Genomic DNA, 57,671 nt, shown 5'->3' with positions numbered 1-57,671 from the left:
TAAAGTGAGGATGATACCAAAGTGTTGCAGCTTGCTGATTAATAACAAAACTAGGATTCCAAGTTGCTCCTGCCTGTATAGCCTGATCTGGACCACCATCATTTTCTCCATTTAGCTCTAACCCATGCCAATGTACAGTTGTTGGCTCGCTTAGTTTATTGTTTACATGAATATTTACTTCATCTCCCTTGTTCACCCTTATAACCGGTCCTAAAAAGTTTCCATTATACCCTGTAGTTTTGGTTTCAGTACCCTTTATAAACGATACTTCACCTTGCTGTGGTTCAAGGGTGAAATCATCTACTTTCGGATCAGGATTCTTATCTTCTAAAAGAGCAGGTATAGGAAGACTACTATTTATTATGGCATCTTTACTTATATTATTAGTGTTACTCATATTCATTCCAGTACCCTTATTTATTGGATTTATAAATAAAATAATCCCTACAGCAGCTATTCCAGCAACTACGGCACAAATTGTTGATATATTTTTTGACTTACTCATATTAACCCCCTCAATAATTATAACTTTTACTTAATAATTATTATAATTTGATTTTATGAAGGAATTATGAAGATATGAAAATTAATATTATAATTTATTTATATAAAAAGAATAATCAATTGAAAAACATTCTTCATATAATCTTCATAGCAATTAATTATAATAAATTGTTATTACTGTTAAAAGGAGTTGAAGTACTTGAACGATATACCGTTATTCTTAGCTTTTTCTGCAGGATTACTATCCTTTCTTTCTCCATGCGTCTTGCCATTAGTACCAGCTTATATGAGCTATATGACAGGTGCAACAATAAATGATGTTGGTAAAAATACTAACAATTATAAAAAAACAAGATTTTATAAAATCTTTGGCTTTGTATTCGGCTTTTCAATAATCTTTGTTATCATGGGAGCATCAGCAACAACTTTAGGAAACTTATTAATACGAAATCAAGCTTTATTTAGAAAAGTAGGCGGTTTATTAATGATAATATTTGGTCTACACACAATGGGAATAATAAAGATTAGATTTTTCTATTATGAAAAAAGGCTTCTGTCACTTTTTTCATTTAGCAAAAATTTTAGTTCTATACTAATGGGAATGGCTTTTGCTACTGGATGGACCCCTTGCGTAGGACCAATATTATCATCAATATTGATTTATTCAAGTAATCTTCATACTGTTTATCAAGGAATAATTCTACTAAGCGTATATTCTTTAGGACTATCAATCCCCTTTATATTAACTGCTATTGCTATTGATAAGTTTATGAAACTAAAAAATAAGATTTTAAAGTTTACTCCAACTATATCAATACTAAGTGGTCTATTACTTATAGCTATGGGGATTTTAGTATATACAAATAACTTAAGCACACTTAGCAAATATCTAAACTTTATTAATTTTTATTAATCTTTATTAAAGGAGTGTAAAAAATGAAAAAATTACTTTTCCCTCTATCTATAATTATACTTTTTAGTCTAAGTCTATATACAGTAATTAATTATAATAAGACTAAATCTAATTCTTATAATGCTGTTGATAATAAAAAAGCTTCTGATAATAACAATATATCTAAAACTCCTACCACAAACTCTACTAATGGAATCTTTAAAGATCCAAATGGTGATAAAGCAATTGATTTTAAATTGAAGACTCTTGATGGAAAAGAGGTTTCTTTGAGTGAGCTCAAGGGTAAAAATGTTTTTATTAATTTTTGGGCTACATGGTGTCCTTACTGTGTACAAGAGATGCCTGAAATAGAAAAGCTCTATCAAGAGACAAAGAATTCTGATTTAATTATCTTAGGAATTGACATTGGTGAAGATAATGATACTGTCAGAGATTTTCTAAACAAAAACAAATTAAATTTTAATATATTGTTTGACTATGACGAATCTGTTGCTACAAATTATAATATTACAGCTTTACCAACTTCTCTCTTTATAGATAAAAATGGCACCATAATAAAAAAGAAAATTGGTCCTATGACTCTTGAAGAAATGAAGTCCTATGTTAATTTATTAAAATAATAATTAATATTTTTAATAATTAGTGTTTATTGTTTAGTACTCAACAAGCAGTCATGTTACTTAAGTTTGCTCTTTACGTAAAGTATTATTATTTTTATCTTCATATTATCTTTATATTATCTTCATACTCTCTTTATATGAATAGAGTATTATTGGATTAAGGTCATTACAGTTAAGAGGAGGAGAGAGAGATGGATTTTTTAAAATTTCTATTTAGCAAAAAATATAGAAATGATTATTCTATAAAGTTAGTTGAAAGATTTAACTTTGAAGAACAATCCATAATGAATACTTATAATAACCTTTATATAGAATCTAATAATAAAAATGTAGAAACCAAAGCTTCATAATTATTGCTATATTCTAATATAGATAAAGTTAGACACCACTTACCATAAATTTATCTATATTATTATATTATAGTCTTATAGGGACATCCCCGTGTCTCCTATAAGACATTTTACTTTTAATCATGTTATAAAATCTTCCATTTAACAACACACTTCAAATTCTAACAATTCGTTTGAGACTTAAAATTATTCATTACATATCTACCACATCCATATTAACTTTTTTATCAAAAAATTTATAAATGCGTAATCATTCGTAACCAAAATACTTTTCATATCATATCCCCTCTTACTATTACTATTTAAAATAATGTTCATAAGGTGTCACCTCCCAATCATATTCTATTAATTAACTACCTTATCATAGCTTTTTATTGTTAAATTTCAAATCGCAGTTAACAATTTATTTACAATTAAGTAATTATGTAGATTTCATCTTCATAAAAAACACATATTAATTTTGTATACTTGAATTATATTTTTTAATAACTACTTATACATTAATTAAATTTATCAAGTGGTTAAATTTAATTAATGTAATAAGTAAGTTAGTTTAATCTCTAATAAACCAATTAGGAGGATTTTAATGAGTACTAGGCGTGAGAAAATTAAAGTTTATGAAATGACTTGTACATCTTGTGAGCATAGGGTTGAAAAGGCCATCAAAAAATTAGACGGTATTATAAGTGTAAAAGCTAATTATAGCGGAGAATTTGCAGTTGTAGAATACGAAGAAGATCTTTGCACCCTATCGCAAATTAAAGCTTCAATAAAAAAAGCTGGCTATGGAACGGAAAAATCAAATGATTATAAGTTTATAGGAACACTGATAATAGTGGCTGCAATAGCTTTCCTTGGTGTAAGGACTAGCGGCTTTGATATGGATTCTAAACTTGCTAATGCTTCTTATACTGTTTTATTTCTAGTTGGTATTCTTACCTCTATACATTGCGTTGGAATGTGCGGAGGAATTATGCTTTCTCAGAGTATAAAAAATGATAGTGAAAGCAAGTTTGATGCTATAAAACCAGCTCTACTATATAACATGGGAAGAGTTGCTTCTTATACTATATTAGGTGGAATAATTGGTGCTTTAGGTTCAATATTCTCACTTTCTATTACGGCTAAAGCTACGATGCAAATAATTGCCGGAGCATTTATGATAATGATGGGCTTTAACATGGCTGGTTTTAAATTTTTTAGATCCTTCCAGATAAAATTGCCTCATACAGCGTGCAAAATAAAAAATAAGTCTGGTTCACCTTTTATAGTGGGATTATTAAATGGCCTTATGCCTTGTGGTCCACTTCAAACAATGCAGCTTTTTGCACTAGGTACAGGAAGCGCCTTTAAAGGTGCTCTATCTATGTTAATTTTTTCATTAGGTACAGTACCTTTGATGCTTACTTTTGGTGCTTTATCTGGATTATTAAGTAAAGGTTATACAAAGAAAATTCTTAAACTTAGCGGTGTATTGATTATAGTACTTGGCTTAATTATGGGAAATAGAGGATTTATCTTAGCTGGTATAAACGTTAATCCTTTGACAGCACTATCTGGAGGTACTACCACTTTATTAGGAGGAACCTCTAAAGATTCATCTAATTCAAATGTAGCGAAAGCAACTATAAAAGATGGGGTTCAAACTATAAATATGACTGCAAATACTAATGGTTACACTCCTAATTCATTTTATGTACAAAAAGGAATTCCAGTTAAGTGGATAATAGACGGAAAAGAACTTAACTCTTGTAATAATTCAGTTGTTGCACAATCATTAAATGTTGAAAAGAAATTAAAAAGCGGAGAAAATGTTATTGAGTTTACCCCTGGTGATAAAGATATAAACTTTAGCTGCTGGATGGGTATGATAAGAGGTGTCATTAAGGTTGTAGATAAACTAGATACTGTTGATACATCCAAATCAGATCCTTCACTACCACCTCCAAGCACAGGTCCTAGTTGCTGTGCGGGTCCAGTAACTGATGGCTCAGCCGCTCAAAGCAGTAGTATATACGGTAATGATTTAACTAAAGTACCTACAGAAACATTAATTAATAAAGCGTCCGGTACTGGCAAGAACCTAAGTGCTAAATTTAATGGAATTGGATATGAATTAAAGCCTGCAATAGTAGTGACTAGCAGTAATTCAACAACTAAGCTTACCTTTGATATGACTAAGTTCGATAATCCAGAAGGAACATATCAGATCTTAGATACTGTAACAGGAAAAAAACTAAGTGAATTTACATTTAAGAAGGGAATAAATGTAGTTGAATTTGTTCCTACCTCAACTACTAGCTACGCTATTCTTAAAGATAACCAGTTCATAGGAATAATAGAAGTAGTTGATGATCTTAAGAATAAAAATTTAGAAGAAATAAGAAGTAAGTATTTTAATTAGTTCATGATTTAAACTAGTTTTGTAAAAAGAATGCTGTAACAAGGCATTCTTTTTTCTTTAATAACAAGATATTAAAGAAATTAGTTTTTGTTCAAATATAAACAACACTGCTATTTTTAATATTTATTTTCTTAACTCTTTCCGATTAACTCTCTGGATATAAATTAACTACCACTATATATTAAACATAAATAATTATTTTGTAAAATCTGTAATGTATTCCATAATAAACTACATACTATCCGTTTTCTTCATAACTTCTTCATAACTTTATGTTAACATTTTCACATAAAATATTTAGGAGGTACAAATTATGAATATGACTCATTATATGTCCTTATTAGCTGACAATCAGCCTTGGAATCTATTAATTTTTATGGCTGTACCTGTTATATGTGCTGAAACTCTTACAATAACAGAGTTTTTCATCATATTTAATAGGATACAAAGTGGTGGTATAAGAACTTTAAACAAAGTTGTTTCTATCTTCGATGGATTTTATTTTACCGGAATCTTCATTTATCTTTTTATAAACGCAGTAATTCCATTAACCCAAACAGGTGGATGGCATACATGGGTAGACGTAGTTGCTGTTGGTTTCTACTTAAGCGGTGTTGTCTTCCTATTACCTCTAGCTCTCTTAGAACTAGGATTAATATTCAAAAATAAATCGGATAACGAAAAGATGAAAATACATTTCATACTAGTAGGTGGATTCCTAGTAGTTGCACATATAGCAATGATATTTGGTATGGTTAATCCAGAGATTGTTGGTAAAATGGGCCAAATGAAAATGTAATTTAATATAAACTAATCCCCTATTATGTAAAAACCGGTTTAATACCGGTTTTTTGATTTTAGTATTTTTTATAACCTTAAACTTAAATTATAGTTGTAATCACGGAAGACAATTCTCTGAATATTTTCCAATACTCTTTTAAAATAATTAATTTTATTTCCATTATTTATTACATTAAAAAAGGGATTATTAGTTATATATAGAACTTATATTCTATATTTACACATAAATTTATAATAAGAAGGTGCTATAATATTGATAACTTCAAACTTCATTGATTTAATACAAGTATACAAGCAAGATTGTGAGTCAGTTTATAATAGTTGGTTTATTGATAACAACACTCGTTTAAAAGCTTTTAGAACAATTCGACGCGGTGTAATCAATACTATTAATTCAATAAAGAATAATACCTTCGGAACAGATTTTAAAGGCTCACCACTAGAATTTGTTCTAAATTGTATTACCGAACAAAAGCAAGTCTTTATGGGAGCTGCCCATCCTTTTTATTGGAAACCAAAGTTAAGAATACCAGACATTTATGAAAATGAAAATAACAAAATGGCTTTCGGAGAATTTCTTGAAAATTGTTTGTTAGCAAATAATGAAGATAAGATTATAAGAGAAATTATAAAATTGGATAATTGCAATATAAAAGGACTTGGACCAGCTGTTGCTAATATTTTATATTTTCTTCATCCTACAGTTATTCCACCTTTTAACACTGCTATTGTAAGTGGATTCAATGCACTTTTCAATGAAAAAAAGAAACTTGGTTCTTGGCCTGATTACCTATCCATGAGAGAAACTATATTGAAGGTTAACGAAGATTTTATTTCGTACCTTTCGAAAGATTTAGGTGCCTTCTGTGGTCTTCTATTTGATATTGGCATAGGCAAAATCGCAATCTCCGAAAATTGGGAAACTGCATTAACCTTTGAAAAAAAGAAACTTGAAGCTGTTGTTAAAAAACGACATGAAGAAATAGAAAAAGACCTCAAACAGGAAAATGAGCATCTGAAGATGCAGTTTTTGCTAACTGAGATTGGTAATAGTTTAGGATATGATGTCTTTGTAGCAAACAACGATAGAAATAAAACCATGGATGGTAAAAGCCTAAGCTTTCTAACTATATCTAATCTACCAGAGTTGAATCTTAATTCAGATGTTAATAAAACAGTTTCCTTGATAGATGTTATTTGGTTGAAAAAGAATACCAATCAAATTGAATGTGCTTTTGAAATTGAAAAAAGCACTTCCATCTATTCTGGTATACTTCGACTTAGCGATTTAGCTGCATCTCTTGGGGATAGACGATATAACTTTTTTCTGGTGGCTCCAGATTCTAGAGAAAAAGAAATAATTGCACAACTTACACGCCCTTCGCTAAGAGATAAGGATTATGTTTCTTTTAAATACTTACTTTTTTCTGACTTATATAAGCACTGTGATAGTATTTGTAAGTTTGGTTGTGACTATAATATATTATTTAAGATTTGTAAGTAAATTAACTCAACAATTTCAAACAACAAAAAGGTCATCGAGTAATAATTATTACCTAATGACCTTTTATTTGACTGTTAAACTAATTCACTATTTAACTATAGATTTTCTATTCCAACAACATCATATCCTGCTTCGTCAATAGCTGATTTTATTTCCTGATCATTTATATCCTCTATTGCTTCAAGTATTGCTGTCTTAGCAGTTAAATTAATATCAACACCGGTTACTCCATTAAGTCCGCTTAAGGCCTCCTTAACATGGCTAACGCAGTGACCACAACTCATTCCCTCAACTAATATTTTCTTTTTCATTTTTATTCCTCCTTGTTTTGAAAAAATTATATGACTGTTTAAATATTTATCATGTAGTATAACTATTTTGCTGGTTTAAACCCTTTTAATCTTAATGCATTTAATAAAACAGATACTGAACTAAAACTCATGGCTGCAGCTGCTATAATAGGATTTAAGAGAGGTCCTCCAAAAATATATAAGATTCCCATAGCAACAGGTATTCCTAGAGTATTGTACCCAAAAGCCCAAAATAAATTTTCTTTAATATTTGTTATGGTCTTTTTACTCAATTGAATTGCAGTTGGTACATCCATTAGGTCACTTCTCATAAGAACTATGTCTGCCGATTCCATTGCAACGTCTGTACCAGAACCTATAGCAATACCTATATCTGCTTGAGCTAGAGCTGGAGCATCATTTATACCATCTCCAACCATTGCAACCTTCTTTCCTTCTGATTGAAGTTTCTTAACCTCATTGGCCTTATCCTGCGGAAGAACTTCAGCTAATATCCTATCTATTCCAACTTGTTTAGCTATAGCTTCAGCAGTTCTTTTGTTATCCCCTGTAATCATCGCTACTTCTATCCCCATTTTGTGAAGCTCTTCAATTGCCTTTTTGCTGTTTTCTTTCACAGTATCAGCAACAGCAATGATTCCAGCTATATTTTTCTCAATTGCTATATACATTGGTGTCTTGCCTTCGTTTGCAAGGGTATGCGAAGTTTCCTCCAAGTTTTCTAATGAGATATTTCTTTCTACCATAAGCTTTCTATTACCTAGTAGTATATCTTTATCATCAATCTTCACTTCAATTCCATATCCAGGTATTGCTTTGAAAAAGTCTAAATTCTTAAGTTCTAAATTCTTCTCCTCCGCACCTTTTACTATAGCTTCTCCAAGTGGATGCTCGGAACCTTTTTCTGCAGATGCTGCTAGTTGGAGTAAATCATCTTCTGATATGTTTCCTGTAACAACTACATTTGTAACCTTTGGTTTTCCTTCTGTTATAGTACCTGTTTTATCAAATACGATAGTCTTCACCTTATGAGCAGTTTCTAACGCTACTCCACTCTTTATTAAGACTCCATATTCCGCCCCTTTACCAGTCCCAACCATTATTGCAGTTGGAGTTGCAAGTCCTAAAGCACATGGGCATGCTATCACAAGAACCGATATAAATATAGTAAGTGCAAATACTGAAGTTTGACCACCAATAAAGTACCATGCTAATGCTGAAAGAATAGCAATTGACATAACTACAGGAACAAAATAACCTGAAATTACATCTGCTAATTTTGCAATTGGGGCTTTGGATCCTTGTGCATCTTCAACAAGCTTTATAATTTGAGCTAATGCAGTGTCTTTACCAACTCTAGTAGCCCTGTATTTTATAGAACCATTTTTATTGATGCTTGCACCAATTATCTTGTCACCAATATTCTTTTCTACAGGTATACTTTCTCCTGTAAGCATAGATTCATCTACAGAAGTCATTCCTTCAACTACTTCTCCGTCTACAGGCATTTTTTCACCAGGCTTAACAAGTATGAGGTCTCCTACTTCAACTTCGTCTATTGAGATTTCTATCTCTTTTCCATCTTTTATTATTATTGCTGTTTTAGGTACAAGCCCCATAAGCTTTTTAATAGCTTCAGAAGTCTTTCCTTTTGTTACTGCTTCTAAATATTTACCTAAGGTTATTAGGGTTATAATTACTCCCGCAGATTCAAAGTATAAATCTTTTGTATATTCAGTATTACCTCTATAAATCTGTGCTACTGCAAAGATTCCGTATAAAAATGCTGCTGAAGTGCCCATTGCTATTAAGGAGTCCATATTAGGACTTTTTCTTACTAGAGATTTAAAACCAACTCTAAAAAATCTATTTCCTGCAATTATGACTGGTATTACTAAAGCCAACTGAACTATTCCAAAGTTTTTAGGATTCATCATAGGATCAATCATTTCTGGAAGACTATACCCAAACTTGTCGCCTAACATATGCCCCATGGCAATGGCAAGAAGTGGCACTGTAAAGATGGCGGAAATAATAAACTTTTTCCATAATAGCTTTATTTCTTTCTCTTTCTTTTCCTTATCTTCATCAACTGAAACTTCCTTGTCAAGAGCTTTATATCCAGCCTTTTCTACAGCCTTTTTTATATCAGAGACTCTAAGCTTTGATGGTTCATAGTTTATGCTTAAATTTTCTGTTGCAAAATTCACATTAGATTCAATTACACCATCAAGTTTTCTAGTTACTCTTTCAATGTTTTTTGCACATGCAGCACAAGTCATTCCTTCTATCTTAAAAGTTTTACTGGTAGCCTCGATTACAGCCTTATACCCTGCTTTTTCAACAGCAGCTTGAATATCTGTTATAGACACTTTTGATTCATCAAACCTTACACTCAGCTTTTCAGTAGCAAAATTTACGTTTGCTTCAACAACACCTTGTAACTTTTTAGAAGCTCTTTCTACAGCTTTGGCACAAGATGCACAAGTCATTCCTTCTATTTTTAAACTTTTTTCCAAAGTGCACACCTCTTTTTTATTATTTAGAATTATTGTTTTAATATGCTTTATTTAATAAATCATAATATTTGGACATATTTATGCTTGTTATTTTTAAGCTTTTTGCATTTTAATTTCTTATAAGTCTAATAACTTCTTTTTACAAATCACTTTTCAATAAATTTCTCTAAAATATCCATTATTTCATCTAATTTCTTTTCAACTCTATCATTTAAAACAACATCTTTAACACAATGCTGTATGTTCTGCCTTAAAACAAGTAAATTAGCTTTCTTAAGAAGATCTTGTACATCAATAGTCTGATTAGAAACACTTACACAGTATTTTTCCTCTTCTATTATTTTAATAAGCCCATCAATTTGCCCTTTGGCAACTTCTAATAATTCCAATACTTTTTTTGTTCTTCATTCATGATTCCCCCTCCCCCCCATTTAAAGGGAGTTATAATTATTAAAAATATTACTTTCTTACTTAAATTCTTTATTTAACTTTGCTTTCGAATAAATTCTCTTCTACATCCCTCGCTACAGAAGTAATAGGTTTGACCATCAATTATTTGCTTTATTGCAGTTTCTGGATTCACCATCATTCCACATATCGGATCTTTAACTAGGTTTGATTGATCAATCTGTTTATTACTTCCATCACTGTGATTATGATTTGAACTACCTCCACAACATCCTCCTCCATGAGAATCACCGTTTTCAGATTCATTTTCATGAGAATGACCACCGCAACATCCGCCTCTTTTAACCATCACAAAAACCATTATTACTGTAACCAACATATATATCCAATTATTAGCTAAAAACTCCATATTAAGTTCTCCTTCATTTTAAATTTGTAGCTTATCTTTCTTTGAATATACTATAACTAATTTTTATAAAGTTGTTATGAAGGTATTATGAAGTTGTTATGAAGATTCGCTTAAATTTATAATAAGCCTATTGCAGTATTGATGAAAAAAACACGTTGCTAAAAAGCAAATTCATTTTAAGTTCTTTTGATTGTTTTCTTTAATTTACCTATAGTCTACTATAATAGGTCTTTTATTTTATTAATTAAATCTTCTGCATCACTATACTTAACTACTTCATTATTTATTAAAACAAAAGAACTATCTGCACATGCTCCACATTGACCTAAGCAAGATTCCCTTACTATACTAACATCACTAAAATTCCCCTTAAGCTTATTTATAATTTCATCTGTAGTAGAACTATTATGTTCACATAATTTTATTTGTATCACTTTTATACCTCCATCAACAATTATATTTATATCATTAAATAAGTATGTTTATCTTTTTCTAGCACATATGTACATTAACTTTATTCTTTAAACAATAACTTTATCAAAATAAATAGTAAATTTAGTTCCTTCATTTTCTTTACTATCAACTTCTATGGTTGCTAAATGTAGATCTAATATGTTTTTAACAATAGTCAATCCTAAACCACTACCCTCAATTTCATTTCTACTTTTATCACCTCTATATAATCTTTCAAATATAAAGGGTAAATCTTCTTCTTTTATTCCAATTCCATTATCCGTAATCTCTACAACAGCTTTTTTATCTCTAGTATACATATTTACATCTATGTTCCCACTATCTTTAGAAAATTTAATGGCATTTGAAATTATGTTTATAAATACCTGTCTTAACTTATCTTTATCCCCAGTTATATAATATTCTTGATTTTTCTGAATAGTATATTGGAGGTCAATTCCTTGATTTTTTGCTTTCATATAAAAGTCTTCACATACACTTTTTAACAATTTATGCAAATCTACAATTTCAAAATTAATTTTTGTACTTTCAGCCTCAAAATTTTTAAGCAAATCTAGATTATTTAAGAGTTTACCAAATCTAATAACTTCATCATTTAAATATCTAAGTCTATCATCTGTAACTTCAAAAACTCCATCAATCATGGCTTCTAAATTGTTTTGCAGTACATTTAGCGGGGTTCTTATTTCATGAGATATATCAGATACCAAACGCTTCCTAAGCATATCTTGTTGCTTCAACTTTTCCGCTAATATATTTACACTACTCCTTAAGTTCTCTAATTCCTTTATATTACTCTTTGTGACAGACTTGGTATCAAAATTTCCCTTAGATAAACTCACAGACATATTTGCAACCTCCTTAATAGGTTTTGAAAACTGCTTTGAAAAATAGAGACTTATAACAATTATAATTATCATGGTTATTAAACCACTAGCAATAATACTTTGATTTATTGATAGCTTAAAATTAACATCTTCTTCTGATAAGAGCACTGATGAATACTGACCTATGTCTACATATCCTACTACTTTACTATTTACCTTTATTGGAAATCTCTTGGATGTATAAACACCAGAATCCTTTACAAGCATTGTATTTAAATGTATATTGTTTTTAATATCATTAGCATTCATTCCCCATACAGTTTTTTCGCTGCTATCAAGAAGGGTTAAGCAATAATTGCCCATATAGGCCTCATGCATCATTTCAACGCCAGAGTCTTCATCCCACTTTCCTTCTCTCTTATATACTTCTTGGAAGTATGCTACAATTCTTTCATATCTTTTATTTTGGGTATCTACCATGTAGTCATCAAATTTTTTTGTTATAGTTAAATTCACAAACATTGTTATTAGTAATATTGCTGCAAGTGAACAAATAAAAAACATAATACTAAGTTTTCTTCTTATACTTTTCACTAATTATCACCACCAAACTTGTAACCAACCTTAACTACAGTTATGATATATTTAGGTTTTCTTGTATCTTCCTCAATTTTTTTACGTATATTTTTTATATGAACATCTATTGTTCTGTCATATCCTTCAAAGTCTATACCACCAATTTTCTGAATTAGTTGCTCTCTTGATAATACCTTTCCTTGATTAATAATTAATGCATACAGTATATCAAATTCATTTGATGTCAAAGGAACTTCTTCACCTTTTAACTTAACAGATCTTTTTTCGTAATCAACAACTAAATTTCCATCACTAAAGCACAAACTTGAGTTATTATTTTCATAAGAAATTCTTCTAAAAAGAGCATTTACTCTCGCAGTTAGCTCTCTTGGACTAAAAGGTTTTACTAGATATTCATCTGCTCCTATCTCTAAGCCATCAATTTTATTATCTAAGCTACCTTTAGCAGTAAGCATAAATATATGCACGTTCGAAGTTTCTCTTATTATTCTACAGACCTCCTCTCCACTTATATCAGGTAGCATTAAATCAAGAATTATCAATTTAAAATCATTTGATTTAAACAATTCAATCCCTTTTAAGCCTCTTGTGGTTCCATAAACATTATATCCTGCCTTTTCTATATAGGCTTTTAAAACATTCAATACATTTTCCTCATCTTCAATAATTAAAATATTATTATTCATGGCTTAACCTCGCTTAACTTGTTATTATTTATATATTCATAATTTAACATAAAGTTATGAATTTCATGTGAAACCACTTAATTTTTTTTAATATTAAAGCCCTCCAAAACTGGAGAGCTCTAATAATATATATGAATATCATGATAAAAAGTTTTTTGAAATCTCCATCACTAAATTAATCAATTGAGTTGGATAGATTCCAAATATCACGAGTAGTATCATAGATAACGTCAATACTAATTTTGTACTTACAGATATCTTAATTGATTGAATGTTTTTAGATTCATCTCCAAAGTACATTACTTTCACAATTTTAAGATAATAATATACAGATACTACACTCATACCAATACTTAAAAATGCCAACCACAATTGACCTTTTTGTATTATTGATAAGAACAAATAGAATTTGCCTACAAATCCAGCTAATGGTGGAATTCCTGCTAGGGAAAGTAATGAAATAAGCATTACTGCAGCTAGGAATGGAGACTTTCTAGCCAAGTGTGCATAATCTTTTATTTCAGTACTCTGTGTTGCCTTTGAAACAGCAATTACAACTCCAAAAGCTCCTATATTGGCAAATAGATAAACTACACTATAAAGCAAAATAGCTGCCACCCCGATATCCGAATTGGCTATAATTCCTAATAAAAAGTATCCTGCTTGAGCAATACTTGAGTATGCTAGCAATCTTTTTATATTGGTCTGAGGAATTGCAACTAGATTTCCTAATATTAAAGTTAATATACTCAACACTATAACAAGTTCTATCCAATAACCTGAAACAGATGACATCCCATTCATAAATATTCTTAGAAAAACAGCCAAACCAGCTGCTTTTGATGCAACTGCTAAAAATGCAGTGATTGAAGTAGGCGCTCCTTCGTAAATATCTGGAGCCCACATATGAAAAGGAACTATAGCAATTTTGAACGCAAATCCTGCAATCAAAAATATCATTCCTAGTATTTCTAATGGTGTAAACTGACCCTTTGATAACACTTCTCCGATTTCTTTGATAATTGTAGTCTGTGTTACTCCATAAATTAAACTTAACCCATACAAAAAAACTGCTGAAGAAACTGCTCCTAAAATAATATATTTTAAGCTTGCCTCTTTTGATCTTTCATTATCATCAAAAGCAATTAGAATACAAAAAGAAATTGTCATTAGTTCTAGCCCTATATAAATAGTAATTAACTCTCCAGAGGATACCATAATCATCATTCCCAAAAGTGCAGAAACAATTAAAGCATAAAACTCGCCCTTTCTGGAAATTAGTTGATCTTTAGATAGTACTATAGTTAAAATCGCAGCAATCAAAAACAACTGTTTAAAAAAAACGCTAAAAGAATCAAAAATATAAGCTCCTCCAAAAGAAATCTGTCCATTACTTCCAATGAACAATGATATCATTAAAATTATAAAAAGACTTATTGCAGTAAAAAATACTAGTTTTTCTTTTAATTTTGGAAGCAATAAATTTGTTACTAAAAGAGCAAGGGATAAGGCTGCAGTCAATATTTCTACTATATACTTATCCATTAAAATCCCCCCTTCATTAGTACTGTCTCTGATACCCTATTAATCAGTGGAATTACTCCACTATGAATAATATTGATAAGCGGCGATGGAAATATTCCAAAGAATATTAGCACAGAAGACAACATTATAATAGGAATCATTTCTATGCCTTTTGCATCTTCTAAGTGATCCCATTCTTTCTTTCTTGGACCAAAGAAAGTTTCTTGAACAACTTTCAAAACATAAATAGCTGTGATAACAATCCCCAAAATAGCTAAAATAGAAATTACCTTAAAAGGTATCATTGAAAATAGTTTTGTTGTTTTACTAAAGGAACCTAAAAATATAAGAAATTCTGCTACAAAATTATTTAGTCCTGGCAAACCTAAAGATGCAAAGCCAGCAATTATAAACCCAATTGCTACTCTTGGCATTTGGTGTATCAAGCCACCAAACTTAGCAATTTCTCTAGTGTGTGCTTTATTATAGATATTCCCTATTAAAGTAAAGAATAATGCTGTCATTATACCATGAGCAAACATTTGTGCTACTGCCCCGTCAATTCCTTGTGAGTTTAATGTAGCAATTCCTAAAAGCACGTACCCCATATGACTTACACTAGAATATCCTATTACAAACTTTAGATCTTTTTGAACCATTGCTACCATAGCACCATAAACCACGTTGGCAATAGAAAGTACTGCAATTAAAGGGACCCAATATTTTGCTCCTTCAGGAAAAAGAAATACTCCTACACGTATGATACCATAACCGCCCAATTTCATTAAAACCCCTGCATGCAGCATGCTTACAGCAGTTGGAGCAGCTACGTGTCCATCAGGCGACCAGGTATGAAAAGGCCACATAGGTACTAAAATACCAAAACCTATTAACATTAGAAAAAATGCAAATCTCTGAAAATCATAACTATACTTAATCTCACTCAGTGACTGTATATCAAATGTTCTTATCCCTAATTTATTCCCATAAATAAATGTAGCAATCATTCCAATTAATACAATGGAGCTCCCTATCAATAAATATAAAGTTAGCTTCATAGCTGCATAATCTTTTCGTGTACTTCCCCACACTCCAATCAAAATATACATAGGAATAACTGCTATTTCAAAGAATATGAAGAAGAAAAATAAATCCCTTGAGATAAATACGCCTAAAACACCAGTAACCAATAAGAGTAAAAATATGAAAAACTCTTTAATTCTATTTTCCATCTTCCAAGATGCAAAAACTCCTGCAAAGATTACTATTGATGTAAGAAGTATCATAGGTAAGCTTAACCCATCTACTCCCACAGAATAATTTATTCCTAAAGCAGGAATCCAATTATAAGTCTCATTGAATTGAAGCCCACCTGCACTCTTATCATAAGTTACAAAAGTTATAATTGATAAGAGCAATGAAATAAAAGTGGTAACTGCCGAAATCATCTTTATTTCCTTATGCTTTGTATCGTTTAAAAAAAGTATTAAAATTATCCCAACAATTGGAGCTAATAAAATTGATGTTAATATCGGAAATTGCATCTACATTCCTCCTAAAATCGGCACTGCTAACCAAAGAATTATGAAAGTAATTGCTATGAAAAAGATAAAGGCATAGCTTTGTAAACTTCCTGACTGAATAATTCTAAGCTTAGATCCCATTCCCTTTATTGAAGCCGTAGTTTTATCAAAAATCCCATCCACTATATTTCTATCCCACCAATTGAAGAAACGAGAGATAGATAGAATTATAGTATTGTACACCCAACTATAAATTTCATTTAAATAATATTGGTTAAAAAGTAACTTATAGATAAATTTAAATTTCACACTAAGAGCTTCACTTGACACCACTTTTTTCCCATAAATAAGCCACCCTAAAAAGATCCCTAGTAAAGCCACCGCTACAGATTCTGCCATAACTATAATGTTTGGCTCTATGGTATGACTAGTTCCGTAATATATGAATGTTGCAAAGACCTTATTCATAAATCCATAAAGCACTGCAAACACAGATAAAATTACTAAAGGTAATGTCATAGTCCAAGGATTTTTGTGTACAGAATATTTTTGTTTTTCCTTTCCAAAGAAAACTATAAAAACTAAACGAGCCATATAAAAAGCTGTTAAGAACGCAGTGATTAAACCTAAATAATATAAAAACTTATAACCGTTCTCATATGTTATAGCCAAAATTTCATCTTTGCTAAAAAAACCTGATAAAGGCGGAACTCCAGCCAAAGATATAGAAGCTATAATAAATGTAATGCTGGTGACTTTCATTCTTTTAAATAATCCACCCATTTTAAAAATATCTTGTACCCCTATGGCATGTATAATACTACCAGCTCCTAAGAATAGTAACGCTTTAAAAAATGCATGACTTGTAAGATGGAATACACCTGCAGTAAATCCTCCTACTCCCATTGCCATTACCATATATCCTAACTGACTCATAGTTGAAAAAGCTAATATTCTTTTTAAATCTCTTTGAACTAAAGCAATAGTGCCTGCCATAAATGCAGTTATTCCTCCAATGTAGGCAATTACTACGCTTACTTGATTTAATGAAGAAAATAATATATAACCACGTGCTAAAAGATATACTCCAGCTGCAACCATAGTAGCTGCATGAATTAAGGCACTTACTGGTGTCGGCCCTTCCATAGCATCAGGAAGCCACACATGCAAAGGAAATTGAGCAGATTTTGCCACTGGGCCTGCAAAAATTAATAAAGCCGCAATAGTTAAAAATATAGTATTTTGGTAAGTCGGAATACTAACTGCAAGTTGTCTAAAATTGAAAGTTCCAAAAGCTACGAAAAGACAAAGCATTCCTATTAAAAATCCAAAATCTCCTACCCTATTAGCTATAAATGCTTTCTTATTCGCTTTTACAGCTGAATGTTTTTCATAGTAAAACCCAATTAGTAGATAAGAACATAGCCCAACTAATTCCCAAAAAAAGAACATTTGAAAATAATTATTTGAAATTACTAGGCCTAACATTGAACTAGTAAACAAAGATAAATTAGCGAAGAATCTTGAAAAGCCTGGGTCCTTTGCCATATATCCTAACGAGTACACTTCAACTAATAATCCTATAAATGTTACGATTAACAGCATAACTGATGTTAGAGGATCAATAAGTACTCCAGCTTCAATTTTTATTGGAACTGAAAGCCAAGATACAGCGTATTCAATAGGTTCATTAATACTAACTTTAGAAGCAATGACATCATAGAAAACACCTAAGGAAAATATAAAGGAAAGGGCCATTCCTCCCATAGCAATTAGTGAATTAATTTTTTTAAAACCTTTTGTAATAAAAGCTATAAGCAGAAATCCTACCACTGGAAATATGGGAATTAACCAAGCTAAATATATAAATTTCATCATACCACCTACCATTTTAAAATATTAAAATCTTCAACATTAGTTGTAGTTCGGCTTCGATAAATGTTCAGAATGATAGCTAGCCCAACAGCAATTTCAGCAGCAGCTACTACAATAACAAAAATAGCAAAAATATGTCCTGTAACCTTTACTGGTGACAAAAATCTGTTGAAAGCAACCAGATTTATATTTACAGCATTCATCATAAGTTCCACTGACATTAATACGCTTATCACATTTCTTTTTGTAAAAACACCATATAAACCAATACAAAATAACCCTGCAGCTAATAGTAAATATCCTTCTAATCCAATCATTAATTTTTCACTCCTTTAGCCAATATGATAGCTCCTACCATAGCAATTAATAGAAGTATTGCAGAAACTTCAAAAGCAATCATGTGACTACCAAAAAATCCATCTGCTATAGAGCTAATGGTATCTTTTATTTCTATGTTTTTATAGTTAAATCTAGTTACCAAAACTATACGAGCAATTAATGCAAAAAAAACTGAGCATAGTATAAAACTTACAGTCCTATTTTTATTAAACGGATTACTGTTTTTCATGTCATTCCTTCTAGTAAGCATTATTGCAAATACTATCAAGATAGAAATAGCACCGGCGTAAATCAAAATTTGTGCTAAAGCCAAAAAATCCGCTTCAAGTAATATAAATACAACGGCTACACCTATAAATGTTAAGATTAGTAGCAGAGCACTATGCACTATATTTTTTGAATGTACAACACCCACTGCACAGGCTAAAATTATAAATGCAATTGGCCAAAATATATAAGCTGAAATCATACCAAGTCCTCCTGGCTTTTAAATAGTGTTAATTTAGTGTCCTCTCTGCTATAAACACTTAACTCAAAATCTAAAGTATTTTTTAAAGCCTTACTTGGACAACTTTCAACGCAAAGACCGCAAAAAAGGCAATATTCTAATTCCATTTGATAACTAGTTAACTTCTTTCTATTATTTTCATTCTTTATGCTGCTTACTTTAATTACTCGATTAGGACAACTTAAAGCACATATCCCACAAGCAGTACATTTCTCTGAATCTAATTCAAAAGAACACCGAGAGCGTGGTGGCAACTCTGGATGTTGCTCTGGATACTGCTCTGTAATATTTTTTTCAAATAAATGTCCTAAAGTAACTCTAAGACCATTAATCAATCCTTTTCCGAACATTTCACTCACCCCTTAATTAATTGAAAGATCTTAATGCCTATTCCTGTAAGCAAAATATTAATTACAGAAATCGGAATTAGATATTTCCAATTTAAAGACATCATATGATCTAATCTAAATCTAGGGAAAGTCCATCTAACAAGCATAAAAATTAATATTACTACATAAGTCTTCAATATGAACCAGACCCAAGATGGTAAAAATGGTCCGCTTGGCCCTCCCAAAAATAGTGTTACAGTAAGAGCTGAAATGGCAAGCATGTTGGTATACTCAGCAAGATAAAAAAGTGCATATCTCATTCCGCTATACTCTGTAAAAGGTCCCGCAACTATTTCCTGTTCTCCTTCAGGTAAATCGAAGGGTCCTCTATTCAACTCTGCTGTTGCTGCTATTAGATACGTAATAAATGCAACTGGTTGTAAGAAAATAAACCAAACATTATGTTGCGCTTTAACTATTTCTGATAAATTTAGAGAGCCACTTATCATAACTATTCCTAAAAGAGAAAAAATTAGAGGTATTTCATAACTTATCATCTGAGCAACTACCCTCATCCCACCTAGAAGAGAATACTTATTGTTAGATCCCCAACCTGCCATTAAAATAGGTATTGAGGAGGTTCCAGAAATAGCTAAGAAGTAAAACAAGCCCAAATTTAAATCAACTGCAACCATACCCTTACCAAAAGGCAGAACTGCATAGATTAGTAAAGCAGGAACCATTACTAATAAAGAAGCAATACAGAAAACTGCTCTATCTGCTTTCTTTGGAATAATATCTTCCTTTCCTAAAAGCTTAATAACATCGGCTAAGCTTTGAAGTAAGCCTCGTGGTCCGAACCTATTAGGTCCAAGCCTTTGTTGTAGAAAGCCACAAAATTTTCTTTCTAGATAAATGAGATACATTGCATTTAATAAAACAAATATTACAATATTAATAAAATATCTTAAACTCGTAGTAATATTTGTTAAACCAATTTGAGTATCTGAAACTGAAATTAAGTTTTGAATCCATATAGATTTATTTAAAAATATATTCTCCATTGATATCTCCCTATTATCGATCGATTTCGCCCAAGATAGGATCAAGTGATGCCAAGATAGCTACTGCATCTTGGATTGTGCCCCCTTTGGCGATTTCAGGAAAAGCTCCAATATTAATAAAAGATGGTCCATGAATATGAATTCTATGGGGTTTATCAGTTCCGTTACTTACTAAGTAGAATCCTAGCGCACCCTTAGATCCTTCAATTTGATGGTAAATATCACCTGCTGGAAGTTTTATAAGTTTAGGAACTTTAGCTAAAATCGGTCCTTCTTGAATTTGTTCTAATGCCTGTTTTATAATCTTTACGCTTTCTTCCATTTCACCAATACGCACTAACCATCTCTCATAGCAATCCCCATTGCTACCAACAACTGATTTGAATTTAAATCGTTCATAAAAACCATAAGGTATATCACGTCTTAAATCTAAATCTACCCCTGATGCTCTAAGATTCGGACCTGTTAAGCCATATGCCAAAGCCTTTTCTTTACTAATAACTCCAACCCCTTTTGTTCTCGCCTTAAATATTTCGTTACCTGTAATAATGCGTTCATATTCTAAAAAGCTTCTCTCCATATCATCAAGAAAACTCATTAACCTTGGAATAAATTCAGTTGGCAAGTCATAGCTTACTCCACCAATACGCATATAATTTGTTGTCATTCTTGAACCACAAACCATTTCAAATAGATCAAGTATTTTTTCTCTATCCCTAAAAAAATACATCCATGACGTATGACTGTTAAGATCAAGTGCCATACTACCTAGAAAAACTTGGTGACTTGCTATCCTTTGTAATTCAGCCATTATAATGCGCAGATATTCAGCTCTTTCTGGAATTTCAATTCCCATGAGTATCTCGACAGTTTGAACATACCCTAATTCATTTAACATTCCAGATAAGTAATCTAATCTATCGGTATAAGGGATAAACTGAGTATAGGTTTTAGATTCTGCTAATTTTTCTATCCCTCTATGCAAATAACCAATTACATTTTCAGCCTTAACGATCTGTTCTCCATCTAAAGTAAAAATTGCTCTATATACTCCATGTGTGCTTGGATGCTGAGGGCCAAAGTTTAAAGTCATTTCTTCAGTATGCAGATTTTCATTATGTTTTGTCATAAAAAATCCTCCCCTATCTTCGTTCAGGAATCTTAAAATCTTTTCTTAGTGGGTGTCCAATAAAACTATCTGGGCATAATATTCTCTTCATATTCGGATGTCCAATAAATTCAATCCCAAATAAATCGTATATCTCTCTTTCTTGGACATCAGCTGATGGCCACTCCTCACTTATTGAGTAAATTTCAAGTTTTTTATTAAGATTTGCTTTAACCATTATTAATTCATTACTTTCTAGTGACATAAAGTGATAAATACAACTTAAGTCTTCTTCTTCAACAGCTGTTATATCAACTAAAAAATCAAATCCAAATAATTTGAACCTTTTTACTATATCCAAAAGATTATTAGAATCTATATAAATAGCAACTATCCTATTGTATTTAATTTCAATATTTTCTTTGTATATTTCCTTTAACTGGAGTATTAGTTTCTCACTAATTTTGCACATCTTTGCCCACCTCCTTAGGATGAATAATCTTTTCTTTTAGTGTAAGAAGACCATGAAGCAATGCTTCTGGACGAGGAGGACATCCTGGAATATAGACATCTACAGGTAAAAATGTATCAACACCAGGTACAACATTATAGGAATCGACAAAAGGACCACCACTTGTAGCACAACTTCCCATCGCAATTACCCATTTCGGTTCTGGCATCTGTTCATAAATTTTCTTTACAATTGGCGCCATTTTATCAGTTACAGTTCCTGCTACAATCATTAAATCCGCTTGTCTTGGTGATGCACGAAAAACCTCATACCCAAATCGTGCAATGTCATAACGCGCTCCTCCAGCAGCCATCATTTCAATAGCGCAACATGCTAACCCAAATGTGAGGGGCCAAAACGAATGTGCACGATAATAATTTAGAACATCATCTAATTTAGTTAAAATAATATTTTTTTCTATCTGCTCTTCAATGTAGTTATTATTTTCTGAGATCATTTCCACTCCAATGCCCCCTCTTTCCATGCATAAAATAGCCCAATAATTAGAATTCCAATAAAAATAAACATTTCACCTAGTGCAAATAAGCTAAGCATCTTAAATTTCATAGCCCATGGTAACAGAAAGACTGTTTCAACATCAAAAAGTAAAAACACCAGAGCATACATAAAGTAGCTTACCTTAAATCTTATCCAAGTTGAGCCTGTGGTCTCTACACCACATTCATACGTTGATAGTTTTTCAGCATTCGGCTTTTTAGGTCTTACTGACGAAGCAATTAGCAAAATAATCATTCCAAATACAAATGCTGCAACTAGAAAAACTCCGATAATAAGAAAATCTTTTAACATTTTTATCTCCTCTTAAATACATTTTCAATTCAATTTGATTACTAAAATTATTTGTTAACCTAAATTCCTAAATCTTAATTACTAGCCTCTCTTACCCCCCACATATGAGGGGTGGTAACAAAAAGCTATTCTACTAAAAATAACTTTTCATCATTCCAATGTTATCAAGTTTTTATGTAGTCTTTATGTAGTTTTTGTGTAGTTTTTATGTAGAAATGCAAATATCCACCTAAAAAATCAAAAAATCCTTTTCTATAATGCTGTAAAAATATGATTCATACTTAGGGCGATGTTTATATAACAATCCCTAAAATATCAATTAATACTTGTCTTTTTTTGCATAAAAATAGTTATTTAAAGCACAATACTTTTGTATATAAATTAAATTTAAAGGAGCGTATTTAAAATGGCAGTATCAACAATGGTAACAAACAACTATCAAAAGTGTATTGATGAATGCAGTAAATGTGCTCAAGCATGTTATGAATGTTTTGATGCATGTATAAATGAACCTGACTTAAACGCAAGAAGAAGTTGCGTAAAGCTTCTTGTAGAATGTGCAAAAATGTGCGAAATGTCAGTAGGACTTATGTCCATGAATGGACAATTTGCAAAAGAGCATTGTAAAATGTGTGCTACAATTTGCGATGCATGTGCAAAAGAGTGTGCTATGTTTAAAGATGAGCACTGTCAAAAATGTGCTGATGAATGTAGAACATGTGCTGATGAATGCAGGAGAATGGCTGGTATGTAATAATTAATAAATAGGATAGTTAGGGACCTAACCATGTTCCTAACTATCCTATTTATTCTCTTTCAAATATATATTTGCAATTCAAAATCCTTTAGTTTATCAAACAAGCTTGGAACTCATTCAATTACTAGCACTTATTTAAATCAGAAAAAATGAATACTCACCTTGTTAATATTGAAATTAATAATCCTATAATTATAGCTAGATGATATCTTAATCCAACCATTCCTATTAGCCCCATACTTCTGTCTTTTGTATTAATATTTTTGTCATATGAAAAGAAATCGAAGACTACCTTATAAGGAAACATTACTGTTGATACAATCAAAACAATAATTGGGTAGATATGTACTAGCCCAAGAATCACAGTTAATACTAGCAACATTACAACATCAAATACCCATAACTTTTCAGCTTTCTTCACCCCTATTAAAATAGGCAGCGTCTTTCTCCCAGCTTCAAAATCTTCTTTTATATCGCTTAAATTATTGGTCAATAGTATTGTACTTATAAACAGTGCTGTAGGTACCGTAACTAAAACTGTAGTAAAATTAAATATACCTGATTGAATATAAATTACTGTAGTTGTAATACCAATTCCCATAGTAGAACCAGCGACGATTTCACTAACTGGAGTATATGAAATAGGCAAAGGTCCAGAAGCATATAAAAAAGAAACTATTACTCCTATTAAAGCAATTAATAAAATATAATAGCTTGTTTGACTTCCAATAAAAATCCCTATTATGAGAGCAATGGATTGATATAAAAAAATAAGAAATAAAATCTGTTTTGGAGTAATTTCGCCACTAACTAAAGCCTTTTCATCCCCACTTTTATTACTATCTGCACCTCGCTTAAAATCAAAGTAGTCATTAATCATATTAGTTGCACTCTGAACAAGCATCATTGCTATTATTAATAAAACAAGATATAAAATATTAATCCTATCAAAAGCATACTTTGAGTAAATAGATCCTAAAGCTACAGGAACAAATCCTGCTACAAGTGTTTTTAAATCCATAATCTTTAATATTGTTTTAAAACTCACTTTCTCTTTCCTCCGATACCTAATATTCTTTATTAAGCTATAAATAAATGGCTTATATTAATTAAAGAGAAGTTTGATAACACATCAAACTTCTCTTTGTTCTATTTAATCCCGTAATGTATAGATGAAATTCCAAGTGATAAAGACTTATAGCCAGTATTTTTAAAGCCATTATTCTGAAACTGCAACTTAAGCTGTTCTTTTGTCATAAAATTATTTACAGAATCTCTAAGGTAGTAATATGCTTTTTTGTCACCTGTCCCTATATAACCTATCACTGGTAGTACATTATTAAAATACAGGTTATATACCTTATTCAAAATTAATCGATTAGGTTTTGAAAGCTCTAAACATATTACTTTGCCATTTGGCTTTAAAACTCTATACATTTCTGATAGTGCCTTGTTTGTATCCTGAATATTTCTAAGACCAAAGGCAATAGTTATACAATCAAAAGTGTTATTCTCAAAAGGCAATTCTAAAATACTTCCTTTTATTAACTCAAACATGTAATCCTTAGATAGGTAGTCAAGTCTTTCCTTCCCTACGTCAAGCATTTCCTGACTAAAATCTATACCTGTAACGCAAGTACTTTTACCTACAGCTTTACATTCATAATCTATCATTTGACCTGTACCACAGCACAAATCTAATACCTTATCATCTTTTTTAATTCCGCTTAATTTTATAGCCTTTTTTCTCCACAACTTATCAATATTCAAAGTTAATATAGAATTTAGCATATCGTATCTTTTTGCAATAGATGAAAATATATCTTTAACATCTGCTTTAATTTCAGCCATAATCCCCCTCCTTTCTCTCTACATTAAAGGAAATAAAACAAATATGATTAAATCCCAAAGTGCATGAGATATTATAATAGTGGCTATACTTCTTTCCTTTTTATAAATCCATCCCCAAAACACTCCGCATACTAAAGCCGCTACAACAAGCATGAAGTTAAAGGTTATTATATGCACACCAGCATATAGTAGAGTTGCAATTACATATCCCTTATTTTCTCCAAACTTTTTTGAAAGAGTATTTTGTATGAAACCTCTCCAGTATATTTCTTCTCCTGGACCAATAATAAACAGTAGTAAAAATCCAATAAATACCGAACTTCCTTGAGATCTATTACTATAAACAGAGGTTATCTGTGCATCCTTAAAAGGGAATAAATACCCTGAAATGATATTACCAACATAGAAAATAAAATACAGAATTATAGCCGAACCTATTCCTACAAGAATATTTCGGAAAGTCAATTTTTTCAGTGACAGTGACAATAACTTTCTATCTGCCACTACAGCAATACTACCTAAGAAGAGAATAGCTATACTCATTTCTCCCCAAAAGTTGAATGGCTTAACCACAAATATTACAAACCATAGTAATGGAACAACAACTAATGAACTTATGGCCAGCTTTTCATTTCTTTTGAGTTCTCCCATAATATCTCCACCTTTCTAGATCACTGCACTTGAAACAAACATAGATAGAATTAAAAGTATTCCAAATTGACTTTGAAGCTTTGCTGTTTCTTTATCAAGATCTGAAATCATCTTATCTTCATTATTGCTTGATCTTAACTTTTTAATATTCTTTGCTGCGTTAGGTATTGTTAACAAGCAGATTAAACTTAAATATGGGATATAATTATAAAAACTTATTAATAGAATAGAAATATAAGCAAATATAATTAAGCTAATATATATCCTATCTGCATTTTTTCTTCCAACTACTATTGATAAGGTCTTAATACCTGCTTTACTATCATTCCTTATGTCTCTAATGTCATTGGCATGTAAGATAGCAGTAGTTAATAATCCTACAGGAATTGAAACCAACAAAGCTTTTAACCCTAATTCTTGTACTTGAACGTAATATGACCCCAATGTCATCAATGGTCCAAAAATTATAAAAACTAATGGTGCACCCAATCCTCTATATTTTAGTGCTAATGGTTTTCCAGTGTAGAAATAACCGCAAATAGCACCTATTATTCCAATAATCAGAATCATGCTTCCCCTAAAATAGGCCAAAATTAAACCTACTATACATCCCAATACTAAAGCAATAATGCCTGCTTTTCTTACTTCATCAGCCGTTATAAGTCCTTCAACAACTACTCCGCTAGAACAATATGAGTCTTTTGTATCTACTTTATTTATAAAATCATCATGATCATTTAATAGATTTACTGCTGCTTGTAATAATACAATTCCAATAACCGAAAAAATAAAATATGCTATATTAAACTTAGATTGATTAATAGCAAGTATTGCACCTAAGGTTACTGGAATTACTGAACCTGTTAAGGAAAAGGGCCTTGCAGCCCTAATCAACATTTTAAAATTTATATCTATGATATTCACTCCTTTAATTAACTACATACGCATAGCCATAGGTAATGAGAACAGTAATATATTAGCTATTGCAAGTAATATCAACAGAACAGTATATACCACTGTAACGCTTGTCTTCTTTTCTTTATAATTGTTTTTTGCAATTTTATATACAGTGTATATTGAGCCTAAGGTTCCAATTACTATTAATATAAACTGCAACGCTTGTATAGTTGGATCGTCGAGAATTGCAGTTGATGCACCATGCATTTCAACTCCAAATAGCCCCATAAATGTATACCAAATAGATTTTCCTTCGGCTAATAAATGGAATAAATTATGCGCTATATGTGCTGCTAAATCTAAAGGAATTAGGGCATAACCAAATTTAGTGAAATTAGCTTTAACCGAGTCACCATTAAACAATTTAGCTATGTAGCCTGTAAGTACTAATAAAAGTATTGGTATAGCCATAGCCACTATGAAAGTTATAGTGAAAGTTACAAAATAACTTTCTGTTCCAGTGACATTTTCAAGCCAGGTTAACATACCATCCCAAATCTTAAGCATAGTAACATTTTGTACGAATACAATACCCATGATTACAACTGCTAAGAAAGAAACTTCTAATTGAGGCTTTCTTATGAACCATAATTCTTCAGTTGGTTTTCTAAAGGATATTTTTATAGAATTATTAGGACAATTTTTAACGCAATTACCACATATGTTGCAATTTGAATTACTTTCCATAGTCTTAGGGAATTCAAACATTGGACATCCTGGTACCTTATCAGTACCTTTGTAGCAAGCTGCTACAGTACATTTTGAACATTTTTCTTTAGTTCCTCTAAGTTGTAATATTCCTGCTCTAGAATAGTTTGAAGATAACCCACCTAGGAAGCAAAGATATCTACACCAGGTTCTACGTTCAAAGAATGCTCCACAAAATACAACTCCTAAAGTTATTAATAAAAGTAGTGTTCCAGAACCTCTAGGATTTTCAACTACACCAAATACGTGGTCGCTCCAAGTGATAGCTAAGAACATTGCATCTATTAACCATACTCCGTACTTTTTCAAGAATTTAGGTACTGGTTTTTTACTTCCGACAAATTTTTGGACAACATCGCTTAATGCTCCAAACGGACATATTGCGCACCAAAACCTTCCTGTAAGGAACAACAATATAGGAAGGATTGGCCACCATAAGACCCAAGTTCCTGCTGTTCCGAAATTATCATGAGCTTTGTCTGGACCAACTAATAGCTCAAATACAATAAACGCAAACACTGCTCCTACAAATATTTGAAATATTCCTGGATACCATTTACTTCTTATAAACTTTGTAAACCGTTTGTTATCTAATAAATTTTTTCCCTCTAAATCAGTTGAAGATTTTTCCTTCTCATTAGTAGCTTTATTTACATTACTCATAGCACTACCTCTTTTCTCCTACTTTTACTTCAAAAACTATTTTGCTTGCTTCTTTTTTATAGCTGCAACAACGATTATTAACACAATAGCTCCTAAAAATCCACCTATAATAATCCAGTTAGGCCCACCGCTAACTACATTAACATCAAAATCCATACTTTTCTTTTCACCTTGTACTGTAATATCAGCAGTTACTGTCCACTTACCTTTATCAGTAAAGTTTATATCTCCCATGTACTGACCTTTTTCGCTTTTCTCTAACTTTATTGTTATTGGTTTATTACTGTCCATTTTCATTGAATCATCTTGTGGCATCTTAGCAATTATAGTTACGTCTGCATTATCAATCTCTTTATCATTACTATCATGCAATGTAATCATTATTTGGTCCTTACCAGTCTTCGCTTCTTCATCTTTAAAAGAAAGCTCAGCAGTTATCCCATCAACACTCTTTGATATAGCCTTTCCCATATTCATTTCATCAGCTAAAGCAGTTGTAGAAGAAACTAGTACAAGCATTAAGCTAACTACTAATCCTCTAATTGTTTTTTTTCTCATTATTATTTGACTCCTCTCTCATATACAAGTAAATTAATTAATTTATCTATAAGTTAAAAATATTCCACATCTATTCAATCGTAATTTATTAAACATATGTCTAAATCATTTATGCAAATCGATTTCCAAACTTTTCTTTTATATATGGAACAATGAAACGATCAAGTCCTATTAAGTATGCATTAGCCCCGACAGCTATCAGAATAATAGCCACAGTATAAAGAATTGGATTAGTACTAGTTGTACCTGCTAATAGGTAGTTTAGATTCATGAAAGCACCAGCAAATAATCCTATGATAGTAGCGGCACCTAATATTAAACTAACTCCTACAAGAAGCTCACCAGCTGGTACTAAATAAGAAAAAACCTTAGCATTTGGAAGTGCTACATTTTGTACAAATGCAGCGTACCATCCTTGTACTGCTGGATGCTCCCCAGTAGCTTTTGCTACTGCCCCCTTTAAAAATCCTGTTATCGCCACACCAGATTTACTACCTACCCAAGTTGGGTCTTTAAGCTTTTCAATAGCTGGAACTATCCATTGAATTCCAAGCCAAATACGTAAAATAGTCCATACAACTGTGAAATATTTGTTTTTTAAAAATTTCATTACTACTCACCCCTCAAAAACATTTATTTATAAAATTTTTACTAAGCCTTTTTTACTTTGGGATCATAAGATTCAATGACATAATATAAAAGATTGGTTAATCCTTCTTTATACGTTGATGTTTCTATACCTTCAATATTCAACTCAGCATTAACAACAAATTCCTTCGCATTATCTATTGTTATATTATTTCTAATAGCATTGAGATCTCCATCTAAACAATCATCCGTAATTTGATATACCATTCCTAAGCTTAAGCCATACTTTTCTAAGGCTATAACATCTTCTTTTTCAGCATTAACTACAAGCGCCCCTAACTTACAACAAGCACTCATAAAGACTGCCGTTTTTCCTTCAATTATCCTAAGATAATCTTCTCTAGAACCTTCGCTATATTGAGCTTGTTCAATTTCTGCTACACACATTTTTTCTACAACTTGTGTCATCACCTGTTCTCCATCTCTGGTCGGCATACTTGATAAAATGTGGAAAGCTTTTGCAAATAAAGCATCCCCAGCTAGAACAGCTATTTTTCTTCCATATACTCCATTAAGGGTTTTCTGACCTCGTCGGAATAAGTCATTATCGATTATGTCATCATGTATCAAGCTGGCACTATGAATGAGTTCAACAGCTACACATAAATTAATTAACTGTACTCTCTGCTCTATAGTCATATCTGGTTTTATAGCTTTAGCAGAAAGTAATATAAGCATTGGACGAAGGTACTTACCTGAATTTTTAAAGAAATATTCAAAAACTTCTTTTGATGCTCCTTTTATAATGTCCTCGTCTATATTTTTTAAAATATTCTCCACTTCATTTAGCTCTTTCCTTACTGCATTACTTGCTTCAATAAACCTTAACACGACTTCATCACCTCTCTTTATAATTTAGACTCAGTTAGAATTGCACATATTTAAAAATTAAAACTAATTTTAATATTTCTCTGAAAGTATAACTTTCATATATGTAGATATTATGTAGATGTTATGAAGATGTTGTAAAGATGAACCAAATGTATAAAAAATACATAAGAATTCCTTCTATGTATACAGTTTGAAATTTTTATATTTTTTGCTCGTATATATAATTCTCTTTTTACTTAATTCCTTACCGCACATAGAGAAATTTTTCAGTATATAAATGACTCCACTTAAATTTAGCCATTCAATTCCTTGCTATGTTATTATGAAATACATAAATTTGTGTAAAAGAAAAGTCCTAGACTGATTGATTCAGCCTAGGACTCTTCTTTTTTAGTTTATTATATAAAAAACTATTAATAATTAGTGATTAATAGTTCTTTCACTAAATTTCAATAGTTTCTTTTAAATAAAACATCATTTTTATGTAATTTACTACTTACAGCATCCACATGATGATTTCTTCTTAAATTTTTTATATATGGTGAACGCAGAAAAACTTACTACTCCAATAGTAACTAAAACTTCAACAACCAATGATGTCACCTCCAAATGATATGATTTAATTTTTAGATATCATCTTTGTTTAAGTATCTAAATTAATCTTTATAAAGTAGACCTTACTACTTTTTTATAAAGATAATATGAAGAAATTATCTAATTGTCTCTAATGTAATCTAATTATTTGTATTCATTTCTAAATTCTAAATCTTTGAACTAGAGATTTAAGCTCATCAGATAGAACAACCTGTTTCTTAACTGAACTTAAAACATCTTGAGTCGCATGATTTGTCTCATCAACACTACTTAAGATTCCCTCTGAATTTTCTGCTGATTGTTGAGCAGTTGCAGATACAGCTTCAATAGCATTACTAGTTTGTTTGATTGAACTTAATATATGAGCCACACCATCAGCAATTTCTTCTGACATAGTTTTAATAAAAGCAGAATCATTTTCATACTTCAATGCCGTCTCTAGGAATAATTCATAGTCTGGGTTTACATTGTTATCAATAAATTTTAATATGTCCTCAGTATTACTTGAAAGGTTTTTAAAAGCGTTATTAACTTGGTTTATTACCCTCTGTATATTCGAAACATTCTCTGATGACTGCTCTGCAAGAATTCTAATCTCATCTGAAACTACAGCAAATCCTTTGCCAAGATCACCAGCTCTTGCTGACTCAATAGCTGCATTTAGAGCTAAGAGATTAGTCTGAGATGCGATGCTTGCTATTGAATCTGCCATAACTTTAATTTCCTCAACAACCTTTCCCTCCTCTATTGCTCTTAGTATATTTATTTGTTTCTCTTGGTATATCTTTTTTGAAATATCTATTGCTTTTAATCCCTTATCTTTTATCTCTACCGCACGAACTTGAATTTGTTTTGAAGCATTATCTCCTTCCTTGGCTTTCTGAGAAAGTTCAATTGAATTTGAAGCTATTTCTTCAATTGAAACATTTACTTCTTGCGTAGTTGAACTTAGAGCTTCAGTACCTCGTGATATTTCTTTTGTCGATTCATTTATGTTATTTATCTTTTTAGATACTCCTCCTATTGTAGTGAAAATTTCCTCACTTAAATTATTTATATTATCAGAGCTCAATATTATAGCTGAAATAAGGTTACGTGTATTTTCAGCTGCTTTATTTAAAGCAATAGATATTTTCCCTATTTCATCTTTTGAATTAATATCTATCCTTTTTGTTAAATCTCCACTTCCCAATGAATCTGCAAATATTAAAACTTTATTTATTTGCTTTGATAGTAAAGTGGATATTAGTAAACCAAGTACTAATGCAGATATAAATCCAAATATTACTATACCAATCATCAAATTGAATGAATTTCTAAATATTAAGTTATTTGAATTATTCGCATTTTTAGCTTCTTTTAGATTAGTATCAATTATTGCATTAATACTATCAAACGTTTTATTCCTTAATTCGGTTACCATCTCAAAAGCCATCTGTGCTTCGTCATACTTATCAGAATCGATCAGTTCAATAAACTTTTTGCGTTCCATCATATACTCTTCATGATATTGATTAAATGTTGTTATCATTTTTTTCTCATCATTGGTTATTCCATCTGCATTTTTAAACTTCTCAGAGAGGTACATATCTTCTTCTGTCAACTTTTCAATTTCTAGTTTAATTTTTTCTTTCTTCTCTAGATTCTTAGTTGTTAAAAGAGATATTAAGTCAGAATGTATCTGCAAAAAATTCTCTTTTAATTCATCTACAGATCTCAAATGAATTAAATTGTCTTCATACATAGATGTCGAATTAGAATTTATTTTCTTTATTTGTGATATTCCTATACCTCCAAGTACTCCCATAATAATTGAAATCAATAAAAAGCAGGTTATAAGTTTTTGTCTTATTTTCAAATTCTTCAGTAAATTCATAAAATATCCTCCCTGTTGTATTTAAATGCTTGTCCTAACGCATCTCATATTATTACTACTGATTTTATCACTTTGTTGTAAAGAAATTGTAAAGATTTCTCATTTACAAGCAAGAAATTACATTATTTGATACTATGAATATTTACAAATAAAAATTATGAATAAATAAAAATAAGAATTAGGCACTGCTTTACCGGTTATCCCTAATCCTTATTTATCTTCCTCTATTAACTTCTTTATCCTATTATATGAGCACACTAGTCAATATTTAATGTTATATCATTTATAATTGCAAATTAATTATTTTATTATCAAATCTCATAAAATACTCATTTTGGTATAACTTAAAATGTTTATTCTTATATTTAAATACAATCTAAATTAATTAACTAAAGATTCTCTTATAAGATATTTTCAAAATATTTTGAATCACTTACCTCTCTTATTACATCTGACAATTCAATAATAGGTATAATTTTATCAGCTCCGAATTTTAATAACCATCTTTCTCTTTCACAAATTAGTTTTAATTCAGTTCCATCAATTAATTTCTTCTTTTCGTTAACTTCTATATCTATCTTCCAACATACTATACAATCGAATGTCTCATACGGATGATCGTGCTTGAAAATATTGCTCAACAAAAATTCCATTTCCACCAACAAAGGGTTCCCCTCATTATTAATACATATTAAATCTGTTGTAGAATGCTGTGAGTAATGTGCTATAGAATCTATGTATTTAATATGCTGTTTAAATTTATTATTACTTAGTAATGATGTGAGCAGTAATGCAACCTGAGATTCATTATCTGGAACCTTTTTAATAGGAATATCATCTATATTTAATCCCTGTAGCTTAGAGAAGTTAATAAGTCTATTCTTCAAAGCTAAATTCTTGTCTTGTATTTGAGCTTGACATTCTTCTTCTTTTCTCATTTTGAAATATACACTTTCAGCAATTGGCAGTATGTCTTCATCAATAATTTTTTTTGCACTACTAAGAATCCATTTAACTTTAGGATCATCTTGATTACTTATGTTATTCCTATCAGCGGTTAACTCAAAATTTTGAGAATTTACTACAAGGTGAAAATGGTGATAATTAGGATTGGTTATGAGACTAGATTTTTTTGTTACTGGTATAAAATCCTTAGCTAAATAAACTCCAAACCTGTTTTTTAATCTTTCCGAATGTCTTAATTTGCATATTGATTTTCTACAATTAACTCCTGATACAGTTCCATACATTTGAAAAGAAACGTACTCTCCATTTATATTAGTACTTCGATGATATGGCCCAAAATGTCTACAATAATTAACTGATTTCCTATATACTTTTTCATGTTCGTCCTCTTTTGGATTTTCCTGTGGTGGATAAAAATGATGTGTTCCTCCTATTTCTTCTCTAACTTGCTGTATTTTATCATTTATAAATATCCTAGGGGCTACTTGCATGTTTTTAACATATCGATTTAACTCAGAATATGTAGCGAATAAATTTTTAAAACTCCCACCGGCAGTAAACCATAAAATATAATCCTTTAATGTATAAAAATTAAAGTATTTCTCTGGATTATCTATTAGATATCCCTCAATCTTAACCGATGTACCATCATTGCCTACGATTGGTGCATCGTTATCGATAGTGTAAACAGGAACTTTACCATTGCTTAAGTTTTCCCATGGATCATCCATAACTGCTATGGTTCTTTCTGAATTTTCCTTTTGAGATATTACCGTTATTCTTTTGCTCCTAAAGAATATTTTGGTACCTAACCCTTTTTCACCTATGTTTCTTGTATCTTTACATGAATCTCCTAAATTAAAAAAGCGCTCCATTTCATTTCTTCCCATTCCAATCCCATCATCTATAAAATCTATACAAAATAAACCTTCATTATTTCGATATAATTCTATATTAATGTTTTTAGCCTCAGCATCTATAGAATTACTTATAGCTTCTCTTGGAACTTCTAATGGATTTACTATATTTTTTGCAATCTCTTTATACAGTGAAGCATCTTTCACCAATGGTATACACTTCTCCAAATCTATCACTCCTATTTTAAAATTTTATTAAACCTCTAAAACTTGTGTATTGCACAACTTTTATTTTGAACAATTTACTAAAATTAATACATAAATTGTTTAAGGATGATTGATATGGAAAGAAAAAATATCATTGGAAGTAATGTAAAGTTATTTCGCAAACGAAAAAATTGTACTCAAAAAGATTTAGTCGCAAAAATAAATTTACAAGGAATAAAAATTGATGAACCAATGCTTTCTAGAATTGAATCAGAGACTAGACCTGTATTCGATTATGAGGTTTTTGCAATTGCAAATGCTCTAAGCATCAGTATTGATGATTTGTTTAAATTTAAAGAATAAAAAGACTTAACTATGTAGATAAAGTTAAGTCTTTTTTTATTACTTATTAGGCTTACAATCCAAGTATATTACTTGAAAGTATTAAATAACTCTATAAATAAGTTGTTTATTATTTAATGACATACGAACTAATATCACGCTCATTAAAAATCATAATCTGATTTTAAGATAAACTTTGAACTCAAAGGATATTAGAAACAGCTTGTACACTTTGTTTCATCGCAAACAAGGACGTGCTGTTTGGAATAAATCTTTATAAAAAATACAGTTTTATTTTTTACTGTATTGTTTTAAAAATTCAAACTTTTATTTAAATTCACAGCAGTAGTGTCCTCCAAGCAATTGCGCAAAAAAAGTACACTAACTTAATAAACTTAGCATACTTTTTCATATAATTATTTAACTTTTATAAAAATAAAATTGCCATTATAGTAATATAGAATTATCATAAACATATTAATCTTAGCAAATCTTATCTAGCACAGATAACCCGTATGAATTCAATCTATTATGTTTTTTGCCAATAATATATTATCTATGGTTTTATATAATCAATTTTAAAATTCATCATAATCTAGCAAATCAATGTCATTATCGAGTTCAATTTTCTCAGCACTCTTTACCGTATTGGTTTTTGAAACTTCTTTATTCAATATACTATTAAAATCAAGTATATCAGTTTCAGACTCATTCCAATACTTGCTATAAAAGTCATTATAAGTTTCTTGACTAAAACCTTTTATTTTCATTACATCCCTAAGCTTTTCAAAGAGTTCTAATTCATTTAATATATCTCTCTTAGAACTTTCCTTTATTAACAACTTTTTTAATTCTCTTATTTCTGATTTTTTTTCTTTCAAATCAGTTAGCAAATTAATTTTGTCATTCTTTAAAGTATCTATAAAATTATGTAACTCAGATATTTGCTTCTTAAGCTTATCATTTTCATTAATTATATCAGCTTGAGCTTTATTAAAATAATTCAAATATTGAATTCTAGTATTCTTACTAACTTTTTCAATGAAATCTATGTCAATATAAAATGATGTAAATGGTTTATTTTCAAGTTTTAATGCCTTTTCTGATAAAGCGTTTTTCTCATTTATTTCTTGTACTATAGATTTTAACTTTTCATTCCTTGAAAAATCTCTTCTCTCTACACTGTCAAAACCTTTTTTTCTTGCATACTCAGCTAAATCTGTATATTTTAACCTTCTAAAAACAACATTTTGTACATAATCATTTATTATTGAAATTAGTATTTCATCAGAGTACTTTTTAGGATTTTTCCCCATAAACCTATTTCTCCTTCTTTGCTAGAAGTTGTGCTAGCTCATATGTATTATTAATCATGGCATTTCTTTGAATTGATACTTTTTCATTGAAGCTCGCTATTGTTTCTCTGTTTTTTATTATATCGCAAAGAACCTTTACACAGTTGCTTAGCCTTTTTTCTGTCTCAAAAATTTGAACATCTTCATTATATGGGATGAATTGTGGACATAGCCTATGACTAGGTAAAAACTTCATACATAATGAAATATCATTATCTGTATCGTATTCACAATATCCTCCATATGATTTGAAGTTCTTTACTTTATTAGTTGTTTTATCATTGGTTTTTAATACAGTATTTGCAAGTAATTTGCCATGATTATTTTTACTTGAGTTTTTTATGTGTGGAATCTTTCTTATATCGTTTCTATATAACATTTTTTTTGAAAAAGAAAGTGCAAAAGATTTGGTATACTCTTGCTGATGTTGAAAATAACTGTATGTAGTATTAATATCCTCATGTCCAGCAAGACGTTGAACTGTTTCAATTTCTTCACCTAAGAATATAGCATTTATAATAGCTATATGCCTCGAATCGTAGAGAGTAATTTTCTCTATCTCGTTTTCTTCTAAATCTTCAAACGCCTTTTCATTTCTATTATAAATTTTGTAACCATATTGATTTTGTATAATTTCCTCATAAAATTGTTCCAGAATTATATGTAAGTTGCTTACTATAAACTTATTTTTATTTAGTCTTGGGCTAAACCTACGTAACGATGTATATAACTCTTTTGAAAATAAAAACTTCCCCTCAACATTTTTCATATCATCTATATATTTTTTCAAAAATGTGTACATTTTTTTATCAATACTAACTTCATCATCATAATAGCAGTTATCCTCGCTTGATGTATTATCAAACTTATACCCAACATGTTTGCCAATGCTTCGTTTCAATTTAACAACATATCCACTACTACTTTTTTTAATTAAATTTCTTTCAACATTTATAAGTTCTGATGGTCTAAGCGGAATAACAGATGTTAGCTTCCACCAAATAATAACTGGATACCATTTCAATAATATATCTATATCATTTTTATGCTCATGGTAAAAAGATTCTATTATTTCATTAAATTTAAATACACTGGAAAAGCTCACTAATTTCCTTGTCTTATAACATTTTTCTATAACATTCTCTGAGAGAACCTCAACATAATGAGAATTAATCCCCCCCATAAACTCATCAAATTTTTCTAAATAGCTAATTTGATGATAAAAAATTTCTTTCTGTAATTTATCAACATCACTCCGTAGTACTGATTTAAACAATAGTTGTTTGTGACGAACTGTTATAGAACTTACGTGTTCAATATCATCTAACATAAACGACTTCAAACCCATATCTATAAACTCTTTAGACGTCTTTAACTTCTTTGATATACTCTTTAACTCGGTGTCATTAAAAAAAATTAGACTTACTTCTTCCCCCCTAATTTTAATGATCCAAATATTATCTTTAAATTTAGTGTCAGAATTTATATATCCTTCACTTTTTAAGCGCTCAAATTCCATCATATATTTCTCTATTTCAGATAAACTAAATTCACCTAAATTTTTTTCAATCCACACTCTTTCTTTTAATTTCAATTAATTAGCCCTCTCTTCAATGAGTTTAATTTCAGCAATTTGTTTATTAAACAATTTATATTGAGTAACATCCAACACATTTTCAAATATATCCTCACCTAATTCCGACTTAAAAGCTGAAAGTAATGGAGTATATTTTTTCTTAAAAACCATAGCAAATAATTTTTTGGAACTAATGTCATGTAATTCTTCAAATTGTTTGAAGAATTCATTAATTAAATCCTTAAACTCATATATAAATAGTCTTGATGCTACCAAATAATCACATCCAATGCAATTATCATTTCTAATTTGGCAATCTACTAGTTTTGTAATATCGTTTCTTTCTTCAAATATAATATTATTATTTGCATTTATTCTAGCTTTCAAGAGACATTTACAATCAGAGTGTTTAGAATATGACTTTCCATAAATGAGTTCCCTAAGAAACTCCTGTGCCAATTTCTTATCTCCTTGAAAAACTTTAAAAAAACTATCTAAATCAGTATTTCTTTGGTACAATTCTTTATGTACCTTCTCTATCTCTGTATTTTTCATCTCCAAAGAATTGAATATTTCAATCTGCTTTTCACCATCTAATAATTCGTAATCACTTTCTACTAGCTTTAAGATATATTCTTTAACACACCCCATTGTACCCCTAGCAAAAATACCTACAGCCAACTTGCTAATATCCTTTTCAATATAATACTTATTACCAGTTTGTGATATTTCTTTCCCATTTTCCTTATGCGCCCTTAAGTCACTAACAGCTTTTGAAACACACATCTTAAGTTCTTCAAATTGTTTGCTTAGTACACTAAAGAATGTCTTAGTTCCTCTGAGATTTCCAAATGGTTTACCAAGAATTCCTTCTATATCTATTTGAAACAATTCAAATGTTTTGTTTATACTTTCATTCGAAGATCCGCCTGGGCTTATCAAGTCTTTCTTATTAGTATATTTATTACTAACAGTTTTCTCTACATATTGTCTATTACCCTCACAAATACACATTAATAGCCCTAGATATTTATAAATTATTGCTGGTATACTACCTTCCAATTTATCATCATTTTTATACGATTTTAAATTCATTCTATAAATATATTCTGTTATGTCCTTACAAATCTTTTCTCCATGATATTCCTCGAATTTGAAATTATCCTCTCTTAAATCCTCTAAGAACTTTAGTCCATCATCATATCCAATGAGCTTTAAATTTGGCTTAGGTAATTTTTCTAGTAAATCGCTTCTTCTCCATGCGAAAACAAAATGGACTAATACATATAATATTGAAGATGATGCTGTTCTATTATATAACAATTTCTTGAATTTATTTGGTTCATCTAATATGCCTAATATTGCAACTAGAAGAGTAGTAAAATTATCATCATTGTATTTATCAATATCATAATGTACTTTTCTTTCCTTTGCTATAGATATATCAATAGATGGTATTACATGATTATTTATAAATGAGACCATAACCTTACCACATTGATTACTAATCTTAAATGCTTTTTCAATTAAGTCTTTTGATTTTTCTATCTTACGTTCCAATGGTAGATTTAAAATATTCTTCTCGATATTATTATTTAACAGATTATAAAGTCTAACATATATAAGGGCTTTTGTATTAGTATTCCTTGCCCTTGAGTTATTGCTTCTATCAAGGACATATTCATTAAATTTGTTTATTACATCTATATCTTTGAACTGTATTTTTAACGTACTTAATTCAATCATATATCGGCTATACATACTATTAGCTGCTTCTATCTGGTTTTCATATTCTAACAATTCTTTTAGAACTGGTAAATCGTCTCGCATTATATATAAACCTTTTTTACATATAATTGGGTGAATATATACCTTTATATTCCTAGCATTAAAAAAATTCCTATCTATCTTTTTATCAGTTAAGTACCTTACCTCGTTTTCTACATACTCCTTACTTAAAAATCTTTTCGAATCGTTTATCAGCTTGTCAACTTCCTCTTTTCTAAAAAAATAGTAGATTGGAGTACAGGATATTTTAATAACATTAACCTTATATCTTTTAAAATAACTAAATCTTGCAGTTTTACATGGTAATTGTTCATCTATTTTCTTTAATAATTGTCTAAACTCTTCGTATGTATAATATAAATTATTTAACTCTTCTCTTGTTAAATCATCGATAGTCCTGATATATTTGTGATCTCCTTGTATATAACTTATCCCATTACTTAAAATTTCATCTATGTAAGCCAAACATCCATCCATACTATACAGATGTACCCCATAGAAATTAAAATCGCTACCTTTCTCTATAACACTATAGTTACTTTCTTTGAAAAAAGTACTGAGCGGAGTTCCTAATCTATCTTTATACAGCTCATATCCTAAACATCTTTGTTTTATAGTATCCCTAACCCATTGATTGCTTCTATATTGATGATATGATTCTATTAATTTAACTCTACAATCTTCAAATTTATCCTTAATAAAATATATTGATTTTGGTAATAAAGGATGAGTTACAATCATACCCATTCGCTGAAATCTCCAATAAGTATATTTACAAACCTCAATTCCTAATTCATTTAAACTATTTAGAGCTTTATCTTTCTCTATGACATTATCGTAGAAATTTAATAGAACTTCCTCAAAATCTTTCCTGTAAATATAATCTTTTTTATGATATACATACCTATCTTTTTCCCCAAAACCACACAATATCCCAGTTATTACTTTCGTATGAAGGGCTCTTCTTATAGAACTGTAACTTTTAATAGTTGTATTACTAATTATATAATCTATTGTTATAAAATCTCTATCAAGTTCCTCTTGAGTAATATATTCACCTGTAAAGGCAAAGCTTAATTCTTTATTTATGTACTTTTCTAAAACTTTATGTTTGCTCATTTTATACCTACTAGTCTACAGATTTATGTATCTTTTCATAAATAAATCTTTAGCCTTTCTCAAATCGGTTTCTGGTATATATGTATCTTGACTTTTTAGATTTCTATCTCCACGATAGTAAGCAACAGCTAATCTTTCTCCTACAGTATTGTTTAAAAATTGGCTATAAATATACCTTAAAGAATGAGGAGTTATCGGTTGTCCTTCAAGTAATCTCTCTTCTCTAATAGCTAGTTCACTTCCCTTTCCAGCTTCAATTTTAATATTCATAATTGCTTGCTCAGCTACACTTCTAAATCTTCTCATATAATTGTCATTTGTCATAGCTTTTCCTTCTGTATTAATAAAGATAGCTCCATACTTATGTGATAAGAATCCTCTTTGATTTAAAAGCTCTTGATGTTCTTTGTATTCATCTCTTATGACGTCAGCAAAAACCTCGAAAACTGGTTGCTCTCTATTTATTTTAATTTCCCCTGTTTTAACTCCATCTGAACGTAATCTTGCATCTGATGTTAGATCTATATATAAGCTGCAGCTTTCATATTTTAAATCTATTAATTTGAGTCGTCCATTGTGCATCTGCATAGCTTCGCCCATTCTTAGTCCTGCAAATGCCTCCAGTACAATAGCGAACGTTATCATTGGATCAATAACTCTCGACACTTCTACTAGCTTTTTCACTGTATATAGACTTGCTTTAGTTACCTTACTTCTTGCTTTACCACCATTTGAATTATCTAGGTTAACCGTAACTATATTTTCCAGCTTTGGAACATACTTTATGCTACCATTCTTTAGTTTTTTAGGATATTTCCCAACTATAAAATCATCTAGCTCAAAATATTTCATTTTGTATTTTAGTTCCTTACCTCTTGCTGATTTTCTAGCTGTACATAACCAATAAACAAATTTAGTTATTACTTGATTTGTACGATCCACTTCTGTTTTTGATCTACTGCTATTAGGATTTTCATCATCATCAATTAAATTATATGTATATAGGTTTAAGAATTCTTTTATTAGATCCTTATCTAAATTTTGTATATCTATAAATCTTTGTGCATATATGTAATTCAAAAACTTTATTAATGGCTTTATATAGTTCCTAAGAGTATTTGCTGATTTGTCAGCTAAACTAATTTTAATTCCACCAGAGCCAAAATCATCGTACAAAAAATCTGTGAACCTATGAAATCCACTTTCATCATTTTCTTTTATTGCAAAAAAAGTTTTATAATTCCCACCTATTAGCACATTTATTGTTATCGATTTAAATCTTTTAGGTTTTAGTTCAATAACATCTACTGCATTAGAATTTTCTCTTCTATTAAGAAATGATTTTAATTCACATATGTTTATACTATCTAAAATTTCATTGTTATCTAATTCCAAAACGCCTAAATCTCTATACATATATATCTCCGATACTCTATTGGTTTTTATTGGACATGCCGTATTTTTCATTATAAAACACCTATTGGACACTTACAATAACATTTCTGTTGTTAAATAAAAAATACATAGTCTTAACTCTTTATTTAAAAGAATTAACACTATGTATTGGACATTTATTATTTATAGTTAAATTGTTACTTTTAGCACCTAACTTCTGTAGTAACTATCAAATCACATTTTTCAAAAGCATTTTTAAAAGCTTTAAGCATTCTTTCTTCATTATCACCAACTACTGTTTGGTTATAAACAGCTATACCTATAGCTGCAAGTTCTTTAGCTAAAAATTGAGCATTTGTATTTACTATGTCTCCTAATAATATCTCAGTTCCTACAGAAATTATTTCTGCCCTCATGTTCTTTCCCTTCTTTCTTCATGTAAACTTCAACTTTATAAACTTATTAATATATAATTATCCATTATATTTTGGATGAAGATAATTATTCAATCTCTTTTCTACATCTTCTATAGATTCATCAGTTCTACCACAATAATCTATGACTTGATCCTTAGAAAACTTAAATGAATCAAAATACTTAGCATGCTTAGAACTAAAATATAATCCACACACTGATGCAACTGGATTCATCATGTAACTCTCAGTAAGCGTTACACCTGTTCTTTCAGTAACCTTTAAAAGCTTAAATACCTTCTCCATTTGTTTCTGATCCTTCAATGAAGGATATCCAAAGGCTGGTCTTATACCTCTGTATTTAGCCTGGAACAACTCTTTCTTAGTTATACATTCACTCTTATCATACGCCCAGTATATCTTTCTTATGTCTTCATGAAGCTTTTCAGCTGCAGCTTCTGCCAATCTATCACATAAAAGCTTAAGCATAATTGCCTTATACTCTTCACCAGCTTCTTTAAGTTGTTTTTCATACTCATATACTTCATTGCCAGCAGTAACTAAAAAACTTCCTATATAATCAGTCTTTCCACTTTCCTTAGGAGCTATAAGATCAGATAAGCATAGGTGATTTCCTTCTTTCACTTTTTTCTGCTGACGAAGAAAATTAAATACCTCTATTTCATAATCACCACCATATAGCACAACATCATCTTCTATAGAATTAGCTTTAAATATTCCGAATACTCCCTTTGGTGATATTCTATTATTAATCTCTAATTCATCAAGCATATTATTTGCTTCTTCAAATAGCTTTTTCGCTTCTTCACCGTAGATTTCATCATCTAATATTTCAGGATAAGTCTTCTTCATCTCCCAGGCAATGAAGAAAAATGTCCAATCTATATAGTCTCTAAGCTCTTTTACTGAATATTTTACTTCCTTCACTCCAATAAATTCAGGAATATCAATATCTTCTTTATCCCATTGAATTCTAAACTTATTTCTTCTTGCTTCTTCAATTGATATATTATCCGCCGTAACCATCTGCTTATAGCTTTCTCTTATATCTTTATATTCATTACTTATATTCTGCAAAAAGGATAATTTATCCTTCATAAGGTTTTTCATTATTTCAACGGTTTTAGATGCATCTCCACCATAAATTACACCTTTACTATACTTTGGCGCTATTTTTAGAGCAGTGTGAATCTTTGAAGTAGTTGCTCCACCTATTAATAATGGTATATCAAAGCCTTGCTTTTCCATTTCCTCAGCAACATGCGCCATTTCTTCAAGTGAAGGTGTAATAAGTCCACTAAGTCCTATAACATCAACCTTTTCCTCTCTTGCTACTCTAAGAATCTCTTCGCAAGGTACCATAACACCTAAATCTATTATTTCAAAATTATTGCAAGCCAATACCACACCTACAATGTTTTTTCCTATATCATGGACATCGCCTTTTACAGTTGCTAAAAGCACCTTTCCAGCTTTACTACTTTCATCTGAATTATCTTCTTTTATGAATGGAAGCAATATTTCTACAGCCTTTTTCATCACTCTAGCTGATTTTACTACCTGTGGAAGAAACATCTTTCCATCACCAAATAAATCTCCAACAATCTTCATTCCATCCATTAGAGGACCTTCAATTACATTAAGCGCCCTTGAAGTTTTAATTCTTGCTTCTTGTAAATCTTCCTCCAAGTATTCACTTATACCTTTTACTATAGAATAGCTCAGCCTTTTTTCTACTTCATCATTTCTCCATAACTTTACTTTTTCATCTTGCTTTTCTTCACTATTTCTATATTTATCAGCAAGCTCTAATAACTCCTCTTTAGCTGCACTTCTCTTATTAAGAATTACAGCTTCTACTAATTCTAAAACATCTTTAGGTATATCATCATAGATTCTTATCATTCCAGGATTGACTATTCCCATATCCATTCCTGACTTTATCGCATGATATAAGAATACCGCATGCATACTTTCTCTAATAAAATTATTGCCTCTAAATGAAAAACTTAAATTAGATACTCCACCGGACACTTTTGCACTTGGAAGATTTTCTTTAATCCACTTTGTAGCGTTTATAAAATCAACAGCATAATTATCATGTTCATCTATACCAGTTGCTATAGCTAATATGTTAGGATCAAATATTATATCTTCAGGAGGGAATCCAACCTTTTTGGTTAATATGTCATAGGCTCTCTTACAAATCTCAATCTTTCTTTCATAGCTATCAGCTTGACCCTTTTCATCAAAAGCCATTATGACAGCAGCTGCTCCAAAACCTTTTATTATAGCAGCCTTTTTCATAAACTCTTCTTCTCCCTCTTTTAAGGAAATAGAGTTTACAATACACTTTCCTCCAATAGACTTTAACCCTTCCGTAATGACTTCCCACCTAGAAGAATCAATCATTATAGGTTTGCATGCTATTTCTGGTTCAGAAGCCAAAAGTCTTAGAAAATATGACATTTCTTCCTTTCCATCTAACATACCGTCATCAAAGTTTATATCTAAAACCTGTGCACCATTTTCAACCTGTTCTCTTGCTATTGCCAGTGCTTCTTCATATTTCTTTTCTCTAATTAGTCTTGCAAACTTAGCTGATCCAGCTACATTTAGTCTCTCTCCTATGTTTATAAAGTTATTTTCAGCTCTTGCTTCCAATAACTCTAGGCCTGCATAAGTACTGATTTTTGTTCCTTCATTCAAAATTCTTGGAAGGTAATTTTCCGCTAACCCTTTTATAGCCCTTATATGCTCTGGTGTCGTACCACAACATCCTCCCACTATATTCAAACATTTGTCTTCAAATAATTCCTTTAGATAACTACAAGTTACCTCCGGAGTTTCATCATATTCACCTAAAATATTAGGTAAGCCCGCATTTGGATATAAAGATATATATAAATCATGTTCTTTTGATAACTCTTTTACAAAAGGTACAAGGTCCTTAGCTCCAAAAGAGCAATTAAGTCCTATAGATATAACATAATCACTGTTCATTGACTTAACAAATGCTCCTAAAGTTTGACCAGATAGAAGCCTTCCACCTTTATCATTTATAGTTCCTGATAACATTATTGGAAGTACTTTATTCTTTTCTTTAAACACTTCCTCAGCAGCTATTAATGCAGCTCTTGCATTTAAATGATCAAAAATAGTTTCGATAAGTAGTACATCTACGCCTCCATCTAGTAATCCGGATACCTGTATCTTATATGAATTTACAACCTGATCAAAGGTAACACTTCTATAAGCTGGATTTTCTACGTCTGGAGACATAGATAACGTCTTATTTGTTGGTCCCATTGAGCCAGCCACATACCTTGGTTTATTCTTTGTAGATAAAGTATCTGCTGCTGCTCTAGCAAGCTTAGCTCCAGTATAGTTAAGCTCATAAACCATATCCTGAAGACCATAATCCTCTTGTGAAATAATATTGCTATTAAAAGTATTAGTCTCTATTATGTCTGCCCCTGCTTCTAAATACGCTTTATGTATGCTTGTTATTATTTCAGGTTTCGTAAGTACAAGCACATCATTATTTCCTTTTTGTTCTTTATGTGATTGTATTTGACTTCCTCTAAAATCCTCTTCTTTTAGCTTATAGTTCTGTATCATAGTTCCCATTGCCCCATCAAGAACTAGAATTCCTTCCTCTAAGCTTTTAATAAATCTGTTTTCTGTGAATAAATGCCCCCTCATTACTACCTCCAAAATATTTGTTTTTACACTTAACGTGTATATCGATATGCCTATGTGTACTTAAACTATAATGTTTTAAAAATCATAATTCTTATGACTGTTAAAAATATAAGATTACAACTAAAGTTTGGATATCTATACTTATTATACTATAATACTGACTTATCATGTAGTTACTAAAGGATTCCTATATCGAAACTTAATTTATTAATATTATATGTATTTATAGATTCCCATATATAATAAAGCTGCTCACCGTAAAATAAAATTACGGTGAGCAGTATTTAAAAAACTCTTTCTCTCAAAGCTTACTTATTGAATTATACAGTCTTTATTTGTGAGAAGGGGTACAAATAAAAACTGATACGGTTATCAGTTAAGTATTAAAACTTTGGAAAGTATATTCAAAGTAAACTATGTATGAGAAAAAGAATTTATTGCCCTGAGCCTGGCTTTATAGACTGTTTCTTAGCATTTCTATTACTATTCTTTGGCTCTTCATCTGATAAAGTTGTATCCCAATTTGATTTAATTTTTCTAGTTAGCTTATTATCAATTTGACTATCTTTTGGCATATCTAATCACTCCTTCTTTTGTTTTCTGGCACTTTGTCCCTCTCTTCACTCTTTAATTTATGTACTTTCTATTTCAAATATTCATAGTATTTTTAACTTACCTTTTGTGTATCTTCTAAATAATGATCTTACTATAAAAAAGTTGCTGGCTCGACCTTCTTCAGTAAATTTTTTATACAAAAAAAAAAGCTTAAAGCTTCATAAGCTTTAAACTCTTTTAATCATTAGATTGTTTTTAATAGTATCTAAAATTAAGTGGTTATACAGGAGATGCTATATGAGCGAGCAATTAGAATTAAATGATTTACGGATATGGTGTAGCGTTAATAAACTGTATTGTCCGAACGTAGTGAGTTATACAGTTTTAGCTACTCCATTAGAGAAAATCATATTAATTCTTTGCGTAAGCTCATTAAAGCATTGGATGAATAACCACTTAATTTAAACACAGTGATTAAATATATCTAATTATTATTTACTTTCCATAATAGCTAGAGCTACTGCACCTATAACACCTGCATCTGTTCCTAGACCTGCAGGAACTATCTTACATGCTTCAGCCATATTCTTAAAGCATCTCTTATTTACTACTTCTTGAACTTTATCAAAAACTATTTCCCCTGCTTTTGATACGCCTCCACCTATTATGATCATTTCAGGATCAAATATAGATATTGCGTTAGCTACACCTATTCCAAGATAATTTAATGCATTGTCTATTATATCTTTTGAAATCTCATCACCAGCAGCTGCTTCAGCAAAAACTTCTGCTGAAGTTACACTTTTATACTTTCTAAGTGATGTTTCTACTTTACTTTCTAAAGCTTCTTTTGCTCTCTTTCCTATAGCTGTACCTGATGATGTAGCTTCAAGACAACCTATATTTCCGCAATTACATCTAGGACCATTCGGTGCTACAGTAGCATGTCCTATCTCAAGAGCATTGCTTGTATTTCCTCTGTATATCTTTCCATTAAGTACTGCTCCACCACCTACTCCAGTACTTACTGTGAAGTATACCATATTTTCAGTGCCTTTTGCTGCACCAAACATAAATTCACCTATAGCAGCAACGTTAGCATCATTATCTAAGTATACTGGAATTTGAAACTTTTCTCTAATAGGCGATACCAAGTCAAAATTCTTAAAAGGAAGGTTTGGAGTAGTTATTATTATGCCAGTTTTAGCATCTAGTGGACCAGGAGATCCAATTCCGATAGCCTTAACCTGAACAACATCTACCTTTCCATTTTCTATAACATCTTCTACAGTCTTAATTATTCTACCTAATACTGCAGCTTCTCCTTCATGTGCATCAGTTGCGATTATCGATTGACTTACAACGTTTCCATTAAAATCAGACAAGGCAGTACTAATTTTTGTTCCACCTAAGTCTATACCTATAACATAGTTACTCATTATTTTCCCCCCATATCCTAAAATGAAACCTAATTTACTTAAAATTTTACAACAATATTATAACATATATACAATTAATATTATTGTATATTTTATCACCTTATAATATTTATACAATATTCCTAAATTTTCATTATAATATTGTATATATTGAAAATATTATCTCTATTTAACTCCATAAAATTAAATTTATTCATTCTTGTAGGCATTTATATAATATCTACCCTGATTGTCATATCCTTGATCTTTTATGTAAAAATCACTATCTGACAACATCTTACATATAACTTGTATACTCTCGTTTCCACAGTTATCTACTGTTATCGTAAAGTTATCTTTGTTATCTACCACACCAATATAATCATAAATATTACTATAATCGCTAAGTCCGATGCTTCCTCTAATATCCATTCTATAATCTGACATTTGCAACCCCCTAGATATAAGTTTTTACTATTAGTATAGATAAAATTATGATTAATATTCCTTAGTTTGATTAATTTTTATTTTAGTAAATTGAATACTATATAAAAGTTGCTGAAGTGTCTTCTTCAGTGAGCTTTTTTAACGCATCTGCCTTTGCCAATATATATTAAGAACATTTGCCAGGTAAATAAGTTTTATTTTTTTATTATACAACAAAAAAGACTGAGTAAATACTTAATACTAACTCAATCTTTTTAAAAAAACAGGCCTTAAGTCTTATATCTTTTCAATATTATAAAGCTTCACTTCGTAATTCTCTTAGCTTTTTAGCATTCTCTATTATTTTATCTGCTTCTAATACTGGCACCTCTTCATACCTTTCAAAATTACATCTAAAACTTCCCCTAGCCTGAGATATTGATCTAAGGTCCGTAGCATACTTGAAAAGCTCTGACATAGGAACTTCAGCCGTAACCTTTTCCATTCCATCTACAGGCTCCATACCAAGTACTTTTCCTCTCTTTTTATTTATATCTCCTATAACATCTCCCATATAATCACTAGGAACCATAACTTCTAAATGCATTATTGGCTCAAGCAAGATTGGCTTTGCTATCTCAACACCCTTTCTATACGCTAAAGATGCTGCAATCTTAAATGCCATTTCTGATGAATCTACTGGGTGATAAGAACCATCATGTAAAGTTGCCCTTAATCTTATAACTGGATATCCAGCTAAAACTCCATGCTGTATGCAATCTTTAAGCCCTTTTTCCACAGCTGGTATATAATTTCTCGGAACAACTCCTCCTACTACTTGATCTACAAATTGCAACTCATCATATCCATCAACTCTAGGTTCAAACTTAATCTTTACATCCCCGTATTGACCATGTCCACCAGATTGTTTTTTATGCTTTCCTTGGACATCTGCCACACCTTTTATAGTTTCTCTATATGGCACCTTTGGGCTTTGAAGAATAACCTCTGCACCAAACTTATTTTTCAATTTAGATGCAATAACATCAAGATGAGTCTCACCAACACCTGAAATTATAGTTTCTGCATTTTCTACATCTCTAGATACTCTAAACGTAGGATCTTCTTCTAATAGCTTTGTAAGTGCTGATGATATCTTATCCTCGTCTCCCTTACTCTTAGGAAGTACAGCCATAGATATAACTGGATCTGGGAATTCCATAGGTTCATATATCACCTTATTATTGCTATCACAAATTGTATCACCAGTTGCTGTATATTGAAGTTTAGCTACAGCCCCTATATCTCCAGCAGTAATCTCCTTTGTAGGTATCTGGCTTTTTCCCCTTAGGAAATATAAATTTCCCATCTTCTCATTTCTTTCTTTAGATGAATTATATACTATAGAATCAGCAACAGCTTTTCCTGTTAATACTCTAAATATAGATAACTTTCCTACAAAAGGGTCAGCCACAGTTTTGAAAACAAAAGCTGAAAAAGGCTTTTCTTCATCTATCTTAACAGTATCATTGTTATCGTTTAACTTTTTGTATCCATTTCTCACCATCTTCTCTGGAGAAGGGAAACAACCAATTATATCTTCAATCAATGCTCCCATACCAATTACTTCTAGTGAGCTACCACACATAACTGGAGCTATCTCTCCAGTACAGCATCCATTAATTAACCCTCTATATATCTCTTCATCAGTTAATTCTCCATCATTAAAATATTTATCTAAAAGTTCTTCATCAGTTTCAGCTACAGCTTCCATAATCATCTGTTTACACTCTGCAACTTTATCTAAATATTCCTCTGGAACTTCTTTTAATTCAACTTTATTAGTTTTTTTATCATGAACTTTAACTTTTCTTTTTATTACGTCAATTACACCTGTAAATTCGCTTTCTTTTCCGATCGGATATTGTATTGGAACTACTGTTATACCAAACTTACTCTTTAGATCAGATAACACTTTATCATAATCTGAGTTTTCTCTATCTAACTTGTTTATAAAAAATGCCCTAGGTAGTTTCATCTTATTACAATACTCCCATGCCTTTTCCGTACCAACCTGAATTCCGGCGGCACCACAAACTACTATCATGGAAACATCTATAGCTCTAATCCCTTGTATTTCTTCACCTACAAAGTCAAAATACCCGGGAATATCTACAAGATTTATCTTTTTATCATTCCATTCAAATGGAATAACAGAAGCAGATAAAGAGATTCCCCTCTTTTTTTCTTCAACATCATAGTCACTTGTAGTTGTGCCTTCTTCTATCTTTCCTAATCTATCAATGGTTTTAGTATAATATAATAAAGCTTCTGCTAGGGCTGTTTTCCCTGATGAACTATGTCCAATTATACCTACATTTCTTAGATTATCAGTTTTATAGTCTTTCATACATTTTATCTTAACTCCGCAATCTACAAAGTTAAGATATTCACCTACCTTCCATTAAAATTTAGACTTTAGCTGTATATAAAGCTGTAGTTGATTGATGTCTCTTTAAGATTTATTTTTGCAAGATACTATACTAATCTTTTAATATCATACTAAAACTAAAGAAATTCATATCAACTAGCTAAAGATTTTCAAAGCTAAAAATATTTTCTTTTTGAACAGAATGTATTAATGGTAAATATAAACGATTTAATATTAATGTGTTGAAAGTTAAATTGATAGATTTAATTTTATAGATGTTGTATATTATATGGCGGGATAATCCTCTAAAGTATTCAACCTTTATATCGCTTGTGAAAAATTCGCTAAAGCGATTTTCTTTATTGAAATTTTTGCGCAGCTGCCTTTTCTTAAGTGTATGTGAAGAATCTTACAGGCGACATAATCTTCTTTTTTATTCTTTAACTTATACTGTGTCTTAAGCCTTTTCGCATAATTATACACATATATAATTTAGTTATAAATTCCTAAAGAATAAAATAGAATTAGTTACTAATAAATGTATTCACAACTTTTTTATATTATTATATTAAATAATATTCTCTTCTTTAAATTATTATCCTTCTTATTTTCAAAATATTCTGAAAACCTTTTCTATATATCTAATTATTGGAATAAATCTGCAAATTATACCTTATATTTAAATTTTTTTATTTAAAAAATAACATGTATTATGTTAAATGTTAATTTTCTATGTATTTATGTACATTTTGTATAATCTTTGGTAAAATAGTCGTAATTAGGGATATTACCTAAATCTTTATATTAATAATGTCATCTATTTTTACTTAATAAAGGCAAACCTATCGAAAGGTAGGGACGCAAAGCTATGGATCTAAGAATTTGATTTATGATTGCCAAGCTACTAAGTTTGTTAGATTAAAAATGGACAAGTTTTAATTTGTCCATTTTTATTTTTAATATTATCTTTAATTGAAAATTTTTAATGATATGGAGGAGATATTATGGTAAAGAACGTAATAATAAAAGGAATAGGAAGTTATCATCCTGAAAAAACACTGTACAATGATTATTACATAGAACACTATAAAAAATACGGTACAGAAGGTCATGCAGCAGGCCTGATGGAGAAGATGGGAAGAGACAGAAGAACTATAGCTTCTCCAGGTGAAACAAGTATTACAATGGCGGTAGAAGCCGCAAAAGTAGCTTTAAATAAATGTGACCTAACATCGCTAGATATTGATGCAATAATATCAGCATCAGATACACCCGAGTTTCTCACACCATGTTGTGCATTGATTATAAAAAATAAACTTAAGGCAGAAAATGCCACAAACGTTTTTGATATAAACAATGATTGCATAGGTATGCTTACAGCAATCGACATTGCTTCAAGATTTTTAAAAACGGACGATAAATATAAAAGAGTTCTTGTATTAGGTTCAATGAACATGATACCATTTTCTAGAGAAGATGATTTGGTTGTTTATCAAGGTATATCAGATGGCGCTGCAGCTATTATACTTGAAATTATAGAAGAGGAGGAAGAAAGGGGATTTTTAGGTTCTAGGGTATTTACTGATGATAGTTATAATGAAAATATAAGATTTCCTAATTGTGGTTTATCAAAAATAACTGATGAAACAACTTCAAATTATGATCGAAGATTAAAATGGGATCCTTTCGACTTTAGTTTTCTTTCTGATGAGTGGACTAAACTTATAAGTTCCTTGTTAATGGATTATAATCTTATTCCAGAAGAAGTTGCTCATTATTTTATATCGCAATTCTCTAAATATGATTTGTACCAAACTATTGAAAAACTCGGTGTAGATAAATCTAAGGCTATATTTATTGGTGATAAGTATGGCTATACCGGTTGTGCAAGCCCAATTATGGCACTAGATGACAAATTATCTATTGAAGGTTTTAAATCAGGGGATATTCTAATATTTTGTTCTGTTGCAGCTGGTTACACTATGTCTTCTCTAATCTATAAATGGTAATTAATTTTTAGAAACAGGGGGATAAGAATGGAATCCTTATCAAGTAGTATAATTGACTTTCAGAAAAAAACATTAAAATTCGTATTAATAATATATTCTGTTAGTGCATTAATGGCAGGAATAGTATTTATAGGTATGAAGGCAATGAATTTATATCCGGAAATAAGTTGGAGCTCATTGTATATTCTAATGGCTCTAACCTTATTTGAGGTTATACTTTTTAGACTAGGATATAAATGGGCCATGAAGGATGCTCAGTCGTGGAAGAGAGGTTTAACTTTTCTAAAAGCTAGCTTAGTGATCATATGTTATGTAAACTATATTTATTTGACTTGGATGGTTCCATCTAAGGAGCTATGGTTAATAGTGTTTTATTTCATACTATTAAGCGCACTTTTATTTGATCACAAGCTAACTCTTATATCAGTTGGAGTTAGTATATTATCACAAGTATATATATTCTTTAGCAATTCAAACTTGCTACCTGAAAATCAAGTTTTCTTAAGAGAAATAGTTATTAGAATAATTGTGATATCCCTTACTTCTTTTGCGATATATCTCTTTACATATTTCTCTTCGCTATTACTTAAAGATATAAGTGATAATGAAAATGATATAAAAGAAAAAAATGAACATATCTTTAATTTATTCTCTCAAATAAGTGAATTCTCAGAGATGCTTCTAAATTCAAGTACAACATTATCAACTGCTGTTGATCAAGAAGCAAAATCTCTTCAGTACATAGCCTCTATAAGTAATGATATTAATAATGATGCAAATCACATGCTAAATAACTCTCAAAAGAATGAAACCATACTATCTAACTTACTCGACATAAACAAAAATGTTTCTAGTAAGGTTGATAGTACTAAAGCATTCTCTAATGAAATTATTTCATTATCTAATGAGAATAATAAATCTCTAAGAGAAGCTCTAAATATAATAAATCATATAAGCATAAGAATAAAAAATACTTTTGAAGCTTCTAAAGTACTTGAGGAAAAATCAGCTGAAATAGATAGTATTATAGGGATAATAAGTGATATATCAGAGCAAACTAACCTCCTTGCCTTAAATGCTTCTATAGAAGCTGCTAGAGCTGGTGAACTAGGCAAAGGCTTTGCAGTAGTTGCTGAAGAAGTTAGAAAATTAGCTGAAGATAGCAGAACTTCTCTAACTGATATAGGGTCATTATTAAGCGAATTCAAAGAAAAAATAAGAGAAGTTGAAGGATTAATGACTGAAAATAACGCTCAAATTTCTACTGGTAATACTATTTTAACCAATGCAGTTGATAATGTATCCACTATGGTAGATAAGCTGAAAGTATCTAATACTAATATAACTACTATCAGTGAGTTGGCATCATCAATGATTAATGAAACAGAGAATGTTGTTTCATTTAACTCCAAGATATCTGAACTTACAGAAGAAACAATAAATAAATTCAAAGAAGTGTCCGATTCAGTAAATCAAAATGCTGCTGTTGGTGAAGAAATAGCTGCAAGTTCAGAATACCTAAGAGATTTAGCTAAGGAAATGAACACCTTAACTAATAGAAACTAAAACTTATAACTGTAAATTAGTTATAATAAGCAATAGGCTGTCCATATAAGTGTTAAACTTATTAAGGACAGCCTATCTTTATTTATAATTTCTATGCAACTTTTTCTTCTTCATTCTCATCCCAAGCTGGCTCTGGCCCTCTTAAGTAAGATAATAAAGCTGCTATTACACTAAATATAAATGATATTGTAAACGCTAGTCTCAATCCACCAATAAACTTTCCAATAGCTATTCCTTCAGCTCCGACTTGAGTACCAACAAATAAAGCCTGCATAGCTTCTGGAGACACACTTGAAGCTATTATAGCCATAGAAAGCGCTATACTTAAAACTGTACCAGCATTATTTAACATAGTTCTTACTCCTGCAGCTACCCCTCTTTTGTCCGCTGGAACTGATCCCATTATAGCATTTGTATTTGGAGAAAAGAATAAGCCTGAACCTAATCCCATAATAAGCATCGATATAACTAACATTATCATAGATGAATTTTCTTTTATAAACATAAATCCTATTAGACCTACCGCAGAAGTTGCAAGTCCTATTGAACTTAATGCTCTTGATCCATATTTATCAGATAATACTCCACTTATAGGAGATACAATCATCATTGATATTGCAAGCGGAGTCAATAACATACCAGCTATTATTGGATCAATCCCTTTTATCCCTTGAAAATAGAATACTAATAGGAACGTTACTGCTCCTCTCGCTATCCCATTAAAAAAGTTGCTTGCGTATGCAAATGCTAATATTCTATTCTTAAATAATCTCATATCCAACATTGGGTATTTAATCTTACTTTCTATATTAATAAACAATGCAATTAATATAATTGATGCTACTATTAAGATTATTACAGTTGGATTAAACCATCCTGAGAAACTTCCTAAAGTTAATGCAATAAGCAATGATAGCATACCTAATGTAAATACTATAGTTCCTTTAAAATCAAACTTTTGTTTCTCCGGTAAGTTAGCTACTTCTTTTAATTGAATTGCTGCCCAAATGGTTCCTACAATACCTATTGGCACATTTATATAAAATATGCTTCTCCATCCAAAGTTAACTAGAAAACCACCTAATATAGGCCCTATAACACTAGCAACACTTATTATCATGGTATTAATTCCAAGAGCCTTACCTAGCTCTTTCTTTGGGAATGCATCTGTTACAATAGCCGTACTATTAGCTACCATCAATGCACCGCCTATTCCTTGTATTAATCTAAATATAAGCAATGTTATACCATTCTGTGCTAACCCACATAAGAAAGATGCTACTGTGAACACAGCAAATCCACTAACATATAGTTTTTTTCTACCAACCATATCAGCTACTCTTCCTATTGAAGGAACTAGTATTGTTAAGACTAGCATATATCCCATAAGAACCCAAGTAACTATACCCATTCCTGCATTTATATCTTTCATTATCACAGGTAATGCTATCATTAGAGTACTACCACTCATAACTGATAGCAATGCACCGATTGTAGTGCAGGACAACGCTATCCATTTGTAATTATCTTTTTTCATTTACTCTTCCTCTTTCTCATTTAGTAGTGTTATTAATCTATTTAAACTATTATTGCAATTATCTTTTACTCTTCTTAATACTTTTTCTCTCTCATCAATAGTCCTTACTAAAGTGCTTACTTTTTCCAAAGCTTCATTAATATGATCTTTATCAGTAATATCTTTAGACCATATCTCATTTAGCATCTTCCTTAACCCTAATATCTGCTTTACCTCTGGTATCGTTAATCCCAGCTTAGATCTAAGTTCCTTTATTTCATTTATTGTACTTATATCTTCATCACTATACATCCTATAGCCTGAATCTGTTCTTGCTACAGGTGTAAATAACCCCATGTCCTCATAGTACCTTATTGATCTCTTAGTGAGATCAGTGATTTTTGAAACTTCATCTATTTGATAATACTTTTGATCCATACTTTCCCCTCCATTTATCATTTTAATAAACTATAACCTTAACGTCAATGTCATAGTTTCTGTATATCTACTAACAAATCGTTTACTTCATATGCTTCTTTCAAATATTAATAGATTACTTTCATATGCATATTTAAATTTTTAAATAAAATGTTCGTGCACCGATACTAGCACTTTATCTCAATACATATAACCTTTTATCCACAATAATCAAAGATTCTTCAACAGATTATACACATATTATAGCTATTTTTTACTTAGTCTGTGGATATATAATTATCAGAAATGATTATATAGATCTTTTTAAAAACAAAAAAACGCCAGATATACTGGCGTTATGTACAAATGGCTCCGCGAAGAGGGCTCGAACCTCCAACCTATCGGTTAACAGCCGAGTGCTCCACCATTGAGCTATCGCGGAATATTGTATCTCATAAAGATACAACCTAGCGACCACCTACTCTCCCACACAGTCGCCCATGCAGTACCATCAGCCGTCTAAGTCTTAACCTTCGTGTTCGGTATGGGTACGGGTGTAACCCTTAGACGCATCATC

At 30.6% G+C, this 57,671-nt stretch carries 51 protein-coding genes, 1 tRNA gene, 1 rRNA gene, 1 pseudogene and 1 riboswitch (1 of these 55 running past the window's edge); of the genes and pseudogenes, 11 read left to right on the top strand and 43 right to left on the bottom strand.

Going from position 1 to position 57,671, the window contains the following annotated elements:
• Positions 1–505, bottom strand: partial view of a multicopper oxidase family protein gene (locus tag OCU55_RS22040; RefSeq protein ID WP_261854445.1) — the start only. Its footprint begins 938 nt before the window's first position; the window shows 505 of its 1,443 coding nt (coding positions 1–505); its start codon is at positions 503–505; the stop codon falls past the left edge of the window.
• Between the two features lie 198 nt (positions 506–703).
• Here OCU55_RS22040 and OCU55_RS22035 point away from each other — a divergent pair, with 198 nt between their 5' ends.
• The 6 genes from OCU55_RS22035 to OCU55_RS22010 all read left to right on the top strand — a co-directional run bounded on the left by OCU55_RS22035 (position 704) and on the right by OCU55_RS22010 (position 7,096).
• Complete coding sequence (locus tag OCU55_RS22035; RefSeq protein ID WP_261854444.1) at positions 704–1,417, top strand: cytochrome c biogenesis CcdA family protein; 714 nt, start codon at positions 704–706, stop codon at positions 1,415–1,417.
• A gap of 23 nt (positions 1,418–1,440) precedes the next feature.
• Positions 1,441–2,037, top strand: coding sequence for a TlpA family protein disulfide reductase (locus OCU55_RS22030; protein WP_261854443.1), 597 nt, complete (start codon positions 1,441–1,443; stop codon positions 2,035–2,037).
• Between the two features lie 191 nt (positions 2,038–2,228).
• Positions 2,229–2,387 (top strand): hypothetical protein, encoded by a 159-nt coding sequence (locus OCU55_RS22025; RefSeq protein WP_261854442.1) that lies wholly within the window; start codon positions 2,229–2,231, stop codon positions 2,385–2,387.
• A 586-nt stretch (positions 2,388–2,973) separates the two neighbouring features.
• Positions 2,974–4,791, top strand: coding sequence for an urease accessory protein UreH domain-containing protein (locus OCU55_RS22020; protein WP_261854441.1), 1,818 nt, complete (start codon positions 2,974–2,976; stop codon positions 4,789–4,791).
• Between the two features lie 313 nt (positions 4,792–5,104).
• Positions 5,105–5,590, top strand: coding sequence for a DUF6803 family protein (locus tag OCU55_RS22015; protein ID WP_261854440.1), 486 nt, complete (start codon positions 5,105–5,107; stop codon positions 5,588–5,590).
• Between the two features lie 255 nt (positions 5,591–5,845).
• Positions 5,846–7,096 (top strand): hypothetical protein, encoded by a 1,251-nt coding sequence (locus tag OCU55_RS22010; RefSeq protein WP_261854439.1) that lies wholly within the window; start codon positions 5,846–5,848, stop codon positions 7,094–7,096.
• A 95-nt stretch (positions 7,097–7,191) separates the two neighbouring features.
• On the opposite strand, the gene OCU55_RS22005 is transcribed toward OCU55_RS22010, so the two are convergent.
• The 18 genes from OCU55_RS22005 to OCU55_RS21920 form a co-directional block, all read right to left on the bottom strand.
• The gene (locus OCU55_RS22005; RefSeq protein WP_261854438.1) at positions 7,192–7,407 is read right to left on the bottom strand and encodes a heavy-metal-associated domain-containing protein; all 216 of its coding nucleotides are present in this window, start codon (positions 7,405–7,407) and stop codon (positions 7,192–7,194) included.
• 62 nt (positions 7,408–7,469) lie between these two features.
• Positions 7,470–9,926 (bottom strand): heavy metal translocating P-type ATPase, encoded by a 2,457-nt coding sequence (locus OCU55_RS22000; protein WP_261854437.1) that lies wholly within the window; start codon positions 9,924–9,926, stop codon positions 7,470–7,472.
• A gap of 146 nt (positions 9,927–10,072) precedes the next feature.
• Entirely contained in the window at positions 10,073–10,315 is a 243-nt protein-coding gene (locus OCU55_RS21995; RefSeq protein ID WP_261854436.1) for a metal-sensing transcriptional repressor, read from the bottom strand.
• 95 nt (positions 10,316–10,410) lie between these two features.
• A complete protein-coding gene (locus OCU55_RS21990) occupies positions 10,411–10,743 on the bottom strand; it encodes a YHS domain-containing protein (protein ID WP_261854435.1) in 333 nt (110 codons plus the stop codon).
• Between the two features lie 218 nt (positions 10,744–10,961).
• Complete coding sequence (locus OCU55_RS21985) at positions 10,962–11,177, bottom strand: YuzB family protein (protein WP_261854434.1); 216 nt, start codon at positions 11,175–11,177, stop codon at positions 10,962–10,964.
• Positions 11,178–11,264: 87 nt separating this feature from the next.
• Positions 11,265–12,638: a sensor histidine kinase gene (locus tag OCU55_RS21980; RefSeq protein WP_261854433.1), complete on the bottom strand. Its 1,374-nt coding sequence runs from the start codon at positions 12,636–12,638 to the stop codon at positions 11,265–11,267.
• Positions 12,638–13,327 (bottom strand): response regulator transcription factor, encoded by a 690-nt coding sequence (locus tag OCU55_RS21975; protein ID WP_261854432.1) that lies wholly within the window; start codon positions 13,325–13,327, stop codon positions 12,638–12,640. Before OCU55_RS21975 ends, OCU55_RS21980 begins: the two co-directional genes overlap by 1 nt.
• A 138-nt stretch (positions 13,328–13,465) precedes the next feature.
• Complete coding sequence (locus tag OCU55_RS21970; protein ID WP_261854431.1) at positions 13,466–14,872, bottom strand: NADH-quinone oxidoreductase subunit N; 1,407 nt, start codon at positions 14,870–14,872, stop codon at positions 13,466–13,468.
• Positions 14,872–16,395: a complex I subunit 4 family protein gene (locus OCU55_RS21965; protein WP_261854430.1), complete on the bottom strand. Its 1,524-nt coding sequence runs from the start codon at positions 16,393–16,395 to the stop codon at positions 14,872–14,874. Before OCU55_RS21965 ends, OCU55_RS21970 begins: the two co-directional genes overlap by 1 nt.
• Positions 16,396–18,249, bottom strand: coding sequence for an NADH-quinone oxidoreductase subunit L (nuoL, locus tag OCU55_RS21960; RefSeq protein ID WP_261854429.1), 1,854 nt, complete (start codon positions 18,247–18,249; stop codon positions 16,396–16,398).
• 8 nt (positions 18,250–18,257) lie between these two features.
• Entirely contained in the window at positions 18,258–18,566 is a 309-nt protein-coding gene (nuoK, locus tag OCU55_RS21955; RefSeq protein ID WP_261854428.1) for an NADH-quinone oxidoreductase subunit NuoK, read from the bottom strand.
• Complete coding sequence (locus OCU55_RS21950; protein ID WP_261854427.1) at positions 18,566–19,057, bottom strand: NADH-quinone oxidoreductase subunit J family protein; 492 nt, start codon at positions 19,055–19,057, stop codon at positions 18,566–18,568. The genes nuoK and OCU55_RS21950 overlap by 1 nt, the downstream gene beginning before the upstream one ends.
• Complete coding sequence (locus OCU55_RS21945) at positions 19,054–19,446, bottom strand: NuoI/complex I 23 kDa subunit family protein (RefSeq protein WP_261854426.1); 393 nt, start codon at positions 19,444–19,446, stop codon at positions 19,054–19,056. Before OCU55_RS21945 ends, OCU55_RS21950 begins: the two co-directional genes overlap by 4 nt.
• A 5-nt stretch (positions 19,447–19,451) precedes the next feature.
• A complete protein-coding gene (gene nuoH, locus OCU55_RS21940) occupies positions 19,452–20,489 on the bottom strand; it encodes an NADH-quinone oxidoreductase subunit NuoH (RefSeq protein WP_261854425.1) in 1,038 nt (345 codons plus the stop codon).
• A 13-nt stretch (positions 20,490–20,502) separates the two neighbouring features.
• Entirely contained in the window at positions 20,503–21,618 is a 1,116-nt protein-coding gene (locus tag OCU55_RS21935) for an NADH-quinone oxidoreductase subunit D (RefSeq protein ID WP_261854424.1), read from the bottom strand.
• 13 nt (positions 21,619–21,631) lie between these two features.
• A complete protein-coding gene (locus OCU55_RS21930) occupies positions 21,632–22,069 on the bottom strand; it encodes an NADH-quinone oxidoreductase subunit C (RefSeq protein ID WP_261854423.1) in 438 nt (145 codons plus the stop codon).
• The gene (locus OCU55_RS21925) at positions 22,056–22,565 is read right to left on the bottom strand and encodes an NADH-quinone oxidoreductase subunit B (protein WP_261854477.1); all 510 of its coding nucleotides are present in this window, start codon (positions 22,563–22,565) and stop codon (positions 22,056–22,058) included. Before OCU55_RS21925 ends, OCU55_RS21930 begins: the two co-directional genes overlap by 14 nt.
• Entirely contained in the window at positions 22,562–22,918 is a 357-nt protein-coding gene (locus tag OCU55_RS21920) for an NADH-quinone oxidoreductase subunit A (protein WP_261854422.1), read from the bottom strand. The genes OCU55_RS21925 and OCU55_RS21920 overlap by 4 nt, the downstream gene beginning before the upstream one ends.
• Before the next feature lie 406 nt (positions 22,919–23,324).
• Here OCU55_RS21920 and OCU55_RS21915 point away from each other — a divergent pair, with 406 nt between their 5' ends.
• On the top strand, positions 23,325–23,672 hold the full coding sequence (locus OCU55_RS21915) for a four-helix bundle copper-binding protein (protein WP_261854421.1): 348 nt from the start codon (positions 23,325–23,327) through the stop codon (positions 23,670–23,672).
• A gap of 160 nt (positions 23,673–23,832) precedes the next feature.
• Here OCU55_RS21915 and OCU55_RS21910 read toward each other — a convergent pair whose 3' ends face one another.
• The 10 genes from OCU55_RS21910 to OCU55_RS21865 all read right to left on the bottom strand — a co-directional run bounded on the left by OCU55_RS21910 (position 23,833) and on the right by OCU55_RS21865 (position 35,063).
• A complete protein-coding gene (locus tag OCU55_RS21910) occupies positions 23,833–24,723 on the bottom strand; it encodes a prenyltransferase (protein WP_261854420.1) in 891 nt (296 codons plus the stop codon).
• A 101-nt stretch (positions 24,724–24,824) separates the two neighbouring features.
• The gene (ubiE, locus tag OCU55_RS21905) at positions 24,825–25,526 is read right to left on the bottom strand and encodes a bifunctional demethylmenaquinone methyltransferase/2-methoxy-6-polyprenyl-1,4-benzoquinol methylase UbiE (RefSeq protein ID WP_261854419.1); all 702 of its coding nucleotides are present in this window, start codon (positions 25,524–25,526) and stop codon (positions 24,825–24,827) included.
• Positions 25,527–25,544: 18 nt separating this feature from the next.
• Positions 25,545–26,177: a CPBP family intramembrane glutamic endopeptidase gene (locus tag OCU55_RS21900; protein ID WP_261854418.1), complete on the bottom strand. Its 633-nt coding sequence runs from the start codon at positions 26,175–26,177 to the stop codon at positions 25,545–25,547.
• 15 nt (positions 26,178–26,192) lie between these two features.
• Positions 26,193–27,074, bottom strand: coding sequence for a 1,4-dihydroxy-2-naphthoate octaprenyltransferase (gene menA / locus OCU55_RS21895; protein WP_261854417.1), 882 nt, complete (start codon positions 27,072–27,074; stop codon positions 26,193–26,195).
• A 39-nt stretch (positions 27,075–27,113) separates the two neighbouring features.
• The gene (locus OCU55_RS21890) at positions 27,114–28,505 is read right to left on the bottom strand and encodes a 4Fe-4S binding protein (protein WP_261854416.1); all 1,392 of its coding nucleotides are present in this window, start codon (positions 28,503–28,505) and stop codon (positions 27,114–27,116) included.
• Between the two features lie 36 nt (positions 28,506–28,541).
• Entirely contained in the window at positions 28,542–29,063 is a 522-nt protein-coding gene (locus OCU55_RS21885; RefSeq protein WP_261854415.1) for a FixH family protein, read from the bottom strand.
• A gap of 109 nt (positions 29,064–29,172) precedes the next feature.
• Positions 29,173–29,673 (bottom strand): DoxX family membrane protein, encoded by a 501-nt coding sequence (locus OCU55_RS21880; protein WP_261854414.1) that lies wholly within the window; start codon positions 29,671–29,673, stop codon positions 29,173–29,175.
• A gap of 41 nt (positions 29,674–29,714) precedes the next feature.
• On the bottom strand, positions 29,715–30,542 hold the full coding sequence (locus OCU55_RS21875) for a polyprenyl synthetase family protein (protein ID WP_261854413.1): 828 nt from the start codon (positions 30,540–30,542) through the stop codon (positions 29,715–29,717).
• A 754-nt stretch (positions 30,543–31,296) separates the two neighbouring features.
• Positions 31,297–33,012 (bottom strand): methyl-accepting chemotaxis protein, encoded by a 1,716-nt coding sequence (locus OCU55_RS21870; RefSeq protein WP_261854412.1) that lies wholly within the window; start codon positions 33,010–33,012, stop codon positions 31,297–31,299.
• 401 nt (positions 33,013–33,413) lie between these two features.
• Positions 33,414–35,063 (bottom strand): ATP-binding protein, encoded by a 1,650-nt coding sequence (locus tag OCU55_RS21865; RefSeq protein ID WP_261854411.1) that lies wholly within the window; start codon positions 35,061–35,063, stop codon positions 33,414–33,416.
• Positions 35,064–35,177: 114 nt separating this feature from the next.
• On the opposite strand from OCU55_RS21865, the gene OCU55_RS21860 reads away from it, so the two are divergent.
• Positions 35,178–35,405, top strand: coding sequence for a helix-turn-helix domain-containing protein (locus OCU55_RS21860; RefSeq protein ID WP_261854410.1), 228 nt, complete (start codon positions 35,178–35,180; stop codon positions 35,403–35,405).
• A 557-nt stretch (positions 35,406–35,962) separates the two neighbouring features.
• Here the strand turns inward: OCU55_RS21860 and OCU55_RS21855 are convergent.
• The 7 genes and pseudogenes from OCU55_RS21855 to OCU55_RS21825 all read right to left on the bottom strand — a co-directional run bounded on the left by OCU55_RS21855 (position 35,963) and on the right by OCU55_RS21825 (position 47,331).
• A complete protein-coding gene (locus OCU55_RS21855; RefSeq protein WP_261854409.1) occupies positions 35,963–36,700 on the bottom strand; it encodes a coiled-coil domain-containing protein in 738 nt (245 codons plus the stop codon).
• Between the two features lie 4 nt (positions 36,701–36,704).
• The gene (locus OCU55_RS21850; RefSeq protein ID WP_261854408.1) at positions 36,705–38,333 is read right to left on the bottom strand and encodes a site-specific integrase; all 1,629 of its coding nucleotides are present in this window, start codon (positions 38,331–38,333) and stop codon (positions 36,705–36,707) included.
• Entirely contained in the window at positions 38,334–41,222 is a 2,889-nt protein-coding gene (locus tag OCU55_RS21845) for a hypothetical protein (protein ID WP_261854407.1), read from the bottom strand.
• Between the two features lie 15 nt (positions 41,223–41,237).
• Positions 41,238–42,689 (bottom strand): site-specific integrase, encoded by a 1,452-nt coding sequence (locus OCU55_RS21840; RefSeq protein ID WP_261854406.1) that lies wholly within the window; start codon positions 42,687–42,689, stop codon positions 41,238–41,240.
• Between the two features lie 146 nt (positions 42,690–42,835).
• A pseudogene (locus OCU55_RS21835) lies at positions 42,836–43,033 on the bottom strand (molybdopterin-binding protein); the annotation flags it as partial.
• A gap of 57 nt (positions 43,034–43,090) precedes the next feature.
• Positions 43,091–46,756, bottom strand: coding sequence for a methionine synthase (metH, locus tag OCU55_RS21830; RefSeq protein ID WP_261854405.1), 3,666 nt, complete (start codon positions 46,754–46,756; stop codon positions 43,091–43,093).
• A 434-nt stretch (positions 46,757–47,190) separates the two neighbouring features.
• Positions 47,191–47,331 (bottom strand): hypothetical protein, encoded by a 141-nt coding sequence (locus tag OCU55_RS21825; RefSeq protein WP_261854404.1) that lies wholly within the window; start codon positions 47,329–47,331, stop codon positions 47,191–47,193.
• A 277-nt stretch (positions 47,332–47,608) separates the two neighbouring features.
• On the opposite strand from OCU55_RS21825, the gene OCU55_RS21820 reads away from it, so the two are divergent.
• On the top strand, positions 47,609–47,776 hold the full coding sequence (locus tag OCU55_RS21820; protein WP_261854403.1) for a hypothetical protein: 168 nt from the start codon (positions 47,609–47,611) through the stop codon (positions 47,774–47,776).
• Between the two features lie 26 nt (positions 47,777–47,802).
• Here OCU55_RS21820 and OCU55_RS21815 read toward each other — a convergent pair whose 3' ends face one another.
• The 3 genes from OCU55_RS21815 to fusA form a co-directional block, all read right to left on the bottom strand.
• Positions 47,803–48,750, bottom strand: a complete 948-nt coding sequence (locus tag OCU55_RS21815) for an ROK family protein (protein WP_261854402.1) — start codon at positions 48,748–48,750, stop codon at positions 47,803–47,805.
• A 189-nt stretch (positions 48,751–48,939) separates the two neighbouring features.
• Positions 48,940–49,176 (bottom strand): hypothetical protein, encoded by a 237-nt coding sequence (locus tag OCU55_RS21810; protein WP_200270325.1) that lies wholly within the window; start codon positions 49,174–49,176, stop codon positions 48,940–48,942.
• 292 nt (positions 49,177–49,468) lie between these two features.
• Complete coding sequence (fusA, locus tag OCU55_RS21805) at positions 49,469–51,565, bottom strand: elongation factor G (RefSeq protein ID WP_261854401.1); 2,097 nt, start codon at positions 51,563–51,565, stop codon at positions 49,469–49,471.
• Positions 51,566–52,411: 846 nt separating this feature from the next.
• Positions 52,412–52,495: riboswitch (cyclic di-GMP riboswitch) on the top strand.
• A gap of 95 nt (positions 52,496–52,590) precedes the next feature.
• Here fusA and OCU55_RS21800 point away from each other — a divergent pair.
• Both OCU55_RS21800 and OCU55_RS21795 read left to right on the top strand, forming a co-directional pair.
• Positions 52,591–53,595 (top strand): 3-oxoacyl-[acyl-carrier-protein] synthase III C-terminal domain-containing protein, encoded by a 1,005-nt coding sequence (locus tag OCU55_RS21800; protein ID WP_261854400.1) that lies wholly within the window; start codon positions 52,591–52,593, stop codon positions 53,593–53,595.
• 27 nt (positions 53,596–53,622) lie between these two features.
• Positions 53,623–55,161 (top strand): methyl-accepting chemotaxis protein, encoded by a 1,539-nt coding sequence (locus tag OCU55_RS21795; RefSeq protein WP_261854399.1) that lies wholly within the window; start codon positions 53,623–53,625, stop codon positions 55,159–55,161.
• Positions 55,162–55,252: 91 nt separating this feature from the next.
• Here OCU55_RS21795 and OCU55_RS21790 read toward each other — a convergent pair whose 3' ends face one another.
• The 4 genes from OCU55_RS21790 to rrf all read right to left on the bottom strand — a co-directional run.
• Positions 55,253–56,698, bottom strand: a complete 1,446-nt coding sequence (locus tag OCU55_RS21790; RefSeq protein WP_261854398.1) for an MFS transporter — start codon at positions 56,696–56,698, stop codon at positions 55,253–55,255.
• Positions 56,699–57,115: a helix-turn-helix domain-containing protein gene (locus OCU55_RS21785; protein ID WP_261854397.1), complete on the bottom strand. Its 417-nt coding sequence runs from the start codon at positions 57,113–57,115 to the stop codon at positions 56,699–56,701. It abuts the gene before it with no gap.
• Between the two features lie 346 nt (positions 57,116–57,461).
• A tRNA-Asn gene (locus OCU55_RS21780) sits at positions 57,462–57,536 on the bottom strand.
• Between the two features lie 23 nt (positions 57,537–57,559).
• Positions 57,560–57,671 (bottom strand): 5S ribosomal RNA (gene rrf / locus OCU55_RS21775); the annotation flags it as partial.

It is taken from the genome of Clostridium folliculivorans (assembly GCF_024341905.1).
GTDB classification, from domain to species: domain Bacteria; phylum Bacillota; class Clostridia; order Clostridiales; family Clostridiaceae; genus Clostridium_AR; species Clostridium_AR folliculivorans.
This window is presented reverse-complemented; position numbering and strand designations above follow the sequence as displayed.

Bases quoted from the DNA above. Each gene is read 5' to 3' on its own strand.
- OCU55_RS22030 (WP_261854443.1), top strand. From the start codon at position 1,441: ATGAAAAAATTACTTTTCCCTCTATCTATAATTATACTTTTTAGTCTA.
- OCU55_RS22025 (WP_261854442.1), top strand. From the start codon at position 2,229: ATGGATTTTTTAAAATTTCTATTTAGCAAAAAATATAGAAATGATTAT.
- OCU55_RS22020 (WP_261854441.1), top strand. From the start codon at position 2,974: ATGAGTACTAGGCGTGAGAAAATTAAAGTTTATGAAATGACTTGTACA.
- OCU55_RS22015 (WP_261854440.1), top strand. From the start codon at position 5,105: ATGAATATGACTCATTATATGTCCTTATTAGCTGACAATCAGCCTTGG.
- OCU55_RS22005 (WP_261854438.1), bottom strand. From the start codon at position 7,407: ATGAAAAAGAAAATATTAGTTGAGGGAATGAGTTGTGGTCACTGCGTT.
- OCU55_RS21990 (WP_261854435.1), bottom strand. From the start codon at position 10,743: ATGGAGTTTTTAGCTAATAATTGGATATATATGTTGGTTACAGTAATA.
- OCU55_RS21975 (WP_261854432.1), bottom strand. From the start codon at position 13,327: ATGAATAATAATATTTTAATTATTGAAGATGAGGAAAATGTATTGAAT.
- OCU55_RS21970 (WP_261854431.1), bottom strand. From the start codon at position 14,872: ATGGATAAGTATATAGTAGAAATATTGACTGCAGCCTTATCCCTTGCT.
- OCU55_RS21965 (WP_261854430.1), bottom strand. From the start codon at position 16,395: ATGCAATTTCCGATATTAACATCAATTTTATTAGCTCCAATTGTTGGG.
- nuoL (WP_261854429.1), bottom strand. From the start codon at position 18,249: ATGAAATTTATATATTTAGCTTGGTTAATTCCCATATTTCCAGTGGTA.
- nuoK (WP_261854428.1), bottom strand. From the start codon at position 18,566: ATGATTGGATTAGAAGGATATTTACTATTAGCTGCAGGGTTATTTTGT.
- OCU55_RS21950 (WP_261854427.1), bottom strand. From the start codon at position 19,057: ATGATTTCAGCTTATATATTTTGGCCAATTGCATTTATAATTTTAGCC.
- OCU55_RS21945 (WP_261854426.1), bottom strand. From the start codon at position 19,446: ATGTTCGGAAAAGGATTGATTAATGGTCTTAGAGTTACTTTAGGACAT.
- nuoH (WP_261854425.1), bottom strand. From the start codon at position 20,489: ATGGAGAATATATTTTTAAATAAATCTATATGGATTCAAAACTTAATT.
- OCU55_RS21935 (WP_261854424.1), bottom strand. From the start codon at position 21,618: ATGACAAAACATAATGAAAATCTGCATACTGAAGAAATGACTTTAAAC.
- OCU55_RS21930 (WP_261854423.1), bottom strand. From the start codon at position 22,069: ATGTGCAAAATTAGTGAGAAACTAATACTCCAGTTAAAGGAAATATAC.
- OCU55_RS21925 (WP_261854477.1), bottom strand. From the start codon at position 22,565: ATGATCTCAGAAAATAATAACTACATTGAAGAGCAGATAGAAAAAAAT.
- OCU55_RS21920 (WP_261854422.1), bottom strand. From the start codon at position 22,918: ATGTTAAAAGATTTTCTTATTATCGGAGTTTTTCTAGTTGCAGCATTT.
- OCU55_RS21915 (WP_261854421.1), top strand. From the start codon at position 23,325: ATGGCAGTATCAACAATGGTAACAAACAACTATCAAAAGTGTATTGAT.
- ubiE (WP_261854419.1), bottom strand. From the start codon at position 25,526: ATGGCTGAAATTAAAGCAGATGTTAAAGATATATTTTCATCTATTGCA.
- OCU55_RS21900 (WP_261854418.1), bottom strand. From the start codon at position 26,177: ATGGGAGAACTCAAAAGAAATGAAAAGCTGGCCATAAGTTCATTAGTT.
- menA (WP_261854417.1), bottom strand. From the start codon at position 27,074: ATGTTGATTAGGGCTGCAAGGCCCTTTTCCTTAACAGGTTCAGTAATT.
- OCU55_RS21890 (WP_261854416.1), bottom strand. From the start codon at position 28,505: ATGAGTAATGTAAATAAAGCTACTAATGAGAAGGAAAAATCTTCAACT.
- OCU55_RS21885 (WP_261854415.1), bottom strand. From the start codon at position 29,063: ATGAGAAAAAAAACAATTAGAGGATTAGTAGTTAGCTTAATGCTTGTA.
- OCU55_RS21880 (WP_261854414.1), bottom strand. From the start codon at position 29,673: ATGAAATTTTTAAAAAACAAATATTTCACAGTTGTATGGACTATTTTA.
- OCU55_RS21870 (WP_261854412.1), bottom strand. From the start codon at position 33,012: ATGAATTTACTGAAGAATTTGAAAATAAGACAAAAACTTATAACCTGC.
- OCU55_RS21860 (WP_261854410.1), top strand. From the start codon at position 35,178: ATGGAAAGAAAAAATATCATTGGAAGTAATGTAAAGTTATTTCGCAAA.
- OCU55_RS21855 (WP_261854409.1), bottom strand. From the start codon at position 36,700: ATGGGGAAAAATCCTAAAAAGTACTCTGATGAAATACTAATTTCAATA.
- OCU55_RS21845 (WP_261854407.1), bottom strand. From the start codon at position 41,222: ATGAGCAAACATAAAGTTTTAGAAAAGTACATAAATAAAGAATTAAGC.
- OCU55_RS21840 (WP_261854406.1), bottom strand. From the start codon at position 42,689: ATGAAAAATACGGCATGTCCAATAAAAACCAATAGAGTATCGGAGATA.
- metH (WP_261854405.1), bottom strand. From the start codon at position 46,756: ATGAGGGGGCATTTATTCACAGAAAACAGATTTATTAAAAGCTTAGAG.
- OCU55_RS21825 (WP_261854404.1), bottom strand. From the start codon at position 47,331: ATGCCAAAAGATAGTCAAATTGATAATAAGCTAACTAGAAAAATTAAA.
- OCU55_RS21820 (WP_261854403.1), top strand. From the start codon at position 47,609: ATGAGCGAGCAATTAGAATTAAATGATTTACGGATATGGTGTAGCGTT.
- OCU55_RS21815 (WP_261854402.1), bottom strand. From the start codon at position 48,750: ATGAGTAACTATGTTATAGGTATAGACTTAGGTGGAACAAAAATTAGT.
- OCU55_RS21810 (WP_200270325.1), bottom strand. From the start codon at position 49,176: ATGTCAGATTATAGAATGGATATTAGAGGAAGCATCGGACTTAGCGAT.
- fusA (WP_261854401.1), bottom strand. From the start codon at position 51,565: ATGAAAGACTATAAAACTGATAATCTAAGAAATGTAGGTATAATTGGA.
- OCU55_RS21800 (WP_261854400.1), top strand. From the start codon at position 52,591: ATGGTAAAGAACGTAATAATAAAAGGAATAGGAAGTTATCATCCTGAA.
- OCU55_RS21795 (WP_261854399.1), top strand. From the start codon at position 53,623: ATGGAATCCTTATCAAGTAGTATAATTGACTTTCAGAAAAAAACATTA.
- OCU55_RS21790 (WP_261854398.1), bottom strand. From the start codon at position 56,698: ATGAAAAAAGATAATTACAAATGGATAGCGTTGTCCTGCACTACAATC.
- OCU55_RS21785 (WP_261854397.1), bottom strand. From the start codon at position 57,115: ATGGATCAAAAGTATTATCAAATAGATGAAGTTTCAAAAATCACTGAT.